The sequence below is a fragment of the Novosphingobium sp. PC22D genome (assembly GCF_002556635.1).
GTDB lineage: Bacteria > Pseudomonadota > Alphaproteobacteria > Sphingomonadales > Sphingomonadaceae > Novosphingobium.
In genome coordinates, this window is record NZ_MWMO01000003.1 from 223,765 (window position 1) to 279,029 (window position 55,265).

56 protein-coding genes (2 of these 56 only partly in view) are annotated in these 55,265 nt (G+C 67.3%); 31 read left to right on the top strand and 25 right to left on the bottom strand.

Translation table 11 applies throughout. From position 1 onward, the window contains the following. Nucleotides 1-1,377, top strand: partial view of an aminomethyl-transferring glycine dehydrogenase subunit GcvPB gene (gene gcvPB / locus B2G71_RS07730; protein ID WP_098105166.1) — the 3' portion only. 204 nt of this gene lie to the left of the window's left edge; the window shows 1,377 of its 1,581 coding nt (coding positions 205-1,581); the start codon falls outside the window, past its left edge; it ends in the stop codon at nt 1,375-1,377. 79 nt (nt 1,378-1,456) lie between these two features. After that, nucleotides 1,457-2,491, top strand: a complete 1,035-nt coding sequence (locus B2G71_RS07735; protein ID WP_098105167.1) for a bile acid:sodium symporter family protein — start codon at nt 1,457-1,459, stop codon at nt 2,489-2,491. A gap of 72 nt (nt 2,492-2,563) precedes the next feature. On the opposite strand, the gene B2G71_RS24750 is transcribed toward B2G71_RS07735, so the two are convergent. Together B2G71_RS24750 and B2G71_RS07740 are read right to left on the bottom strand one after the other, a co-directional pair. After that, on the bottom strand, nt 2,564-2,692 hold the full coding sequence (locus tag B2G71_RS24750; RefSeq protein ID WP_276306912.1) for a hypothetical protein: 129 nt from the start codon (nt 2,690-2,692) through the stop codon (nt 2,564-2,566). A gap of 75 nt (nt 2,693-2,767) precedes the next feature. Beyond that, on the bottom strand, nt 2,768-3,673 hold the full coding sequence (locus tag B2G71_RS07740; protein ID WP_240530046.1) for a DMT family transporter: 906 nt from the start codon (nt 3,671-3,673) through the stop codon (nt 2,768-2,770). Between the two features lie 94 nt (nt 3,674-3,767). On the opposite strand from B2G71_RS07740, the gene B2G71_RS07745 reads away from it, so the two are divergent. Next, a complete protein-coding gene (locus B2G71_RS07745; protein WP_240530047.1) occupies nt 3,768-3,923 on the top strand; it encodes a hypothetical protein in 156 nt (51 codons plus the stop codon). On the opposite strand, the gene B2G71_RS07750 is transcribed toward B2G71_RS07745, so the two are convergent. After that, nucleotides 3,920-5,470, bottom strand: coding sequence for a CpaF family protein (locus B2G71_RS07750; protein WP_098105169.1), 1,551 nt, complete (start codon nt 5,468-5,470; stop codon nt 3,920-3,922). The two genes, B2G71_RS07745 and B2G71_RS07750, sit on opposite strands and share 4 nt — an antisense overlap. A gap of 112 nt (nt 5,471-5,582) precedes the next feature. Here B2G71_RS07750 and B2G71_RS07755 point away from each other — a divergent pair, with 112 nt between their 5' ends. Next, nucleotides 5,583-5,867 carry an HNH endonuclease gene (locus B2G71_RS07755; protein WP_098105292.1) on the top strand — a complete coding sequence of 95 codons (285 nt, stop codon included), beginning with the start codon at nt 5,583-5,585 and terminating at the stop codon, nt 5,865-5,867. On the opposite strand, the gene B2G71_RS07760 is transcribed toward B2G71_RS07755, so the two are convergent. The 7 genes from B2G71_RS07760 to B2G71_RS07790 all read right to left on the bottom strand — a co-directional run bounded on the left by B2G71_RS07760 (nt 5,806) and on the right by B2G71_RS07790 (nt 14,039). Continuing rightward, the gene (locus B2G71_RS07760; protein WP_168176300.1) at nt 5,806-7,323 is read right to left on the bottom strand and encodes a glycosyltransferase family 39 protein; all 1,518 of its coding nucleotides are present in this window, start codon (nt 7,321-7,323) and stop codon (nt 5,806-5,808) included. The two genes, B2G71_RS07755 and B2G71_RS07760, sit on opposite strands and share 62 nt — an antisense overlap. A 122-nt stretch (nt 7,324-7,445) precedes the next feature. Next, on the bottom strand, nt 7,446-7,703 hold the full coding sequence (locus B2G71_RS07765) for an ATP synthase F1 subunit epsilon (protein WP_098105171.1): 258 nt from the start codon (nt 7,701-7,703) through the stop codon (nt 7,446-7,448). Between the two features lie 23 nt (nt 7,704-7,726). After that, nucleotides 7,727-9,184, bottom strand: a complete 1,458-nt coding sequence (gene atpD / locus B2G71_RS07770; RefSeq protein WP_098105172.1) for a F0F1 ATP synthase subunit beta — start codon at nt 9,182-9,184, stop codon at nt 7,727-7,729. Between the two features lie 24 nt (nt 9,185-9,208). Further along, nucleotides 9,209-10,081 (bottom strand): F0F1 ATP synthase subunit gamma, encoded by an 873-nt coding sequence (locus B2G71_RS07775; protein ID WP_098105173.1) that lies wholly within the window; start codon nt 10,079-10,081, stop codon nt 9,209-9,211. Between the two features lie 101 nt (nt 10,082-10,182). Further along, a complete protein-coding gene (gene atpA / locus B2G71_RS07780; RefSeq protein WP_098105174.1) occupies nt 10,183-11,712 on the bottom strand; it encodes a F0F1 ATP synthase subunit alpha in 1,530 nt (509 codons plus the stop codon). Between the two features lie 32 nt (nt 11,713-11,744). Next, a complete protein-coding gene (locus tag B2G71_RS07785; RefSeq protein ID WP_098105175.1) occupies nt 11,745-12,299 on the bottom strand; it encodes a F0F1 ATP synthase subunit delta in 555 nt (184 codons plus the stop codon). A gap of 207 nt (nt 12,300-12,506) precedes the next feature. After that, nucleotides 12,507-14,039: a serine protease gene (locus B2G71_RS07790; RefSeq protein ID WP_141521520.1), complete on the bottom strand. Its 1,533-nt coding sequence runs from the start codon at nt 14,037-14,039 to the stop codon at nt 12,507-12,509. A 193-nt stretch (nt 14,040-14,232) separates the two neighbouring features. Here B2G71_RS07790 and ada point away from each other — a divergent pair, with 193 nt between their 5' ends. Together ada and B2G71_RS07800 are read left to right on the top strand one after the other, a co-directional pair. Next, nucleotides 14,233-15,291 carry a bifunctional DNA-binding transcriptional regulator/O6-methylguanine-DNA methyltransferase Ada gene (gene ada / locus B2G71_RS07795; protein WP_098105177.1) on the top strand — a complete coding sequence of 353 codons (1,059 nt, stop codon included), beginning with the start codon at nt 14,233-14,235 and terminating at the stop codon, nt 15,289-15,291. Continuing rightward, nucleotides 15,288-15,497 carry a hypothetical protein gene (locus B2G71_RS07800; protein WP_141521521.1) on the top strand — a complete coding sequence of 70 codons (210 nt, stop codon included), beginning with the start codon at nt 15,288-15,290 and terminating at the stop codon, nt 15,495-15,497. Before ada ends, B2G71_RS07800 begins: the two co-directional genes overlap by 4 nt. 6 nt (nt 15,498-15,503) lie before the next feature. Here B2G71_RS07800 and B2G71_RS07805 read toward each other — a convergent pair whose 3' ends face one another. Together B2G71_RS07805 and B2G71_RS07810 are read right to left on the bottom strand one after the other, a co-directional pair. Beyond that, nucleotides 15,504-16,964, bottom strand: coding sequence for a hypothetical protein (locus tag B2G71_RS07805; protein ID WP_098105179.1), 1,461 nt, complete (start codon nt 16,962-16,964; stop codon nt 15,504-15,506). Nucleotides 16,965-17,013: 49 nt separating this feature from the next. After that, the gene (locus B2G71_RS07810) at nt 17,014-19,179 is read right to left on the bottom strand and encodes a primosomal protein N' (protein WP_098105180.1); all 2,166 of its coding nucleotides are present in this window, start codon (nt 19,177-19,179) and stop codon (nt 17,014-17,016) included. Nucleotides 19,180-19,229: 50 nt separating this feature from the next. Here B2G71_RS07810 and B2G71_RS07815 point away from each other — a divergent pair, with 50 nt between their 5' ends. The 5 genes from B2G71_RS07815 to B2G71_RS07835 all read left to right on the top strand — a co-directional run bounded on the left by B2G71_RS07815 (nt 19,230) and on the right by B2G71_RS07835 (nt 24,208). Next, nucleotides 19,230-19,940, top strand: a complete 711-nt coding sequence (locus tag B2G71_RS07815) for a DUF4197 domain-containing protein (protein WP_240530048.1) — start codon at nt 19,230-19,232, stop codon at nt 19,938-19,940. Nucleotides 19,941-20,046: 106 nt separating this feature from the next. Continuing rightward, nucleotides 20,047-20,697: a fructose-6-phosphate aldolase gene (fsa, locus tag B2G71_RS07820; RefSeq protein WP_098105182.1), complete on the top strand. Its 651-nt coding sequence runs from the start codon at nt 20,047-20,049 to the stop codon at nt 20,695-20,697. A 124-nt stretch (nt 20,698-20,821) separates the two neighbouring features. Continuing rightward, nucleotides 20,822-22,636: a cobaltochelatase subunit CobT gene (cobT, locus tag B2G71_RS07825; protein ID WP_098105183.1), complete on the top strand. Its 1,815-nt coding sequence runs from the start codon at nt 20,822-20,824 to the stop codon at nt 22,634-22,636. Between the two features lie 2 nt (nt 22,637-22,638). Further along, complete coding sequence (locus tag B2G71_RS07830; RefSeq protein WP_098105184.1) at nt 22,639-23,295, top strand: nitroreductase; 657 nt, start codon at nt 22,639-22,641, stop codon at nt 23,293-23,295. A 4-nt stretch (nt 23,296-23,299) separates the two neighbouring features. Further along, nucleotides 23,300-24,208: an EamA family transporter gene (locus B2G71_RS07835; protein WP_098105185.1), complete on the top strand. Its 909-nt coding sequence runs from the start codon at nt 23,300-23,302 to the stop codon at nt 24,206-24,208. 33 nt (nt 24,209-24,241) lie between these two features. Here the strand turns inward: B2G71_RS07835 and B2G71_RS07840 are convergent, their stop codons facing one another. Next, nucleotides 24,242-25,837, bottom strand: a complete 1,596-nt coding sequence (locus B2G71_RS07840) for a hypothetical protein (protein ID WP_141521522.1) — start codon at nt 25,835-25,837, stop codon at nt 24,242-24,244. 181 nt (nt 25,838-26,018) lie between these two features. On the opposite strand from B2G71_RS07840, the gene cysS reads away from it, so the two are divergent. The 4 genes from cysS to B2G71_RS07860 all read left to right on the top strand — a co-directional run bounded on the left by cysS (nt 26,019) and on the right by B2G71_RS07860 (nt 30,742). Then, entirely contained in the window at nt 26,019-27,503 is a 1,485-nt protein-coding gene (gene cysS, locus B2G71_RS07845) for a cysteine--tRNA ligase (protein ID WP_098105187.1), read from the top strand. A 43-nt stretch (nt 27,504-27,546) separates the two neighbouring features. Continuing rightward, nucleotides 27,547-28,032, top strand: a complete 486-nt coding sequence (locus tag B2G71_RS07850; RefSeq protein WP_168176301.1) for a DUF3828 domain-containing protein — start codon at nt 27,547-27,549, stop codon at nt 28,030-28,032. Next, complete coding sequence (locus tag B2G71_RS07855) at nt 28,029-28,976, top strand: D-2-hydroxyacid dehydrogenase (protein WP_240530049.1); 948 nt, start codon at nt 28,029-28,031, stop codon at nt 28,974-28,976. The genes B2G71_RS07850 and B2G71_RS07855 overlap by 4 nt, the downstream gene beginning before the upstream one ends. A gap of 89 nt (nt 28,977-29,065) precedes the next feature. Continuing rightward, nucleotides 29,066-30,742: an acetolactate synthase large subunit gene (locus B2G71_RS07860; protein ID WP_098105189.1), complete on the top strand. Its 1,677-nt coding sequence runs from the start codon at nt 29,066-29,068 to the stop codon at nt 30,740-30,742. 122 nt (nt 30,743-30,864) lie between these two features. Here the strand turns inward: B2G71_RS07860 and B2G71_RS07865 are convergent, their stop codons facing one another. Next, complete coding sequence (locus B2G71_RS07865) at nt 30,865-31,236, bottom strand: hypothetical protein (RefSeq protein WP_098105190.1); 372 nt, start codon at nt 31,234-31,236, stop codon at nt 30,865-30,867. Continuing rightward, nucleotides 31,226-31,441: a hypothetical protein gene (locus tag B2G71_RS07870; protein ID WP_098105191.1), complete on the bottom strand. Its 216-nt coding sequence runs from the start codon at nt 31,439-31,441 to the stop codon at nt 31,226-31,228. The genes B2G71_RS07865 and B2G71_RS07870 overlap by 11 nt, the downstream gene beginning before the upstream one ends. 96 nt (nt 31,442-31,537) lie before the next feature. Between B2G71_RS07870 and B2G71_RS07875 the strand changes: the two genes are divergently transcribed. Beyond that, a complete protein-coding gene (locus B2G71_RS07875; RefSeq protein ID WP_098105192.1) occupies nt 31,538-32,188 on the top strand; it encodes a LexA family transcriptional regulator in 651 nt (216 codons plus the stop codon). 113 nt (nt 32,189-32,301) lie between these two features. Continuing rightward, complete coding sequence (locus B2G71_RS07880; protein WP_098105294.1) at nt 32,302-32,943, top strand: MBL fold metallo-hydrolase; 642 nt, start codon at nt 32,302-32,304, stop codon at nt 32,941-32,943. Here the strand turns inward: B2G71_RS07880 and B2G71_RS07885 are convergent. Continuing rightward, the gene (locus tag B2G71_RS07885; RefSeq protein ID WP_098105193.1) at nt 32,940-33,332 is read right to left on the bottom strand and encodes an MAPEG family protein; all 393 of its coding nucleotides are present in this window, start codon (nt 33,330-33,332) and stop codon (nt 32,940-32,942) included. The genes B2G71_RS07880 and B2G71_RS07885 overlap by 4 nt on opposite strands. A gap of 161 nt (nt 33,333-33,493) precedes the next feature. Between B2G71_RS07885 and rpmF the strand changes: the two genes are divergently transcribed. The 5 genes from rpmF to B2G71_RS07910 all read left to right on the top strand — a co-directional run bounded on the left by rpmF (nt 33,494) and on the right by B2G71_RS07910 (nt 36,519). Next, nucleotides 33,494-33,673, top strand: coding sequence for a 50S ribosomal protein L32 (rpmF, locus tag B2G71_RS07890; protein WP_098105194.1), 180 nt, complete (start codon nt 33,494-33,496; stop codon nt 33,671-33,673). Nucleotides 33,674-33,697: 24 nt separating this feature from the next. Next, nucleotides 33,698-34,759, top strand: coding sequence for a phosphate acyltransferase PlsX (gene plsX / locus B2G71_RS07895; RefSeq protein WP_098105195.1), 1,062 nt, complete (start codon nt 33,698-33,700; stop codon nt 34,757-34,759). Continuing rightward, entirely contained in the window at nt 34,759-35,727 is a 969-nt protein-coding gene (locus B2G71_RS07900; protein ID WP_206049345.1) for a beta-ketoacyl-ACP synthase III, read from the top strand. Before plsX ends, B2G71_RS07900 begins: the two co-directional genes overlap by 1 nt. A 109-nt stretch (nt 35,728-35,836) precedes the next feature. After that, nucleotides 35,837-36,133, top strand: a complete 297-nt coding sequence (locus B2G71_RS07905; RefSeq protein ID WP_098105197.1) for an integration host factor subunit alpha — start codon at nt 35,837-35,839, stop codon at nt 36,131-36,133. Next, a complete protein-coding gene (locus tag B2G71_RS07910) occupies nt 36,130-36,519 on the top strand; it encodes a MerR family transcriptional regulator (RefSeq protein ID WP_240530050.1) in 390 nt (129 codons plus the stop codon). The genes B2G71_RS07905 and B2G71_RS07910 overlap by 4 nt, the downstream gene beginning before the upstream one ends. 24 nt (nt 36,520-36,543) lie before the next feature. Here B2G71_RS07910 and B2G71_RS07915 read toward each other — a convergent pair whose 3' ends face one another. Continuing rightward, nucleotides 36,544-37,089: a histidine phosphatase family protein gene (locus tag B2G71_RS07915; RefSeq protein WP_098105199.1), complete on the bottom strand. Its 546-nt coding sequence runs from the start codon at nt 37,087-37,089 to the stop codon at nt 36,544-36,546. Then, nucleotides 37,086-39,794, bottom strand: coding sequence for an ATP-dependent DNA helicase (locus B2G71_RS07920; RefSeq protein ID WP_240530051.1), 2,709 nt, complete (start codon nt 39,792-39,794; stop codon nt 37,086-37,088). Before B2G71_RS07920 ends, B2G71_RS07915 begins: the two co-directional genes overlap by 4 nt. Before the next feature lie 197 nt (nt 39,795-39,991). Here B2G71_RS07920 and B2G71_RS07925 point away from each other — a divergent pair, with 197 nt between their 5' ends. Further along, a complete protein-coding gene (locus B2G71_RS07925; protein WP_098105201.1) occupies nt 39,992-40,606 on the top strand; it encodes a PadR family transcriptional regulator in 615 nt (204 codons plus the stop codon). Beyond that, on the top strand, nt 40,603-40,905 hold the full coding sequence (locus tag B2G71_RS07930) for a DUF2218 domain-containing protein (RefSeq protein ID WP_098105202.1): 303 nt from the start codon (nt 40,603-40,605) through the stop codon (nt 40,903-40,905). Before B2G71_RS07925 ends, B2G71_RS07930 begins: the two co-directional genes overlap by 4 nt. Nucleotides 40,906-40,921: 16 nt before the next feature. On the opposite strand, the gene B2G71_RS07935 is transcribed toward B2G71_RS07930, so the two are convergent. After that, nucleotides 40,922-42,355 (bottom strand): amidohydrolase family protein, encoded by a 1,434-nt coding sequence (locus B2G71_RS07935; RefSeq protein ID WP_098105203.1) that lies wholly within the window; start codon nt 42,353-42,355, stop codon nt 40,922-40,924. An 86-nt stretch (nt 42,356-42,441) separates the two neighbouring features. Further along, nucleotides 42,442-43,317: a mechanosensitive ion channel gene (locus tag B2G71_RS07940; protein WP_098105204.1), complete on the bottom strand. Its 876-nt coding sequence runs from the start codon at nt 43,315-43,317 to the stop codon at nt 42,442-42,444. Nucleotides 43,318-43,432: 115 nt separating this feature from the next. On the opposite strand from B2G71_RS07940, the gene B2G71_RS07945 reads away from it, so the two are divergent. Beyond that, nucleotides 43,433-45,061, top strand: a complete 1,629-nt coding sequence (locus B2G71_RS07945; protein ID WP_098105205.1) for a lysine--tRNA ligase — start codon at nt 43,433-43,435, stop codon at nt 45,059-45,061. Continuing rightward, on the top strand, nt 45,036-45,554 hold the full coding sequence (locus B2G71_RS07950; protein ID WP_098105295.1) for a DUF1003 domain-containing protein: 519 nt from the start codon (nt 45,036-45,038) through the stop codon (nt 45,552-45,554). The genes B2G71_RS07945 and B2G71_RS07950 overlap by 26 nt, the downstream gene beginning before the upstream one ends. A gap of 14 nt (nt 45,555-45,568) precedes the next feature. Here the strand turns inward: B2G71_RS07950 and B2G71_RS07955 are convergent, their stop codons facing one another. After that, nucleotides 45,569-46,231 (bottom strand): 2OG-Fe(II) oxygenase, encoded by a 663-nt coding sequence (locus B2G71_RS07955; RefSeq protein ID WP_098105296.1) that lies wholly within the window; start codon nt 46,229-46,231, stop codon nt 45,569-45,571. A gap of 79 nt (nt 46,232-46,310) precedes the next feature. Here B2G71_RS07955 and B2G71_RS07960 point away from each other — a divergent pair, with 79 nt between their 5' ends. Next, nucleotides 46,311-46,895 (top strand): cytochrome b, encoded by a 585-nt coding sequence (locus tag B2G71_RS07960; protein WP_098105206.1) that lies wholly within the window; start codon nt 46,311-46,313, stop codon nt 46,893-46,895. 76 nt (nt 46,896-46,971) lie between these two features. Here the strand turns inward: B2G71_RS07960 and B2G71_RS07965 are convergent, their stop codons facing one another. Beyond that, complete coding sequence (locus tag B2G71_RS07965; protein ID WP_168176302.1) at nt 46,972-47,925, bottom strand: RcnB family protein; 954 nt, start codon at nt 47,923-47,925, stop codon at nt 46,972-46,974. A gap of 154 nt (nt 47,926-48,079) precedes the next feature. After that, nucleotides 48,080-49,753 carry an energy-dependent translational throttle protein EttA gene (ettA, locus tag B2G71_RS07970; RefSeq protein ID WP_098105297.1) on the bottom strand — a complete coding sequence of 558 codons (1,674 nt, stop codon included), beginning with the start codon at nt 49,751-49,753 and terminating at the stop codon, nt 48,080-48,082. Nucleotides 49,754-49,965: 212 nt separating this feature from the next. On the opposite strand from ettA, the gene B2G71_RS07975 reads away from it, so the two are divergent. Continuing rightward, complete coding sequence (locus B2G71_RS07975) at nt 49,966-51,330, top strand: M20/M25/M40 family metallo-hydrolase (RefSeq protein ID WP_098105208.1); 1,365 nt, start codon at nt 49,966-49,968, stop codon at nt 51,328-51,330. 1 nt (nt 51,331) lies between these two features. Here the strand turns inward: B2G71_RS07975 and B2G71_RS07980 are convergent, their stop codons facing one another. Both B2G71_RS07980 and B2G71_RS07985 read right to left on the bottom strand, forming a co-directional pair. After that, nucleotides 51,332-52,198 (bottom strand): CoA ester lyase, encoded by an 867-nt coding sequence (locus tag B2G71_RS07980; RefSeq protein WP_098105209.1) that lies wholly within the window; start codon nt 52,196-52,198, stop codon nt 51,332-51,334. A 10-nt stretch (nt 52,199-52,208) separates the two neighbouring features. Beyond that, complete coding sequence (locus B2G71_RS07985; protein WP_098105210.1) at nt 52,209-53,468, bottom strand: MFS transporter; 1,260 nt, start codon at nt 53,466-53,468, stop codon at nt 52,209-52,211. A gap of 301 nt (nt 53,469-53,769) precedes the next feature. Between B2G71_RS07985 and B2G71_RS07990 the strand changes: the two genes are divergently transcribed. The 3 genes from B2G71_RS07990 to prfB form a co-directional block, all read left to right on the top strand. Continuing rightward, complete coding sequence (locus B2G71_RS07990) at nt 53,770-54,000, top strand: lipoyl domain-containing protein (protein ID WP_098105211.1); 231 nt, start codon at nt 53,770-53,772, stop codon at nt 53,998-54,000. A gap of 55 nt (nt 54,001-54,055) precedes the next feature. After that, the gene (locus tag B2G71_RS07995; RefSeq protein ID WP_098105212.1) at nt 54,056-54,598 is read left to right on the top strand and encodes a peroxiredoxin; all 543 of its coding nucleotides are present in this window, start codon (nt 54,056-54,058) and stop codon (nt 54,596-54,598) included. Between the two features lie 111 nt (nt 54,599-54,709). After that, nucleotides 54,710-55,265, top strand: the 5' end (the start) of a protein-coding gene (prfB, locus tag B2G71_RS08000; protein ID WP_098105213.1) for a peptide chain release factor 2. 572 nt of this gene lie beyond the right edge of the window; 556 of the gene's 1,128 nt are visible here — the first part of the coding sequence; it begins with the start codon at nt 54,710-54,712; the stop codon falls past the right edge of the window.

The window sequence follows — 55,265 nt, forward strand, 5'->3', positions numbered from 1 at the left end:
CGCAAGGAGGCGCCCGCGCTGCCCAGCCTCGCCGAGTCCGAAACGATCCGCCACTACACGCGGCTCTCGCGGCAGAACTACGCCATCGACCTGGGCCCGTTTCCGCTCGGCTCGTGCACGATGAAGCACAACCCGCGGCTCAACGAGAAAGTCGCGCGGATGCCCGGCTTCGCCGATGTCCATCCGCTGCAGCCAGCCGCGAGCGTTCGCGGCGCGCTCGAGGTGATCAACGAACTCGCGGTCTGGCTGATCGAACTCACCGGCATGCACGGCGTGGCGATGAGCCCCAAGGCGGGCGCGCACGGTGAGCTGTGCGGGCTGCTGTGCATCCGCGCCGCGCACGAGGCCAAGGGCGAGGCGCGCGAGGTGATCCTCGTGCCCGAAAGCGCGCATGGCACCAATCCGGCGACCGCCGCTTTCGCCGGCTACAAGGTCGAATCGATCCCGGCGACCGCCGATGGCCGCGTCGATCTCGCCGCGCTCGAAGCCAAGCTCGGGCCGCACGTGGCCGGGGTGATGATCACCAACCCGAACACGTGCGGGCTGTTCGAGCGCGACATGAAGAAGATCGCCGACGCGGTCCACGCCTGCGGCGGCTACGTCTATTGCGACGGCGCCAACTTCAACGCGATCGTCGGCAAGGTTCGCCCCGGCGACCTCGGCGTCGATGCGATGCACATCAACCTGCACAAGACCTTCTCCACCCCGCACGGCGGCGGTGGTCCGGGTTCGGGGCCGGTGGTTCTGTCCGAGGCGCTCGCGCCGTTCGGGCCGCTGCCCTTCACCGCGCGCGACGAGGCTGGTGTCGTCCACCTCGTCGAGGAGAACAACGCCGGCGCGTTCGGGCACACCCAGGCCTTCGGGCGGATGGTCGCGTTCCACGGCCAGATGGGCATGTTCACGCGCGCGCTGGCCTATATCCTCAGCCACGGCGCGGACGGCCTCAAGCAGGTCGCCGAGGACGCGGTGCTCAACGCCAACTACGTGCTGCGCTCGTGCGAGGACGTGCTCAGCGCGCCGTTCGGCTCGGCCGGACCGTGCATGCACGAAGCGCTGTTCAGCGACACGGGTCTGGCCGAGCATTTCTCGACGCTCGACATCGCCAAGGGCCTGATCGACGAGGGCTTCCACCCGATGACGGTCTATTTCCCGCTCGTTGTGCGCGGCGCCATGCTGGTCGAGCCGACCGAGACCGAGAGCAAGGTCGGGCTCGATCGCTTCATCGCCTCGCTGCGCAGCGTCGCCGAACGGGCGCGGGCGGGTGACGAGAGTCTCCACGCCGCGCCGGTCTACGCGCCACGCCGCCGCCTCGACGAGACGATGGCGGCGCGCAAGCCCGTGCTCGTGTGGAAAGGCGAGGCCAATCCCGCCGACTAGCGGGCGCAAGGGCCTGGATGGCGCACATTGCCGCCGCCCGCCGGTGCTGCCATAGGCACTCGCGGGAGAGGGGGCATATATGATCCAGCGCGCAACCGGGCTATTCGCCTTCTGGACCGTTCTCGGCGCGGCCTGGGCCTGGTTCTTGCCCGAGCACTTCGTGTGGGTCGCGGACGGACGGTTCCGGCCCTTCGGTCAGCCCCTGATCAGCGTCCTGCTCGGTGTGGTCATGCTCGGGATGGGGATCACGCTCGACATAGAGGACTTCCGCCGCATCGCGCGCATGCCGCGCGCCGTCGCGGCGGGCGTCGCGCTGCAGTTCACGGTGATGCCGCTGGCGGGGCTCGCCATGGCGCTGGCCTTTGGGCTTGAGACGGGGCTCGCGGTCGGCCTGATCCTCGTCGCCTGCTGTCCGGGCGGAACGGCCTCGAACGTGATCGCCTACCTCGCGCGCGCCAACGTCGCCTTGTCGGTGACGATGACCATGGTCTCGACGCTGGTCGCGATCGCGGTGACGCCGGTGCTGGTGGGCTGGCTCGCCGGGATCTACGTCTCGATCGACCGCGCCAGCCTGTTTCGCGAGATGGTCGCGGTGGTGCTGGTGCCGGTCATCGCGGGCGTTCTGCTGGCACGCTATCTTCCGCGTTTCTCACGCGAGGCGGCGAAAGTCTCGCCGCTCGTCTCGGTCTTTGCGGTTGTGCTGATCATCGCCGGGATCATCGCCCGCTCGAAGCCGCTGATCGAGGCGCACGCGGGCGACCTGCTGGGCGCGGTCGTCGGCCTGCACCTGTTCGGCTTCGGGCTAGGCTGGATCGTCGTGCGGCTGATCGGCTTCGACCAGGCGGCGCAACGGGCGATCGCGATCGAGGTGGGCATGCAGAACAGCGGGCTGGGGGCGAGCCTCGCGTCGTCCAGCGCGTTCCGCTCGCAGTTCGTCAGCCCCGCGCAGGCAGCACTCGCGCCCGTTCCCGCGGCGCTGTCGGCGGTGTGCCATGTCGTGATCGGCAGTGTCCTCGCCTCGATCTGGGCGAGGACAGTCGCGCGGGAGGATTCCGCTGGCGGTGCAGGGAGCTCGGCGGACTCCTCCCGGCGCGAGGCGCAGGCGAACCCGTGACCAGGTTCCGGTGGTGACAGGCCGCGCCTGCGCTTGTTACCGTGGGTCGCGCGCTCGCGCGCGACGCCGGAATCACATTTCCTTGTCGACTTCGTTCGCCGCGGACTGAAGATCCGAACCGGCGCCGCGAACCGTGTTGCAGGCCGAAGCGCTCAGCGCGATGCTGCCGGCGACAAGCGCGAATACCATTTTCTTGATCATGATTTTGTCTCCGTGCGCGCCTGAGGTTAGGCGAGGCGCTGGTCCGGTAAACACGTAAATCCCACGTGTGTTCCCTCAGTCGTCACCCTGCGCGGCGAGCGGCGCGATCGCCTTGGAAAGACGGTGTTCGCGCCAGGTAATGACGAGGCCCGCGGCGATGATCGCCGGCGCGCCGAGCCAGGTCGCCGAGCTGGGAAGGCGGTCCCAGATCAGCCAGCCGTAGAGCGTCGCCCAGACCAGCGAGGTGTAGTCCATCACCACCACGCTGGCGACTTGTCCGAAGCGCAGCGCCGAGGTCAGCAGGAACTGGCCGAGCGTGCCGGTGAGGCCGATGGCGACGAGCAGCATCCAGTCGGTCGAATCGTGCGGCTTGTAGTAGACCGGCATGACCACCGCGCTCATCGCCGCGCCGAACAGGGCGAACCAGAAGACACAGGCGATGGGAGGCTCGGTCCGCGCGAGGTCGCGGATCTGAAAGCTCACCACCGCGACCAGGAGGCCGGCGCCGAGCCCGGCCGCCACGCCGAGCGGCTCGACATATTCGTGCCCGGGATTGGCGATCACCAGCACGCCACCGAAGCCGAGCACCACCGCCGCCCAGCGCCAGGGGCCGACCTTGTCGCGCAGAAGCAGCGGCGTCAGCAGGACCGCGAAGAGGGGGGTGGTGAAGCCGAAGGTCGTCGCCTCGGCCAGCGGCAGGACCATCGCCGCGGTGACGTTGCACAGCAGCGCCGCCATGCCCGTGGCCGCGCGCCGTGCGTGGCTCGCCACGCGCCGGCTGCGCAGCATGTGCAGGTTCCCGCGCGAGACCAGGAATGCGAGGATGATCGGCACGCTCAAAGCCTGCCGCCAGAAGATCACTTCGGGACCGGCGATGCCGCGCTCACCGGCGACCTTCACTAGCATGAACATCGTCGCGATCGCCATCATCGCGGCGACGCGCAGGCCGAGGGCCAGGACGGGACGCTGGTTGTCTTCCACGCGAAGGCTTTAACCGCCGTCCCATGCGGGGCAAGGGCTGGAAATGGACACATCGCTGCGAATCATCGCGACCGCAGGTGCAATTTTTGCAACTATGGCTCTGCTGGCCTGGACCGGCGACCATCGGCGGATGCGCCGCACCGATCTCGACCGCGTCGGCTTCATGCCGTGGACGCCGATCTTCTTCGTCTCGCTGATCGGGGCGCTGATCCTGCTCGGCCTCGCCGCGCGCGAATGGATCGTGTCCTAGAGGCAGGCTTCCAGATAGGCTTGGTCGAAGCCGAACTGGCGCGCCTTCTCGAGCGTGTAGGGGCGCAGGCCCGAAGCGCGGAACTCGCCGAGGATCTTGCCCTCGTCGGTCTCGTCGAGATACTCGAACTTGAACAGCTCCTGGGTGACGATGACGTCCCCTTCCATGCCGATCACCTCGGTGATGTTGGTGGTGCGGCGCGAACCGTCGCGCAGGCGCTTGACCTGGACGATGAGGTCGACGCTTTCCGCGATCTGACGGCTGATCGCCTCCTTCGGGATCTTGATGTCGCCCATCAGGATCATGTTTTCCATACGGCCGAGGCATTCGCGCGGGCTGTTGGCGTGGAGCGTGCACATCGAGCCGTCGTGGCCGGTGTTCATGGCGGCGAGGAGATCGAAGCACTCGGCGCCGCGAATCTCGCCTAGGATGATGCGGTCGGGGCGCATGCGCAGGGCGTTCTTGACGAGGTCGCCGATGGTGATCGCGCCTTGTCCCTCGAGGTTCGGCGGGCGGGTTTCGAGCGGCAGCCAGTGCGGCTGCTGCAAGCGAAGTTCGGCCGCGTCCTCGATCGTCAGCACGCGTTCGCCCGGATCGATCATCTTCGACAGCGCATTGAGCATCGTCGTCTTACCCGAGCCGGTACCGCCAGAGATGACGATGTTCATGCGGCAGGCACCCGCGATCTTGAGCGCGGTGGCCATCTTCTCGCTCATCGAACCGAAGTCCTTGAGCATGTCGATGGTGATCGGTTTCTCGGAGAATTTGCGAATCGAGATCGCGGTGCCGCGCAGCGAGAGCGGGGGCACGATGACGTTGACGCGGCTGCCGTCCTTGAGACGGGCGTCGGCGAGCGGCGTGGTCTGGTCGACGCGGCGGCCGACCTGGTTGACGATGCGCTGCGCGATCTGGAACAGGTGCTGCTCATCGCGGAACTTGGTGCTCGCGAGCAGAAGCCGGCCCTTCTTTTCGATGTAGGTCTGGTTCGGGCCGTTAACCATGATGTCCGAGACGTCGGGATCGTTCAGCAGTTCCTCGAGCGGGCCGAAGCCGAGCAGCTCGTCGATCAGGACCTTTTCGAGCGCGAACTGCTCGCGGCGGTTGAAGGTGATCTTGAGCTCGGCGAGCACCTCGACGATGATCGGCCGGAATTCCTCGGACAACTCGTCCTTGGTCAGCGTCGCCGCCGCTTCGGGATCGACGCGTTCGAGCAGGCGCGGCAGGACCTGCTCCTTGATCTTGTGGATCGAGGCTTCGAAGCCGTCCTGCTCGGCCGCCTCGTGCACCGCGTTGGCGCGGTCGGCGAGGCGCGACATCGCGTCCTCGCGCAAGTTCTGCGGCGCGGGCGGTGGACCGTCGGACGAAGGCAGCGGCGGGAACTGGTCGCCGCCGGGGACGGGCGCATTGCCCGCCGGGGGCGAACCGGGGCCCTTGGAGGTCTGCGGCTTATCGCCCGGGCCGCTCTTGAGCGGCTTCGCCACGCCGAAGGCGGGACGAGCACCCTGACCAATGCCGCCTGCACCGTTGCGCCGCCCGAATGCCGTCATCGTAAGCTCAACCCCTTGCGCGGTAGTGTCGCGCTCTTTCGTCTTGCGGAATTTGGCTGAGCAGTAAGGTTGAAACTTTGATAACTTCCTAATGGTGAGGCAGGTTTCGCGCATGGAAGAGCCCGATCAAGGGACCTGCTGGCTCTGCGAGCGCCCGCTCGGACGCAGGGTCGAGTGGCATCATCCCGTGCCAAAGAGCCGGGGCGGGCGCGTGACCGAGCCGCTCCATCCGATCTGCCACCGCACCTTGCACGTCACTTTCACCAATGCCGAGCTGGCGCGGTTCGGCGCCGACCGCTCGCGGCTTCGCGAACATGCGGCGATCGCGCGGTTCCTCAAGTGGATCGCGAAGAAGCCGCCAGACTTTCACGCGCCGTCAGCGGCGCGGCGGCGCTGAGCCGTGCGGATCGCGGGCGGCGGAGCCAGGCCCGGATCGTGCGCTTGCCGATCTTTCGCGCGGCGAGCGGCGCGTAATGGCGCCTCACAGTGCGCTGGACGAGGCGCTTGGCCTCCTCGTTCTGCACGGTGAAGGGCGTGTCGGCGGTGACGATCACCGCGGGCCGCGTCGCCAGGATGCGGCGCACCTCGCCGGTCTGCGAAATGCCCAGCGCCTCGGTTTCGAGCGCGTTGTTGAGATGATCGGGATAGACGAACCGGCTCGGACGGCAGGCGGGAGTTAACTGGTAGAGCGCTGTCGGCCCGTCGAACACCCAGAGGCATTCGCGTGCGTTCACATGCGGGGCGATCGCCGCGGCGAGCGCCTCGGCACTGGCGCGGCCCTTCTGCGAACCCGCGAAGCGCTCCATGGGATGGAGGATGATGAGAGCGGCGACCACGAACAGAGCCGCCGGAGCGGGGCCGAGCGGGCCACGCCGGTCGAGGAACGGCAGCGCCGCGAGCAGGGTGGGGGCGAGCAGCGCGGCGTAATAATAGCCGTAGACGGTCGAAGGCAGGTAGACGGTCGCGAGGCTGGCGAGAAAATAGAGAAGATAGAGCCCGTAGCTGCGCATGTCGGCGGGCGGCCGGATGCGCAGCGCCGCGTAGACGCCGCCCAGCGCTAGACCGAAGACGGGAACGAGCAACGGCATGAAGCTCTGAGGAAGGCGCGTGCCGGGGAGGCGGTCGAAGAACGAGACGAAATTGGCGAAAACGAATGCGTCCCAGTGTCCCGCCGCCAGGTAGAACAGCCCGACCAGCGCGGTCGGCAGCAGCCCGAGCGCGAGATAGACCGCCGCGTGCATCGCCAGCCACGCGAGCGGAACGCCGCGCCGGTGTTCGCTCCACAGCGCCCACAGGCCGATGAGCACGCACTGCGGCAGGACGGTGTACTTGATCTGCAGGGCCAGTCCGCCCAGCAACATCGCCGCGCAATTCCTGACGACGGCGTTCGGGTGCGCGGGATCGCGCACCAGCGCCAGCGCGCCGAGCATCACGGGCACGAACAGCGCCTCGCTCTGCCCGGAGTGGCTGCCGTAGGCGGGCAGCAGCACGAGATAGATCACCGCCGCGGCGAGCGCGCTCAGCCGATCGACGAGTTCGCGCGCGAGGGCGTAGAGGATCAGCGCGCCACCCAGCGAGAACAGCGCGGTCAGGAGCTGGTAGGCGATCGGCCCCGCGCCGAACACGGCATGCGCGAGCGCGTAGAGCGCGAACAGCCCGAACGGCTTGCGGTCCCAGTTGTCGACGAACGGCAGCTCGCCGTGGAGCAGTCCGTTGCCGATCAGCGAATAGAGCTGCTCGTCGGTATCGGCGACCGGATTGCCCCACCAGAGCGCGCGGGTGGCGATCGTGACGACAAGGAGCACGATCGAGACGGCGGCGAGGCGCGTGATCCCGTCCCGTTTCGCAGCCATGCCGTTCATCCCGCCGCTCCAGCCGTGTCGTCCGGCGATGCCATGCGATCGCACCGGTGACGATCAAAAACGAAAAAGGGCGCCCAAGCGGCGCCCCTTCCCATCGCATCCATGCCTGGCGATCAGCCCTCGACGTGCTCCGCGAGCACCGTCAGGCCCGTCGCGCCGACTTCGGCGAACCCGCCCTGGACCTTGATCTCCTCGGGCGAGCCGTTCGCCGACGTGTAGATCTTGATCGCGCCGTCGCGGATCGTCGACATGAAGGGCGCGTGGCCCTCCAGCACGCCGAACTCGCCTTCCGCGCCCGGGACGACCACCATGTGGACGTCCGCGGAGCGGACGAGCTGCGCCGGCGTGACGAGTTCGAAGTGCAGTGCCATCTTGGTTCCCTTCGTCGCGCCGATCAGGCGTCTTCGGCCAGCTTCTTGGCCTTCTCGACCGCCTCGTCGATGCCGCCGACCATGTAGAAGGCGTTTTCGGGCAGATGGTCGTACTCGCCGTCGACCACCGCCTTGAACGACTTCACCGTGTCCTCGAGCTGGACGAACTTGCCCGGGATGTTGGTGAAGACCTCGGCGACGTGGAACGGCTGCGAGAGGAACTTCTGGATCTTGCGCGCGCGGGCGACGGTGAGCTTATCCTCTTCGGAAAGCTCGTCCATGCCGAGAATGGCGATGATGTCCTGCAGCGACTTGTACTTCTGCAGTGTCTCCTGGACCTTGCGCGCGGTCTCGTAGTGCTCGGCCCCCACGACGCGCGGTTCGAGCACGCGCGAGGTGGAGTCGAGCGGATCGACCGCCGGATAGATGCCCAGCTCCGAAATCGCGCGGTTCAGCGTGGTCGTCGCGTCCAAGTGGGCGAACGAGGTCGCCGGAGCAGGGTCGGTCAAGTCGTCCGCGGGAACGTAGATCGCCTGAACCGAGGTGATCGAGCCCTTCGTGGTCGAGGTGATGCGCTCCTGCAGACGGCCCATGTCGGTCGACAGCGTCGGCTGATAGCCCACCGCCGAAGGAATACGGCCGAGCAGGGCCGACACCTCTGCGCCTGCCTGGGTGAAGCGGAAGATGTTGTCGACGAAGAAGAGCACGTCCTGGCCTTCCTGGTCGCGGAAGTATTCGGCCATGGTCAGGCCCGAGAGCGCGACGCGGGCACGCGCGCCCGGGGGCTCGTTCATCTGGCCGAAGACGAGCGCCACCTTGGACCCTTCGGACGTGGCGTTGCCCTCGGCGTCCTTGGCGATGACGCCGGCGTCGAGGAACTCGTGGTAGAGGTCGTTGCCCTCGCGGGTGCGCTCACCCACGCCCGCGAAGACCGAGACGCCGCCGTGGCCCTTGGCGATGTTGTTGATCAGTTCCTGGATCAGCACGGTCTTGCCGACGCCGGCGCCGCCGAACAGGCCGATCTTGCCGCCCTTGGCGTAGGGCGCGAGCAGGTCGATGACCTTGATGCCGGTGACGAGGATCGCGGCCTCGGTCGACTGGTCGATGAATTCGGGAGCCTCGGCGTGGATCGGCGCGGTCATTTCCGCGCCGACGGGGCCGCGCTCGTCGATCGGCGCGCCGACCACGTTCATGATCCGGCCGAGCGTCTTGGGGCCGACCGGAACCGAGATCTGCGAGCCGGTGCTGGTCACGTTCTGGCCGCGGGTGAGGCCGTCGGTGCCGTCCATGGCGATGCAGCGCACGGTGTTCTCGCCGAGGTGCTGCGCGACTTCGAGAACCAGCGTCTGACCGTTGTTCTCGGTCTCGAGCGCGGTGAGGATCGCGGGCAGCTCGCCTTCGAAGGTCACGTCGACGACGGCGCCGATGACCTGGCTGATGGTGCCTGCGGTGGTCTGGTTAAGCACGGGTGCGGTGGCCATGTTCGTTTCCTTGCCTTCAGTGCCTTAAAGCGCTTCCGCGCCAGCAATAATTTCGACGAGTTCGGTGGTGATCGCCGCCTGGCGGCTGCGGTTGTACTGGATGGTCAGCTTCTGGATCAGTTCGCCGGCGTTGCGCGTGGCGTTGTCCATGGCCGTCATCGACGCGCCCTGTTCGGACGCCTCGCGTTCGAGCAGGGCGCCGAACAGCCGGGTACGCACGTAGCGCGGCAGCAGTTCTGCGAGGATCGCTTCCTCGTCGGGTTCGTATTCGACCACGGCGCCGTTGTCGGCCCCGGCGGTCTCGGGCGTGGGGACCGGGATGAGCTGGACGCTCGTCGGGTCCTGCGCCAGCGCCGACTTGAACACCGGATAGACGAGGTGGGCGACGTCGAACTTGCCGTCCTCGAAAAGCTGGATCAGCTCGGCGGCGATCTGCTCGGCCTCGGCGAAGCCGGGCGTGCGCACGGTCGAGGTATCGAACTGGTGTGCGATGTTCTTCGCGTAGTCGCGCCTGATCGGCGCGCGGCCCTTCTTGCCGACGAGGTAGAACGAGACGTCCTTGCCCTGTCCGAGAAGCTGCGCGGCCTGGGCCTTCGCCGCCTTGACGAGATTGGCGTTGAGACCGCCGCACAGGCCCTTGTCGGTGTTGACGAGCACGAGCAGGTGGCGCTGGTCGGAACCCGTGCCGGCGAGCAGCTTGGGTGCGCCGTCTCCGCTAACCTTGGTGGCGAGCGAGCCCATCACCTTGGCCAGACGCTCGGCATAGGGACGCGCCGCCTCGGCGGCGCTCTGCGCCTTGCGCAGTTTGGCCGCGGCGACCATCTGCTTGGCCTTGGTGATCTTCTGGGTCGACTTGACCGAGTTGATCCGACCTTTGAGTTCCTTGAGCGAAGCCACTCTCGTCTCTCTTCCTCGTCACCCCAGCGAAAACCGGAGTCTGTTTCTGCCAGGTTCGACCTGGCGGGGAGCGATCCCAGCTTTCGCTGGGATGACGCGAATTACGCGAACTGCTTGGCGAAAGCGTCGAGCGCGGCGACCGTCTTGCTCTTCTGCTCGTCCTCGAATTTCTGGGTGTCGCGGATGAGCTTGAGCAGGTCGGCGTGCTCGGAGCGCAGGAAGCTGAGCATCTCGCTCTCGTAGCGGGTCACGTCGCCGACCGGGATCGCGTCGAGGTAGCCGTTGGTGCCGGCGAAGATTGACACGGTCTGCTCCTCGAACGGAAGCGGCGAGAACTGCGGCTGCTTGAGCAGCTCGGTCAGGCGCGCGCCGCGGTTGAGCAGCTTCTGGGTCGAGGCGTCGAGGTCCGAGCCGAACTGCGCGAAGGCGGCCATCTCGCGGTACTGCGCCAGCTCCAGCTTGATCGAACCGGCGACCTTCTTCATCGCCTTGGTCTGGGCCGAACCGCCGACGCGGCTGACCGAGAGGCCGACGTTGATCGCCGGGCGGATGCCCTGGAAGAACAGGCCGGTCTCGAGGAAGATCTGGCCGTCGGTGATCGAGATGACGTTGGTCGGGATGTAGGCCGAAACGTCGCCCGCCTGGGTCTCGATGATCGGAAGCGCGGTCAGCGAGCCGGCGCCGTTCTCGTCATTGAGCTTCGCCGCGCGCTCGAGCAGGCGGCTGTGGAGGTAGAAGACGTCGCCCGGATAGGCTTCGCGGCCCGGCGGGCGGCGCAGCAGCAGCGACATCTGGCGATAGGCGACGGCCTGCTTGGAAAGGTCGTCGTAGACGATCACGGCGTGCATGCCGTTGTCGCGGAAGAATTCTCCCATCGCGGCGCCGGTGTAGGGCGCGAGGTACTGCAGCGGTGCGGGCTCCGAGGCGGTCGCGGCGACGACGATCGAGTATTCCATCGCGCCGTTCTCTTCGAGCTGGCGCACGATCTGGGCGACGGTCGAGCGCTTCTGGCCCACCGCGACGTAGATGCAGTAGAGCTTCTTGCTCTCGTCGTCGCCGGCGTTGGCTTCCTTCTGGTTGATGAAGGTGTCGATCGCGACGGCGGTCTTGCCGGTCTGGCGGTCACCGATGATCAGCTCGCGCTGGCCGCGGCCGACGGGCACGAGCGCGTCGATCGCCTTGAGGCCGGTCTGCACGGGTTCGTGCACCGACTTGCGCGGGATGATGCCGGGCGCCTTGCTTTCGACGCGGGCGCGCTTTTCGGCGACGATCGGGCCCTTGCCGTCGATCGGGTTGCCGAGCGCGTCGACGACGCGGCCGAGCAGGCCCTTGCCGACCGGCACGTCGACGATGGTGCCCGAACGCTTGACGGAGTCGCCTTCCTTGATGTTCTCGTCCGAGCCGAAGATGACGACGCCGACGTTGTCGGCTTCGAGGTTCAGCGCCATGCCCTGGATGCCGCCGTTGAACTCGACCATCTCGCCGGCCTGAACCTTGTCGAGGCCGTGGATGCGGGCGATGCCGTCGCCGACCGAGAGCACGGTGCCGACTTCCGAGACCTGCGCCTCGGTGCCGAAGCTGGCGATCTGGTCCTTGATGACCTTGGAGATTTCTGCGGCGCGAATGTCCATGGGTTTGCCTTTCGTCGAAATCTGTAAGGGCCTTAGCCCTTCATCGCCTGTGCGAGCGAGTTGAGACGGGTGCGGATCGAGCCGTCGATGCGCTTCGATCCGATGGTAACGACAAGTCCGCCGAGAAGGTCGGGATCGACGCTCGGGCGAAGTTTGACGTTGCGGCCCTCGCGGGCCTCGAGCTTCTGCCGCAGCGCTTCGAGCTGGCTGTCGCTCAGCGCGTGGGCGGAGGTCACCTCGGCGGTCGCCTCGCCGCGTTGGGCGGCGGCGATCGCGTGGAAGGCGCGGATGATCTCGGGCAGCGCCGAAAGACGGCGGTTGGCCGCGAGCACGCCGAGGAAATTCTTGGTGAGGTCCGAAAGGCCGAGGACCGGTGCGAGCGCTTCCATTGCCTTGCCGGCGGCGCCGCGGCTGATCTGGGGATTGCGGATCAGCGATGAGAACTCGTCGCTTTCGCGAATGGCCTGCTCGACCGTGTCGAGATCGGCCTCGACAGCGGTGACGACGCCGTCTTCGCTTGCGAGATCGAAGAGCGCCGATGCGTAGCGCCCCTGCAAGCTGGCCTTGATGCCGCTGGAATTCTCCACGCGCGTCCTATCCTTACCTCGGGTGGGCTGGAGCACATGAAAGGACCGCGCAGAAGCGCGGACCGGCCCGCAGACGGGGCGCGCATAGCGACGATCGTGACGGGATGCAAGGCAGGGGCGGGAGGAATCGGACAGCGGCGCAAAGCGGCGTCGCGACCGGGGGCGCCGGATTGCCGCCGCCAGCCCCGTGCCGCCGCGCCCATCGCCTCACTTCGCCTTCGAACAGCTATAGACGAGCCGCTCGTTGGGCTGGCTCGGAAGCATGGCGCGCAAGGCGTCCTGCTCACCGCCCAGCGCACGCGCCTCGGCCTCGCCGCTGCCGCAGGCGGGGGCCTGATAGTCGCCGCGCTTCTCGCGCAGCGCCTCCATCCGGTCGAGATCGAGCAGGAAGCGGTCGGTGCGGTAGGTCGCGCTTTGCGGGTCGTAGGACGCGACGGTCACGGTCTGGTCGACGCTGGGCACGAGCACGCGCGACCATCCGTCCGCGCCCAGCCCGTATTGCGTACGGCCGTTGACGCAGCCCTGTTCGGTCCACGAGAAGGGCACGTCGGTGGCCGGCGACACGGTGATGCGGCTGCGCGCGTCATCGAGCACGCAGACGAGATCGCCGGTGAGCGGCGTGTTCGATCCCGCCTTTTCGGCCGCCTTGTCCTCGCGCGCGGCGACGGCGTCCTTGGCGCGCTCGGTCGCTTCGGAGAGACTGGGGCGCGAGAGCCACAGCACGACCGCGAAGATCGCGATCACGATGCCGAGACCGGCCGCGATCTTCACCTCGCGTCCACGATTCTCCTTCTGCGCGAAGACGAAGGCCGCCGCGCCGCACACGACCGCGAGGATCAGCCCGAGGCCCGAGAGCGCCATCGTGTTCTCGCGCTCGGTGAGGATATCCATCTGCGCCTCGCGCTCGGCGGTGCGCACGGCTTCGTTGTGCTGCTCCTGTGCGATCCGGTCGCGTTCGCGCTGGGCGGCGTCGCGGCTCGCCTGCTCGCGGTCGAGATCGGCGATCGAGCGGCACGCGGCTCCAGTCACCATGGGCTTGACCTCCGCCGTGGTGAGGAAACGCATGACCTCGCGGATCGAGACCGCGAAGTAGAACTCGGAATCGGCCTCGCTGGCGATGGTGCCGAAGCTGTTGACGCCGATCACCCGGCCGCAGCCGTCGAGCAGCGGACCGCCGCTGTTGCCCTGCCCGATCGGCGCGGTGTGGAGCAGCGTCTCGAAAGTCTTGACGCTGCGGCCCGCCGAGACGTTGCCCTGCGTCTTGACCGGGCTCATCGGCGAGATGATTTCCCACGGGTCCAGCCCCTGCGCGAAGTCGACGCTGCCGGGATAGCCCACCGCGAAAACCTGCGCGCCGTCGGCGATCGCGCCGGTGAACAGCGACATTGGCGGCAGCGTGCCTTCCTCGAGTTCGAGCAGCGCCAGGTCGTTGCGCGGCGAGACCGCGAGGACGCGCACGAACATGCCGCGCTGTCCCTGCGGCGGGACCACGCCGATGCGGATGCGCTCGTTGCGGCGGGCGGGCTCGACGACGTGGGCGTTGGTCACCACCAGCTTGGGCGTGACCGCGAAGCCGCTTCCGTAGCCGACGAGATTGGCTTCCTCCTCGCCGTCGTCCTCGATCAGGACCACACGCACCACGCTGCGCGCCGCCGCGTTGATGTCCGACTGGTCGGCATGCGCGATTTGAGGGAGCAAAACGGCGCACAGTGCCGCGAGGAACGCCAGAAATCGCTGCAAGTCGCCAGTCTCCGTCCAAGCATTTCCAAGGCGCTTCCGCTTTGATCGCAAGCCGCGGGAAGCGCGCCGTGCTGCGCTGCGCCTAGGTGGGCTACCTAGCGTGATGGAGTTTGCGATGACATATCGAATCTTGCCTCGGGTGACATGCCGTGCGGACGGTCCGCATGGAGCGCCTGCGAACGGCGGGGACGAGATGGAAATCCGCGACGATGCCGAGCCCGTGCTGCCCGATGCGGACACCGCATGGCGCGCCGTGCTCGCGCGCGACCGCAGCTTCGACGGGCGATTCGTTACCGGCGTGCACTCGACCGGGATCTATTGTCGCCCTTCGTGCGCCGCGCGTCACCCGCGCCGCGAGAATGTGCGATTCTACACCTCCGCCGAGGAGGCGCGCGCAGCCGGGTTGCGGCCCTGCCTGCGCTGCAAGCCCGACGACGTCGCGCGCGACGAGACGGCGATCGCCCGCGCGATCGCGATTCTGCGCAAAGCCGAAGATGCCGTCCCGCTTGCCGAACTGGCCCGCGAAACGGGCTATAGCGCCAGCCACTTCCAGCGTGTGTTCAAGCGCGCGGTCGGGCTGTCGCCGGCCCAATTCGCGCGCGCGATGCGGATCGAGCGCGCGGGCAACGTCTTGAGCGACGGTGCCAGTGTCACCGAGGCGGTCTATGCCGCCGGATACGGGGCCCCCTCACGGTTCTACGAGGCGGGCAGGGAGCGGTTGGGTATGTCGCCGAGTGCATGGCGCAATGGTGGTCTCGGGGTGACGATCCGCTGGGCGGTGGTGCCGACCTCGCTCGGCGCGATGCTCGTCGCCGCGACCGACAGGGGCGTGTGCCGGCTCGCCTTCGACGAGGGCCCCGAGGCGCTTGCGATTCGCTTTCCCCGGGCCTCGCTCGAAGAGGGCGGACCGGACTTCGCCGGCCTGCTCGGCGAGGTCGTCCGCGCGGTCGAGCAGCCGGGCGATTCGCGCGCGATTCCGCTCGACGTGCAGGGCACCGCCTTCCAGGAAGCGGTCTGGCGCGAGCTGCGGCGCATTCCGCCCGGCGAAACGCGCAGCTACGCCGAGATCGCCGCCGCCGTCGGCAAGCCGGGCGCGGTGCGCGCAGCCGGTTCGGCCAACGGCGCCAACAATGTCGCCGTGCTGATTCCATGCCATCGGGTGATTCGCTCGGACGGATCGCTCGGCGGCTATGCCTACGGGCTGGAGATCAAGCAGGAGCTGCTGCGGCGCGAAGCCGGAGACCGGTCATGAAATCGCTCGTGGGTCGCTGGCGGGAACGCCGCTGCGACTGTCTCGGAGCGCTGGCGATCGGCCTGCTGCTCGTCCTCGCGCACGCCATCCCGGGCGGCGCCAACCCGCACAACAGTCTGGATCTGCTCGAGAAGCTGGCGAAGTCGCTCGCGCACATCCCGGCGGAAACGCACGATCGGCCCCATCGCGTTCCGCTGGTCTATTGAACCGTCCTACTCGTTCGCGGCGCCCCGCGTGCGTTCCTTCAGCGCGCGGATCTTGCGGAATCGCGCCAGCGCGGCCTTGGCGCGGCCCCCGCCTTCGGGCTCGGCGGCGAGCCTGACCAGCACCGCCTCTGCCTCGTCGACCCGGCCGATCGTCGCGAGCGCGAGCGCATAGGTCAGGCGCACCTTGGGTATCTCGGTCGCCATGCGATAGATGTGCTCGATGTCGGCGAAGGCTATCCGCGTTTCGGCCTTGCCCGCCTTGGCGCGGGCCTGGAACCAGGCGAGCTGGACCAGCGGATCGTCGGGAGCGAGCCGCGCGGCCTTGCTCAGCCAGGCGTTGACCTCGGCTTCCGGTGCATCGCGGCGCCGGGCGAGCTCGCCCTTCATCACCAGCGCACGCGGCATGTCCGGGGCGAGCGTGAGGACGCGGTCGGCCTGCGGTTCGGCCCGGTCGCTCATCGCCTGGGAGAGCGCGACCGCGAGCTGATAGGCGACCTGCGCGTCGTCCGGGTAGTCGGCGGCGAGCCGGGTGAGATCGGCGAGGACGGAGTCGCGGTCGACTCCGGTCGCCCAGCGAAGCCTGAGCCCGACCAGCCGCGAGGCGGCGGGGCCGAGCGTCTCGACTTCGGCGGGCGCGGGGGCGGGGAGGCGCTCGCTCGAAATCCGGTCGGCGAAGGCGGTGCGGGCATGGTCGCTCATGCGCCGCTGGAGATCGGCGATATTGCCCAGCTCGAGCAGCGCGACCTGCTCGCTCGCGCCTCGCGCCAGCGCATCCAGATAGCCCTCGAGCCTGCGTTCGAGGTACGGGTCGGAGCGGAACAGGTGCACCAGCAGCCAGGCATTGGCGTAGAACCAGCGCTCGCGCCCCTCGGGCAGCGCGTTGTCGTCGTTCTCGAGCAGCCTGAGCAGCGGCACCGGCTCCTTGATCGCGGTGCCGAGGCGATAGAGCGCCGGCCTGCCGACGACCCAGCGGCCGTCGTCGAGGAAGGTGACCGTGCTCAGATAGTCGGCCACGCCCTCGCGGTACCAGCTCGGCCAGGGGGCGGGGACGTGGCGATACATGAAGTGGTGCGCGTATTCGTGGAACAGGGTCTCGCGCCAGCCGAGCGCGCCTTCCTTTTCGGGCGGTTCGCGGTGCGCGACGATGAAGCTGCCTTCGAGCCGGGGCGCGTAGTATCCGGCCACGCCCTTGCGGCCGAGCATCTTCGCCACGTCCCCGGGCCGTTCAAGCAGGTAGATGGTCAGGGGCGCGCCTTGGGGGCCGGGGGGAATCGAGAACTCGCTGTGCAGCACGGCGTCGTAACGCCGCAGGTTGGCGATGTCCTCGCGCAGTTCGGCGGGCTCCCCCTGCGAGTAGACGACGAAGCCCGGCGCCGTCGCGCGCCGCCACGTCTCCGCGTGGGCGGGCAGGGCGACCCCGGCGAGAAACAGGATCGCGGCGAACAGGCGGGCGAGGCGCGCTGGCATGGCGCGCTCGCCTAGACCCGCGCGCGGCCTCGTCGCAAGGGCGTTGCGATCAGACGAAGCTGTAGGGATCGACGTCGAGGTTGATCCGCACGCCGCGCGGAAACTCGAGCGGTTCGAGCCATTCGCGCAGGTATTTCTGCAATTCCGCCGAGCGGCGCGCGTTGATCAGCAGGCGATAGCGGTGCCGGCCGCGCAGCAGCGCCATCGGCGCCGGAGCGGGGCCCAGCACCATGATGTCGGGCGCTTTCGGGCTCGTCGCGCCGATCGCGCGCGCGGCGTCGCGCGCCTCGGCCTGGTCCTCGCTCGAGACGATGATCGCGGCCCAGCGCCCGAAGGGCGGCGCGCCCGCGTCGCGGCGGGCCTCGGTCTCAGCGGCGTAGAACGCGTCGCGGTCTCCGTCGGCGAGCGCGGCGATCACCGCGGCCTCGGGGTGGCGCGTCTGCAGCACGACTTCGCCGGGCTTCTCGCCGCGCCCGGCGCGCCCGGCGACCTGGGCGATCTGCTGGTAGGTCCGTTCGGCGGCGCGCAAGTCTCCGCCTTCGAGGCCGAGATCGGCGTCGACCACGCCGACGAAGGTCAGCTCGGGAAAGTGATAGCCCTTGGTGACGAGCTGCGTGCCCACGATCACGTCGATCGCGCCTTCCTCCGCAGCCGCCACGAAGGCGCCGATCGCGTCGGCCGAATTGAGCGTGTCCGACGTGACCACGGCCACCCGCGCCTCGGGCAGGATTTCGGCGACCTCGTCGGCGATGCGCTCGACACCGGGCCCGCAGGCAACGAGGCAGTCGGCGGTGCCGCACTCGGGGCAGGTCTCGGGCGCGGGCACTTCGTGGCCGCAGTGATGGCAGGCGAGCCGCCGGCTGAAGCGGTGTTCGACCAGCCAGGCGGTGCAGTTGGGGCACTGGAAGCGATAGCCGCAGTTGCGGCACAGCGTCAGCGGCGCATAGCCGCGCCTGTTGAGGAACAGCAGCGATTGCTCGCCGCGTTCCAGCCGCTCGCGCATCGCCTCGACCAGCGGCGGCGCGAGCCACCTGCCGCGCTCGGGCGGGTCCTTGCGCAAGTCGAGCACCGTGATCTCGGGCAGCGTGGCGCCGCCGAAGCGGTCGGGCAGCTCGACGCGCTCGTAGATCCCCGCTTCGGCGAGCTGCATCGATTCGAGCGCGGGCGTCGCGCTGGCGAGGATCACCGGCGCGCTTTCGAAGCGGGCGCGGATCACCGCGACGTCGCGCGCGTTGTAGCGCACGCCGTCGTCCTGCTTGAACGAGACCTCGTGCGCCTCGTCGACCACGATCAGCCCGAGGTTCGCATAAGGCAGGAACAGCGCCGAGCGCGCGCCGACCACGACTTGCGCCTCGCCATGGACGATCGCGCGCCAGGCGCGGCGGCGCTCGCTCGACTTGACCGAGGAGTGCCACAGGATCGGCGGCACGCCGAAGCGCTGCTCGAAGCGGCGCAGGAAGTTCTCGGTCAGCGCGATCTCGGGCAGGAGCACGAGCACCTGGCGGCCCCGGCGGAGCGCCTCGGCGACCGCCTCGAAGTAGCTCTCGGTCTTGCCCGAGCCGGTCACCCCGTCGAGCAGGAACGGCGTGAAGCGGTGCTCGGCGACGGCGGCGACGAAGCGGTCGGCGGCGGCGCGCTGGTCGGCGCTCAGATCGGGCACGGCGAAATCGGGCCGGGCGGGCGGATAGGGGCGGTCGAGATCGACCGTCACGCCTTCAAGCAGACCCGCTCCAACCATGCCCCGCAGCACGCCTTCGGACACGCCGGCCAGGTCGGCCAGTTCGCGGATCGATCCCTGTTCGCCCTGCAGCGCGTCCATCGCCGCCGCGCGCTGGGGCGTGAGCCGCGCGGGCTCGGCGCCGGTAAGGCGGTATTCGGTGGTGGTGCCGCCGCCGCGCAGCGCCGCCGTGCTGCCCAGCGCCATGCGCGCGACGGCGGCGAGCGGGGCGCAGTAATAGTCGGCGGTCCACTCTATCAGCCGGCGCAGCGTGGCGGGCAGCGGCGGTACCGGCATGACGTCGAGCAGCGGACGCAATTTCGATTCGGGCACTTCCTTGGCGCCGAGGCGTTCGCTCTCCCAGACGATACCGAGAATCTGGCGCGGACCGAGCGGAGCGACTACCACCGAGCCGTATTCCACCGTCATGCCGTCGGGCACGCGGTAGTCGAGCGCGCCGAGCGCGGCATTGAAGACGAGAAGACGGACGCGTCGCATGGATGCGTGCGATATAGGCAGCCGGAACGCATTCCGGAAAGGAGCAGGCGATGTTGAACCGGGGATGCATGTCACGAAATGGTCTGCCGATGCGCCGCAGGGCGCTGCTGGGCGGCGCCGCGCTCGTCGCGGGAATCGCGCTCCTGCCGGGCTGCGCGACCCCGTCGAGCGGGTCGCGAGTCGATTTCGCGGCGGCGGTGCAGCGCCTGCTCGAACGATCCACGCGCAACGCCTTCGACAGTCTCACCGCGCCGGACGGCTTCTGGACCAGCGCGGTCGCGCGGGTCGACATGCCGACGCTGTTCGGCAAGAGCGACAGCCTGTTCAAGGGCATCCTCGCCGCGCCGGCCTTCCGCGAGAAGTTGCAGCGCCGGCTCAATCGCTTCGCCGAGGATGCCGCGCGCAAGGCCGCGCCGGTGGTCGCCGAGGCGGTGCGGTCGCTCTCGGTCCCCGATGCCTACGGCGTACTGCGCAGCGGCGAGCCGACCGCGGCCACGACCGTGCTGCGCGCGGCGATGGGGCCGAGCCTCGTCAACGCGATGATCCCCGAACTCGACCGGGTGATGCGCGCGGCGAACGATCCGGTGCTGACCCAGGCGCTGTCGGTGCTGGCGGGTGTCAACATCGGCGATGCCGCCCAGGCGCTCGCGCTCGAGACGGACAATGCGATCTGGTACGAAGTGGGAGCACAAGAGGCCCGCATCCGCGAAAACCCGGCGGCGACGGGTGATGCGCTGCTGATCGCGGCGCTTTCGGCGTAAGCGAAGCGAGCCAGCGGCGTGCTGCGCGATTTTCGCCGCACCGCCTAGCCCCTCGGGCATGGCTTGCCTATAGGGGCCCGCGAGAATCGAACACCGAGGGCATGCCATGAAGTTCTTCGTCGACACCGCCGACACCCACGAAATCGCCGAACTCGCCGAGACCGGCCTGCTCGACGGCGTCACCACCAATCCCTCGCTGATCCACAAGTCGGGCCGCGACTTCATGGAAGTGACCAAGGAGATCTGCGGGCTCGTCGAAGGTCCGGTCAGCGCCGAAGTGGTCGCGCTCGATCATGCCGGGATGATGCGCGAGGCCGAAGTGCTGCGCAAGATCGCCGACAACGTGTGCATCAAGGTGCCGCTGACGATCGACGGGCTCAAGACCTGCAAGAAGCTCACCGGCGATGGCACCATGGTCAACGTCACGCTGTGCTTCTCGGCCAACCAGGCGCTGCTCGCGGCCAAGGCGGGCGCGACCTTCGTTTCGCCCTTCGTCGGCCGCCACGACGATAACGGCTTCGACGGGATGGAACTGATCCGCGACATCCGCCTGATCTACGACAACTACGCTTTCGAGACCGAGATCCTCGTCGCCTCGGTTCGCCACGGCATGCACGTGCTTGAAAGCGCGCGCATCGGCGCCGACGTGATGACCGCGCCGCCCGCGGTCATCAAGGGCCTGTTCAAGCACGTTCTCACCGACAAGGGCATCGAGGGATTCCTCGCCGACTGGGCCAAGACCGGACAGTCGATCTGATCGCGACCCGCCTGTTGTTGCCCGCGCGACGCCGCGAGGCGAGCGGCGCGCGGCGCGGGCGACCTGCCATGTTGCGGCGCGGCGGGCTTGGACCGGCCGCCGTGGTGCGCTAGCGGGGAGGGCGATGTCTGACGAATCCCCTTCCGACCGTTTTAAGTCCGTCCTCACCGGCGCCAGCCGCGCGCTCGCGCATGAACCCGAGGTCGAGGTGAACTGGACCGCCGAGGCGCCCAGCGCCTCGGGCAAGCAGTTCCGCGTGCCGATGCCGGGGCGCAGCCTGCCGCGCGGCGCGGCGATGGAGGCGCGCGGCTTCGCAGACAGCTTCGCGCTCAAGATGCGCCACCACAACGAGGCGGTCCACGCGCGTTCGGCGCCGAGCGACCCGATCGCGCGGGCCTGCTACGACGCGGTCGAGCGTGTGCGGTACGAGGCGTTGGGCGCCAACGCCTACTCGGGCATCCGCGCCAATCTCGATGCTTCGACCGACGCGCGGATGAACTCGGACCCGATCGCGCGGGCCGGCTCGGCCGATGAGGTGCCCATTCCGACCGCGCTCTCGCTGCTCCTGCGCGAGCGGCTGACGGGTCAGCCGGTGCCCGCCGCCGCCGAAAAGGGCGTCGCCATGCTGCGCGACTGGATCGAAGGCTCGGCGGGCGGCGACTTCGATGCGCTCGCCGACAAGATCGAGGACCAGAGCGCGTTCCAGTCGCTCTCGCTCGACATGCTCCAGCACCTCGAACTCACGCGGGTCGAGGACCTGCCGCAGCAGCCCGACGACGCCGACGACATGGACGGCGACGAGGAAACGGAGGAAGACGAGGCCGGCGACGAGGAAGGGCAGGACCAGCAGCCCAGCGAAGTCGCCGCCGAGCCGACCGAGGGCGAAGACCAGGGCGAAAGCGAGAGCGAGAGCGATTCGTCGGACGAAATGGACGACGGCGAGGCGGGGGAAGACGGCGAGGAAGGCATGATGCCGGTCCGCCCGAACCGGCCCTGGACCGACTTGCCCGACAGCTTCGACTACAAGGTCTATACCGAGAAGTTCGATGAGGTCGTCGCCGCGCAGGACTTGTGCGACGACGAGGAACTGACCCGCCTGCGCGCCTATCTCGATGCCCAGCTCAAGGGCCTGCAAGGCGTCGTCACCCGCCTCGCCAACCGGCTCCAGCGGCGGCTCATGGCGCAGCAGAACCGCTCGTGGGACTTCGATCAGGAAGAAGGGCTGCTCGATGCCGCGCGGCTTGCCCGCGTCGTCGTCTCGCCGGGGCAATCCCTGTCGTACAAGGTGGAGCGCGACGTCCAGTTCAAGGACACCGTGGTCACGCTGCTGATCGACAACTCGGGCTCGATGCGCGGGCGGCCGATATCGATCGCCGCGATCAGCGCCGACGTGCTCGCGCGCACGCTCGAGCGGTGCGGCGTCAAGGTCGAGATCCTGGGGTTCACCACGCGCGCCTGGAAGGGCGGGCAGAGCCGCGAGGCCTGGCTGGCGGGCGGCAAGCCGCAGCATCCCGGCCGCCTCAACGACTTGCGCCACATCCTCTACAAGAAGGCCGACGAGCCCTGGCGCCGCGCGCGCAAGAACCTCGGGCTGATGATGCGCGAGGGGCTGCTCAAGGAGAACATCGACGGCGAGGCGCTGCTCTGGGCGCACACCCGCCTGCTCGCGCGGCCCGAGGATCGGCGGATCATGATGGTGATCTCCGACGGCGCTCCCGTGGACGATTCGACGCTGAGCGTGAACAGCGCCGGCTATCTCGAGGCGCACTTGCGCCGCGTGATCGACTGGATCGAGCGCCAGTCGCCGGTCCAGCTCGTCGCGATCGGCATCGGTCACGACGTCACCCGCTACTATCGCCGCGCGGTCACGATCATGGATGCCGAGCAGCTCGGCGGGACGATGATCGAGCAGCTCGCCGGACTGTTCGAGGAGGAGTGAGCTTGAACGTCTACGAAGCCGTCGCGACCCGCCGTTCGGTGCGCGCGTTCCTGGACAAGCCCGTCGACATGGCAGTGGTGCGCCGCGTGCTCGAGGCGGCGCGCATGGCGCCTTCGGGCTGCAACTACCAACCCTGGGAAGCGACCGTCCTGACCGGCGCCCCGCTCAAGGCGTTGCAGGACACGCTGCTGGCGAGCGAGCAGGACGATCCGCCGGAATACGATTTCACCGCGCCGGGCAAGGTCGAGAAGTACAAGCAGCGGCTGAGCACACTCGGCGCGCAGATGTACGGCACGATGTCGATCGGGCGCGAGGATACGGAGATGCGCGAGCTGTTCTCGCAGCAGAACCTTACCTCGTTCGGGGCGCCGGTGCTGCTGCTCTCGCACTTTCCCAAGCTCATGAAGGCGCCGCAATGGTCCGATGTCGGCATGTGGCTGCAGACGGTCATGCTGCTGCTGCGCGACGAGGGCCTCGATAGCTGCCCGCAGGAGTGGATGGGGCTCTATGGCCGCACCATCAAGGCGCATCTCGGCATGTCGGAGGATACCATGCTGTTCTGCGGTATCGCGATCGGCTGGCGCGATGCCGATCACCCGGTCAACAGCTTCGAGCGCGAGCGCGTGCCGCTCGATGAACAGGTGACGTTCCTGGGATAGTGCGATGGGCGGCAGCTATCTCTGGGTCGCCTTCACGCTCGTCGCGGCGACGGCGCAGGTCGTGCGCAATGGCGCGCAGGCCGGGCTGACCCGGCGGATCGGCACGCTCGGCGCCACCCAGGTCCGCTTCGTCTACGGCTTTCCCTTCGCGATCCTCTTTCTCGGCACGACGCGCTGGTGGACAGGCGAGGCCCTGCCGCTTCCGGGGCGCGAGGCGCTGGGCTGGGTGGCGCTCGGCGCGATCTCGCAGATCGCTGGGACGGCGCTGATGCTGGTGTCGATGAACGCGCGCGGCTTCGGCGTCGCCTACGCTTATATCAAGACCGAGCCGGTGATCGTCGCCCTGCTGGGCGCGCTGCTGCTAGCCGAGATGCCGACCCCGCTCGCCTGGGCCGCGATCGCGGTGGTGACGGCCGGCGTGATCCTCGCCTCGACGCCACCACGCGAGCTTGGCCGGCTGGTCGGCGATCTGCGACCGGCGGCGACGGGCGTCGCCTCGGGCGCATGCTTCGGCTTGTCGGCGATCGCATTTCGCGGCTCGATCGAGGATCTTTCGCAAGGCGGCTTTCTGATCCGCAGCATGACGATGCTGGCGATCTCGCTGGGATTGCAGACGCTTATCCTCGGCGCGTGGCTCGCGATGCGCGACCGGCCCGCCTTCGCTGCATCGCTGCGCGAATGGCGCGCGAGCATCGGCGCGGGATTTCTCGGTGCGCTGGCGTCGGCGGGCTGGTTCGTTTCGTTCTCGCTGACCAGCGCGGCCAACGTGCGCACGCTCGGCCTCGTCGAGATGCCACTGGCCGCGCTGCTGTCGCGCCGCCTTTCGGGCAAGTCGCTCGCGGGCCACGAATGGGCCGGTTTCGCGCTGGTGACGGGCGGCGTCGCACTGCTCCTCACCGCGCACGCGGACTGACCGCGCGCGGCAGGCCAGACGGGCGCCGGGCGGCTAATCCTTCCGCTCTTCGTCCACGCCGTCCTCGCCATTGTCGTCACCCTCCTCGGTGTCGCTGGTCGAGGCAAATTGCGCCATATTGAAGCTGCCGCCCTTGAGCCGCCCGTCCTCGATCGCCGCGAGCATCGCGCGCGCGGTGCGGCTCAGGCGACCGCCATGCGGCGCGAAGGCGACCGGCCTCAGTTGATACGACGCCAGCTTGAGCTCGCCGTCGCGCAAGTAGAGCTGGGCAAGCTCGAAATGCAGCCCCCTGTCGAAGGGGGCGAGTTGCGAGGCCCGGGCCAGGCCGTCCTTGGCGACCTGCGGCGGCGCCTTGCCCGCGCCCAGAAAGCTGCGGTAATAGTAGATCAGCGGCAGCGGATGATCGTTCTCGATCCGGTTGAGATCGAGAAAGGGCTGGCGCGCCGCCCTGTAGGCGGCGTCCCGATCGTCGGCCTCGGCTGCCTGGCGGAACAGCGCATAACCCTTCTGCACATAGGCGTTCACGCGCGAGGGATCGAGCGCGATGGCCTTGTCGGCGGCGGTGATCGCGGCGGCATCGTAGCCCGCGTCGTATTCGGCCTCGGCCAGAGCCGCGAGGACGGCGGGATCGTCGGGATAGCTCTGCGCGACGGATCGGGCGTCGGCGAGCACTTCGAGCGCGGTCTTCTCGTCGACGCCGGCCTCGGACCGGATCTGGACCGGCATCATTGCCGCCTCGCCGGGACGGAGTTCGCGCACGGCGATCGGCCCCGGGCTGAGCCTCTCGGGCGCAAGATAGGCGGCCCGCATCTTCAGGCGCTTCTTGTACGAGGAAAGGTCACGATTGAGCTCGTCGAGATCGCCGAACGCCTCCCTGGCGGCCTCGAGAGCGGGCTTCCCCGCCGCGATGCGCGAGGTGTAGGTCGAAAGCTGCCCGCTCCTCGCTTCGCCGAACATCAGGTAGTGATAGAGCAGCCACGACTTGCCGTAGAATTCGTCGTAGGCCCGGTTCTTGCCGCGTCCCTGGTCGTAGAGACTGGAATCGAGCAGTTCCTCGATCGGCACGCTTTCGGCGAAGAACAGCTCGTTCTTGCGGCGCCCCGAGGGACGGCCGACCCATACCCCGCCGTCGCGCTCGAACAGCGCCGCCGAAAAGAACTCGGCCGCGCCTTCGCTCATCCATCGCGGCCAGGGAAAGGCGGTGGTCGAAAGCGTGAAGTGGTGCGCGTATTCGTGCAGCAGGTACCACAGGGAGGGGGATATGTCGCCGCCGCGGCGAAGGTTCTCGTTGTCCGCCGCGACCGCGATCGAGCCACCCGCCCGGGGCCGGTAGAAACCTCGCACGATGGACGACTTCGTTCCGTAGATGGCCTGGACCTCGCGCTCGTCCGACAGGACGTAGACCGTGACGCGGTTCGACGGGCTGGGCTTGGGCAGAGGCGTGGTGGTGAAGAATTCCAGCGCCGAATGGTATCGCTCAAGCCGGTCGGCGAAGCGGGTTATCGCCGCCTCGGACTGATCAGCGTAGATGACGAAATGGTCGCTCGAGGCCTCGCGCCATGCGGCCTGCGCGGAACCGGCGGAAAATGCCATAATCGCGATGGCGATGCCGCCGACCAATCTCTTCAAGGCGAACACGTTCGCGACACCCCCGCTAGCCGTTCGATTCTCCTTTAGTTAGCGTGGGGGACTTCGCGATGGCAAAGCTTTACTTGGATATGGGGGTCTCGCCCATGTCCGGCTGGTCGTGTGTCGCATCCGGTGGCGGGTGCGGCTTGACCTGAGAGGCGGGCATCCTAAGGCAAGCGCCATGACCACCGAAGCCTCCAAGCTCACGCTGTTCAACTCGCTGACGCGCGCGGCCGAGCCCTTCGAGCCGATCCATCCGGGCGAGGCGCGCGTCTATACGTGCGGGCCGACGGTCTACAACTATCCGCACATCGGCAACATGCGCGCCTACGTCTTCGCCGACGTGCTCGGCCGGGTGCTGAGCTTCAAGGGCTACACACTCACCCACGTCATCAACATCACCGACGTCGGCCATCTCACCGACGACGCCGACGCGGGCGAGGACAAGATGGAGAAGATGGCCGCCGAAAAGGCGCAGTCGATCTGGGATATCGCCCGCCACTATACCGAGGCCTACTGGGCCGATATCGCCGCGCTCAACATTCGCCAGCCGGCCAAGTGGTCGATCGCGACCGATTATGTGCCGCAGATGATCGCATTCGCCGAAAAGATCGCGCCGGCGCACTGCTACGAACTGGAGTCCGGCCTCTATTTCGACGTCGCCAGCGTCGCCGACTACGGCAGGCTGGCGCGCGCGGTGACCGAGGAGGGCGAAGGGCGCATCGAGGCGGTCGAGGGCAAGCGCAATGCCGCCGACTTCGCGATCTGGCGCAAGACACCGCCCGGCGAGAAGCGCCAGATGGAGTGGGATTCGCCCTGGGGCCGCGGCGCGCCGGGCTGGCACCTCGAATGCTCGGTGATGTCGGGCGACCTGCTCGGCTTTCCGTTCGACATCCACACCGGCGGCATCGACCACCGCGAAATCCATCACCCCAACGAGATCGCGCAGAACCAGGCCTTCTGCTGCACCAATGGTTTGGACCAGCCCGCCAATTCGGGCGCGCGGGTGTGGATGCACAACAACTTCCTCGTCCTGCGTCCGAAGGCCGGCGAGAATGCCAAGATGAGCAAGTCCTCGGGCGAGTTCCTGCGGGTCCAGCTCCTGATCGACAAGGGCTACCACCCGCTCGCCTACCGGCTGATGTGCCTTCAGGCGCATTACCGCAGCGAGCTGGAGTTCTCGTGGGAAGGGCTCGGCGCGGCGCTGACGCGGCTGAAGCGGATGCTCATGGCGGCCGAGCGGCTTGCCGATGTCAAGGCGGATTTGGCAGCAGACCTCGCCGCGCATCCCAAGCTCGGCCCGCTGCTCGCGAAGTTCGACGCGGCGGTGTGCGACGATCTCAACACGCCGGTCGCCCTGACCGCGCTTGAAGAGGCGCTGGCGGTCAAGAAAGTGGACCAGGGCGCCAAGCGCGCGCTCGTCGCGGCGATGGACGCGGTGCTGGGGTTAGACCTGCTGGAAAAACGCCGTCCCGATCTGAGGCTCCGGCCGAAGTCTGCCTCGATCAGCGAAAGCGAGATCGAGGAGGCACTCGAACGGCGCAGGCAGGCCCGCGCCGCGAAGGACTTCGCCGCCTCCGACGCCTTGCGCGACGAGCTTGTCGCGCGCGGGGTCGAAGTGATGGACGGCGATCCGCTGGGTTGGGAGTGGAAACCCGGTGAGTGATCGCGCATTGTGTCGATCGATCCCGGCGATGAGGTTGACACGCATGAAAGGTCTCTTGCCCCTAGGCCTGCTCCTGGCGACCACGCCCGCGTTCGCGGCGGACCGCGAAATCGAACAGGCCGTCGATGCCGTTTACGCGCCGTACTTCGCCGATATCGACGATCTCGAAGCGACGCCGCCGGCCTGGGAGCAGCCCGTCTATTCGCGGGGCCTCACCGACCTGATCGCGCGGTGGCGCGAGACCGTGCCGGTCGACGAAGTCGATGCCTTGAGCGACAGCGACTGGCTGTGCCAGTGCCAGGACTGGGACGCGAGCACCTTCAGCACCGAAGTCGTCGATTCGCGGATCAAGGCGGACACTGCGACCGCCAGGGTGCTGATCACAATATTCCCCGGCGCGCAGCGCACGGCGAGGTTCGCCTTCGTACGAGAGGACGGGGTCTGGAAGGTCGATGACCTGGTCACGCCCGAGATGCCCGAGGGCCTGCGCCGCGCGGTCACGGCGGCCATTGACGGAGATGCGAATTGACCGATCGCGTGCGTGTTGCCTTGAACGAAATGGTCCGCCCGGTGCTGGCGGAGCGTCTGCCCGACTGGGTCGAACCCTGCTGGTTCGGTACGCGCGAGGATCTGATGGCGGTCGCTCCCGAAGTCGAAATCGGCTGGTTCGACACTTTCGATTTCTCGCATTCGCTCGACGCCTATCGGGCCGCGGAACGGGCAAGGTGGCTGAATACGATGGCCGCCGGGGTCGACCAGTTTCCGCTCGATCTCCTGCGCGAGCGCGGTGTGGTGCTGACCAACGGCGCCGGGCTCCACGCGATAACCGTCGCCGAATACACGCTCATGGGCATGCTCTCGATCGCCAAGGGCTACCGCGAGGTGGTCCGCGCGCAGGACCGGCACGAATGGCTGACGCAGCCGCCGGGAAGGATGGAGCTTTGCGGCTCGACCGCGCTGATCGTCGGCGCGGGAAACATCGGTGGCCGGATCGCCGACCTGCTTCGCGCTTTCGGGAGCGAGGTGGTGGAAGTGCGCCGCAAGCCCTGTGCCGATGCGATCGGGATGGACGCCTGGCGCTCGCGGCTCGGCGAATTCGACTGGGTCGTGATCGCGGTTCCCTCGACGGGTGAGACCGAGCGGCTGATGGGCGCGGAAGAGTTCGCGGCGATGAAGCCGGGCTCGGTGGTCGTCAACGTCGCGCGCGGCGCGGTGCTCGATCAGGACGCGTTGCTCGAGGCGCTCGACAACGGTCCCGTGGCCGGGGCCTTCCTCGACGTGACCGATCCCGAGCCGTTGCCCGCCGACCACCCCTTGTGGTCGCATCCCGGGGTGCACATCACGATGCACTTGTCGGGCCGCGCACAGCAATCGCTCTTCCAGCGCGGCGCGCAGCGCTTTCTCGCCAATCTCGAGCGCTGGCGCCTGGGTCAGCCGCTGATGTCGCAAGTCGATCTCGAGGCGGGGTACTGATCGTAGTATCAGGCGCCGCCGATTTGCGGTGACTTGCCCAAACCCATTTGTTAACCCGGCGCACTGGGGAAAGTGGGAGCAAGAATACTATGTCGGGAAGCGGTAAGACCAAGGCTTCGGATCTGTTCATCCAATGCCTGGAAGAAGAAGGCGTCGAATACATCTTCGGCGTGCCCGGCGAGGAAAATCTCGACTTCCTCGATTCGCTGTCCCGCTCCGAAAAGATCAAGCTGATCCTCACCCGTCACGAACAGGGCGCGGGGTTCATGGCCGCGACCTACGGACGGCACACCGGCAAGACCGGCGTGTGCCTCGCGACGCTGGGGCCGGGCGCGACCAACTTCGTCACCGCCGCCGCCTATGCGACGCTGGGCGGCATGCCGATGCTGATGATCACCGGCCAGAAGCCGATCAAGAAGTCCAAGCAGGGACGCTTCCAGATCCTCGACGTCGTCTCGATGATGGGGCCGATCACCAAGTACGCGCACCAGATGGCCTCGTCCGACAACATTCCGAGCCGCGTGCGCGAGGCGTTCCGCATCGCCGAGGAGGAAAAGCCCGGCGCGACCCACATCGAGCTGCCCGAGGACATCGCCGACGAGCATACCGATTCGCTGCCGGTGAAGCGCAGCTCGGTCCGCCGCCCGACGGCGGACGTCAAGTCGATCCGCCAGGCCGTGGTCGCGCTCGAGAAGGCGAAGAATCCGGTGCTGGTGATCGGCGCGGGCGCGAACCGCACGATGACGAGCCGCATGCTCGCCCAGTTCGTCGAGAAAACCGGCATTCCGTTCCTCACCACGCAGCTCGGCAAGGGCGTGCTCGACGAGCGGCATCCCAAGTTTCTCGGCTGCGCGGCGCTTTCGGCCGGAGACTTCGTGCACGGCGCGATCGAAACGTCGGACTGCATCGTCAACATCGGCCACGACGTGATCGAGAAGCCGCCGTTCTTCATGCACAACGACGGCCACACGCATGACAAGCGCTGCGTCATCCACGTTTCGACCAACACCGCCGAAGTCGATCCGGTCTACTTCCCGCAGATCGAGGTGATCGGCGACATCGCCAACGCCATATGGCAGATCAAGGAAGACATCGTCCCCTCGGGCGCGTGGAATTTCGACCGCATGCTCGCGTTCCGCAAGGCGGAAGTGGCGCACACCGACAAGCTTGCGAGCGACGCGCGCTTCCCGATCTTCCCGCCGCATCTCGTCAAGCAGGTGCGCGACTGCCTGCCCGACGATGCGATCATCTGCCTCGACAACGGCGTCTACAAGATCTGGTTCGCGCGCGGCTTTACCGCCTATCGTCCCAATACCGTGCTGCTCGACAACGCGCTCGCGACGATGGGGGCGGGGCTGCCCTCGGCGATGATGAGCGCGATGGTCTACCCCGAACGCAAGGTTATGGCGATCTGCGGCGACGGCGGCTTCATGATGAACAGTCAGGAGATGGAAACCGCGGTTCGGCTCGGCCTCAATCTCACGGTGATCATCCTCAACGACAGCTCGTACGGCATGATCCGCTGGAAGCAGGCGAACATGGGCTTCGAGGACTGGGGCTTGACCTACGGCAACCCGGACTTCGTGAAGTATGCCGAGAGCTATGGCGCGAGCGGCTACCGGATCGAGAGCGCGGCGCACCTTGCCGAAACCCTCGCGCACTGTCGCGACACGCCCGGTGTGCACCTGATCGACTGCCCGGTCGACTATTCCGAGAACGACCGGATCCTCAACAGCGACATCAAGAAGCTTTCGAAGGAAGTCTGACGCCCCGGCCCGGTGGGCGCCTCGTTCGACTCCGGCGCCCGCTCGTCCCGAGCCTGGCACGAGGCGCCAGGCACCGGGCGGTCGCTTCGGGACGAGCGGGCGCCTCACGGTCCCAGCGCGCCTCAGTCATCGAGCAGCAGCAGGACTTCGGCCTCGACGGCGAGCCTGGGCCCGGGCGTCATTGCATGTTCCACCTTGGCGATGCGCGCGTCGGCGACGAGTTGGCCGGGTATCGTGAATTCGTGCTCGGGAAGGGCCTCCAGCCAGTGTTCGCCTTTCGCGATCGCATCCTCGCCGACGAATTCAAAGGCGAAGCGATGCCGCGATCCCGAGAAGGTCGCGCTGGACCAGGGTCGTTCCTCATGGTGCAGGAGCCTGGCGCCGCCGTGGGCGAGAGCGAGCAATTCGCTCAGAACGGCGAGCCAGGGGCCGCGGCCGCCGGTCGCCCTGAGCTTCGTGATGAGCGAGCGGGTTGCGGCGGGATCAACGTGCATTGACGCGGCCCTCCGTGCCCAGGCGCTCGCAAGCGGCGCGGTAGCCGGCCATGAAGCACTCGATGCGCGCTTCGGTGCCCGCCCGCGGCGTCCTGCCATTGCGAAGATCGGCCACGAACCGCGGATCATGCGCGGCGAGCCGACCGAACTTGGTCCAGGGCATTTCGGTCTCGTTGAGGAAGCGTTCGATCTGTCGCAGCAACATGCATGGTTCTCCCTTGGCGAATCGACTCGATGTACCCTTTATGTTCCTGTCGAAATCCTACTTGTCTAGGAATTTTCCTTCATATACGATCGCGCCATGGAATCCGATGATCCGCGCGCTCGCCTGCTCGAACTTGCCGATACGAAAGGCGTCAGTCTCGCGCAGCTTTCGCGTCTTATAGGTAAAAACCCTAGTTATCTTCAGCAATTCGTCCGTAAGCGGAGCCCACGCAAGCTCGAGGAAACCGATCGCGCGACGCTGGCGCGCTACTTCGGTGTTGCCGAGACCGAACTCGGTGCTCCTAAGGAAAATTCCTATGACCAGCCGTCATCCGCGCCCGATGACGAATGGATAGAAGTGCCGCGTCTCGATCTCGGCGCTTCGGCGGGGCCGGGCGCGCTGTCTTCGGCCGAAGCGCGCTTCGATGGCTTTCGCTTTTCGCGGCGTTGGCTGCGGGGGCAGGGGCTCGAGGCGGCACGGCTTTCCGCCATCGCGGTGACCGGCGATTCGATGGAGCCGACCTTGCGCGATGGTGACGAGATTCTCGTCGACACGCGCCCGCGCCCGCTGCGCGACGGCATCCACGTCGTCCGGCTCGACGACATGCTGCTCGTCAAGCGGGTCGAGGTGGGGCGGCCGGGCCGTATCGCCCTGCTGAGCGACAACGCGGCCTACCGCCCGATCGATTGCGACGCGGCGGAGCTGGCGGTGATCGGGCGCGTCGTCTGGAAGAGCGGACGAATCTAGCGGCGCGGGCCATGGCGCCGGGCAGCGCGGGGATTGCATTCGCGCGGCGTGGCAGCCATCTCCACGCCATGACCGAGACCGCTTCGTCCGATACCGACCGCCCCGAACCGCCGATGCGCGTGGCCATCGTTCCGGTGACGCCGCTCGAGCAGAACTGCTCGCTGATCTGGTGCACCAAGACCGGGAAAGCCGCGCTGGTCGATCCGGGGGGCGACCTCGACCAGCTCAAGCTCGCGCTCCACAAGGCGGGCGTCACGCTCGAGAAGGTGCTCGTCACGCACGGCCATCTCGACCACTGCGGCCTCGCGGGCGAACTCGCGAAGGAAATGGGCGTGCCGCTCGAGGGGCCGCACGAGGAAGACCGCTTCTGGATCGCCCAGCTCGACGACGACAGCCAGCGCTGGGGCATCGAAGCCCATTGCTTCGAGCCCGACCGCTGGCTGCATAACGGCGACAAGGTGACCGTGGGCGAGCTGGAACTCGACGTCTATCACTGCCCCGGCCACACGCCCGGTCACGTCGTCTTCCACCACGCGCCTTCCAAGTTCGCGATCGTGGGCGATGTGCTCTTCCGCGGCTCGGTCGGCCGCACGGATTTTCCGCGCGGCGACTTCCAGACGCTCGTCGATTCGATTACCCGACGTCTCTGGCCGCTCGGCGAGGATACCACGTTCGTGCCCGGTCACGGCCCTATCAGCACCTTCGGTGACGAGCGGCGCAGCAATCCCTTCGTCGGCGACGCCGCGCTCGCCTAGAGCACGCCCAGCGCGACCAGGATAGCCACCACGGCAAGGCCGAGGCTCAGCAGCAGGGTCGTCAGCATTCCGCCCGCGCGCAGCGGATTGGGCTTCGAACTATCCATGCCGAGCGCGTGGATCACGCGGGCGAGCAGGAACGCGGCGCCGACGAAGGCGATCCAGCGTCCGCCCCTGCCGGTCATCTCGATCGCGCCGATCAGGATCAGGATGAGCGGCGTGTTCTCGATGAAGTTCGCGTGCGCGCGCATGCGCTGCATGAGCAGCGGGTTGCCCTCGTCGCCGTGGAGCACCTTCAGGGAAACGCGCAGGCGAAGCACGCGATAGATAAGCCATAAGTTGATGATCACTGCGGCTGCAGTCAGCGAAAGTGTGGTTTGCAAAATCAAGGATGGCTCCCCAAATCAGTAGCGGTGACGGATCGTAGTGGGCCGGAAGCGGGTTGCAACGCGCGAAAAATCGGCTATAGGCCCGCCTTCGCGCGCCGCCGGACCTGACGGTTACCGGCGGCCTTTTTGACAATGCTGTATTTTCAGGAACAGGTGCCGACATGGCTGTCCCTAAAAGAAAAACGACTCCCTCGCGCAGGGGTATGCGCCGCAGCCATGACGCGCTCAAGGCCGAGGCGTTCCACGAATGCCCTAACTGCGGCGAGCTCAAGCGGCCGCACAACCTTTGTACGGCTTGCGGTCACTACAACGGCCGTGAGATCATCGCGGTCGAGATCTAACGACCCGAGCTTCGGAGAATTACAATGAGCCTGCCGCGTATCGCAGTTGACGCGATGGGCGGCGACGAAGGCGTGCGCGTCATGGTTGAGGGCGCGGCGATCGCGCGCCGTCGCCACGAACAGTTCAAGTTCCTCCTCGTGGGGGACGAAACGCGCATCAAGTCCGCGCTGGAGGCTCATCCGAACCTTCGTGCCTCCTCGGAGATCCTTCACGCCGATGACGTCATCAGCGGCGAGGACAGGCCGAGCCAGGCGCTGCGCCGCGCCAAGACCACCTCGATGGGGCGCGCGATCGCCGCGGTGAAGTCGGGCGATGCCGGCGCCGCGGTGAGCGCGGGTAACACCGGCGCGCTCATGGCCATCTCCAAGCTGACGCTGCGCACCATGCCGGGCATCGACCGCCCCGCGCTTGCCGCTCTGCTACCCACGCTCGGCGACAACGACGTCGTGATGCTCGATCTTGGCGCGAATACCGAGTGCGACACGCGCAACCTCGTCCAGTTCGCTGTGATGGGCGCGGCCTATGCGCGCGTCGTGACCGGGCGCGAGGAGCCGCGACTGCGGCTGCTCAACATCGGCACCGAGGAAATCAAGGGCACCGACCTGCTGCGCGACGCCGCGCAGATCCTCAAGGACGCGGCCGAAGAGCTCTCGTTCAGCTTCGACGGCTTCACCGAGGCCGACAAGCTGTGCCTCGGCGATGTCGATGTCGTGGTTACCGACGGGTTTTCGGGTAACATCGCGCTCAAGGCGGTGGAAGGAACCGCGCGCTTCGTGGCCGACCTGCTGCGCCGCGGCTTTTCCAGCTCGCTGCGCTCGAAGTTCGGGTTCCTCATCTCGAAACCCGCGACCGAGCTGCTCAAGCATCATCTCGATCCCAACAATCACAACGGCGCCGTCTTTCTCGGCCTCAACGGCATCGTCGTCAAAAGTCACGGCGGCGCGAGCGCGGCCGGGGTCGCCAATGCCGTGGCGGTCGCGGCGCGGCTTCTCGAGGAGAACGTCACCGTGCGGATTACCGCCGACCTCGCCCGCGTCGGTGAGGACAGCCTGCTGATGCGTCGCCCGCAGGAGGCTCAGGCCTGATGCGGCGATCGGTACTGACGGGAACCGGCTCCGCGCTTCCGGACCGGTCGATCAGCAATGCGGAACTGGCGGAGCGGATCGACACGAGCGACGATTGGATCGTCGAGCGAACCGGGATTTCGAACCGTCACATTGCCGCCGAGGGCGAGACGACCTCCAGCCTGGCGACGCTGGCCGCGCGGCGCGCGCTCGAGGCGGCGGGGCTCGCCCCGAAGGACATCGACCTGATCGTCCTGGCGACGGCGACGCCCGACCAGACCTTTCCCGCGACCGCGACCCAGGTCCAGAACAACCTGGGCTGCAACGGCGGTATCGCCTTCGACGTCGCGGCGGTGTGCTCGGGCTTTCTCTACGCGCTCGGCGTCGCCGATTCGATGCTGCGCACCGGCATGGCGAATCGGGCGCTGGTGATTGGTTCGGAGACCTTCAGCCGTATCCTCGATTGGGAAGACCGGACCACGTGTGTCCTATTTGGGGACGGTGCGGGGGCGGTCGTGCTCGAGGCCCGCGACGAAACCGGCGATGCGCCGCGCGGCATTCTTGCGACCAGGCTGCACGCGGACGGCGCGCATAATCAGCTCCTCTTCGTCGACGGCGGTCCCTCGACGACCGGCACGGTCGGCAAGCTGAGAATGAAGGGACGGGAAGTCTTTCGCCACGCCGTCGTCAATCTGGCGCAAGTTCTTCAGGAAGTGCTTGAAGATGCTGGGTTAACGATTGGTGATATCGATTGGTTGGTGCCACACCAGGCAAACGCCCGGATATTGGACGCCACCGCGAAGAAGCTGAATTTACCTTCAGAAAAGGTCGTGATGACCGTGGCGCAGCATGCCAATACTTCGGCTGCTTCAGTGCCGCTTGCGCTTGATGTTGCCGTGCGCGACGGACGAATTCGCGAAGGTGACCTCGTCATGCTCGAAGCCATGGGCGGGGGTTTTACTTGGGGGGCAAGCCTGTTGCGCGTCTGATCGCGCCATTTTGCCCGCGCGGCGTAAATCTTCTGTTTGACGGCATTGCTTTTACGGTCTTTTTCCATATGATCCGTCGCGGGGCCGCGCAGACAGGATTGGGGACCAGATGCGCTCCACGGAGACGCTTACACGTGCCGCTATTGCCGAAGCGATTCACCGCAAGCTCGGGCTCTCCCGGGCCGAATCGCTCGCGATGGTCGAGTCCATCCTGATGCACATGTGTCAGTCGCTTGCCGAAGGGGAGAACGTGAAGATCTCGGGTTTCGGCACCTTCCTGCTTCGCGACAAGGGTGAGCGGGTCGGGCGCAATCCGAAGACCGGGGTCGAAGTTCCCATCACGCCGCGCCGCGTCCTGACCTTTCGGGCAAGCCAGATGCTCAAGGATCGCATCGCGGAATCGTGAGCAGGGCGGTGTTCACCGGATTCGACGACGGGAAAGACCCCGAGGCGCTGCGCACCATCGGTGAAGTGACGCGCGCGCTCGGCATTCGCCAGCATGTCCTGCGCTATTGGGAAGAGCAGTTTCCGATGCTCAAGCCGATCAAGCGCAGCGGCGGTCGGCGCTATTACCGGCCCGAGGACGTGGCGCTGGTGGCCGAAATCGATCGCCTCGTACACCACGAAGGCTACACCCTGCGGGGTGCGCGCCTCGCGCTGGAAACAAAGGCCTCCGGTAACGGGAGCGGGGCCGAGACGGCGGCCGCTCCGGCTGTCCAGCCCGCGGCATCGGTGGTCGAGCGGCTGCGCGCCGTGCGGGACGACCTCGCCGCCGCGCTCGATCGCGCCTGAAGCATACGTCAGACCGGCTTCGGCCTAATCGCGCAGTTGCGGGCCCAGTTGCGGATCGAGATCGCGCGGTCGCACGAGATGCACCAGCCGCGCGCACTCGTCCGCCAGATCGCTCCAGGAATCTATGTCGAGTTCGAGCACGGCAAAGGCCGCCGTCGGAAACTTTTCCTCCACGACGTCGCGCAACGGGCTGCTGCCGTCGTCGGGCACGAGATCGAGAATGAGATCTTCCAGGCCCGGGTTGTGGCCGACCATGATGATCGTGCCGGGATCGCCCTCGATCTCGCGCAGCACATCCTGCAGCGTGGCCGAGTTGGCGAGATAGAGCCGCCGGTCCCAGGTGACAGGGGGCGTCCCGCCCGCCGCCTGCGCGGAAATCTCGATCGTTTGGGTCACCCGCACCGCCGGCGAGGCGAGCACGCGATCGAAGCGCACCCCGTACGCGCGGATATGTTCGCCCATCTTCTCCGCGCCCTTGCGGCCGCGCGCGTTCAGCGGCCGGTCGAAATCGCGTAGCCGCGCGTCGTTCCAGTCCGACTTGGCATGGCGGAAAATGGCAAGGGTCTTCATGCGGAGGACTGGGCTCGGTCGGGGGAAACGATGCCGTCTCCTGAACCATGCCGGGCGACCCGTTGCAAGGCCTCGTCCAGCGTCACCCGCTGAACCGGCGTGCCGGGGGGAAAGGCGGTGAGCAGGCGCGAAGGGAAGGCGGGCGAGAGCACGACGAAGTGGCCGCTGTCGTCGCGGCCGCGGATCAGGCGTCCGAAGGCTTGCGCGAGCCGCGCGCGGATGATCGCGTCGTCATAGGCCGAGCCGCCGCCGGTCAGCCGCCGCGCGCGGTGGAGGATCGAGGGGCGCGGCCAGGGGACTTGTTCCATCACCACCAGCCGCAACGAATGGCCGGGAACGTCGACTCCATCGCGCAGGGCATCGGTGCCGAGCAGCGAGGCGGCCGGATCGTCGCGGAAGATGTCGACCAGGGTGCCGGTGTCGATGGGATCGACGTGCTGCGCATAGAGCGGCAGCCCGCCGCGCGCGAGCCGGTCGGCGATCCGGCCATGGACCGCGCGCAGCCTCCGGATCGCGGTGAACAGGCCGAGCGCGCCGCCGCCCGACGCCTCGATCAGCCGGCCGTAGGCGGCAGCGAGCGCGGCTATGTCGCCGCGCGGCACGTCGGTGACGATCAGCACCGCGGCCTGCGCGGCGTAGTCGAACGGGCTCTGCTGCGCGGACAGGCGCGGCTCGACGCCGATATGGCGCGCGCCGCTGCGGGCGATCGCGGATTCCCAGTCCTCGCCGTCACGCAGCGTCGCCGAGGTCATGACGACACCGTGCGCGGGTTCGAGCACGACCTTGGCGAACGGCTTCATCGGATCGAGCCAGCGCCGGTGGATGCCGACGTCGAACTCGCGGGCGTCCGAACGCTCGACCGCGAGCCAGTCGACGAATTCGGGATCGGCGGGGCCACCGAGCCGTTCTAGCAGCGCTTCCCAGGCGGCGACGAGTTCGATCCGCCAGGCGAGCGAGTGCCGCGCGCCTTCGATGCGGGCGCGGCCAGGGCCATCGAGCCAGTCGGGCGGCTCTTCGAGAATCGCCTCGAGGCGCACGCCGAGCCGGATCAGCGGCTGCCGCAAGTCGGCCAGCGCGGCGCGGGCGGCCTGGGCCTGTTCGACGAAGGCGCCCTCCAATTCGGCCGCCTCGGTCTCGAGCCCGTATCCCGCCTCCGCGCCGCCGCTTTCGTCGCGCGCGTAGACCAGCGCGCGGACGGCGGCGAGCAGTTCTTCGATCGGGCCCGAGGGCGTGTTCTCGACGAGCCGTTGCAGCCAGCCGTCGCCGGGAAGCGCTTCGGCCGCCTCGCGCGCGGCCGAGATCGCGCGGCCGCCCGCCTCGTCATAGCTGGCGATGTCGGCGAGACGGGCCGCAAGGCCGCGCCGCCGCCCGCGCGAGGCTTTCTCCGGACCGATGATCCAGCGCCGCAGTTCGATCGCCTCGGCGCCGCTCAGCGCCACCGCGAAGGTCGAATCGGCGGCATCGAAGATATGATGTCCCTCGTCGAAGACGATCCGGGTCGGGCGCGCCGCGTGGTCGCGTCCGCGCGCCGCGTTGACCATGACCAGCGCATGGTTGCCGATCACGAGGTCGGCCTTGGCCGAGGCGCGCGCAGCGCGCTCGATGAAGCATTTGCGGTAGTGCGGGCAGCCCGCGTAGACACATTCGCCGCGCCGGTCGGTGAGCGCGGTGATGCCGCGCTGGCGAAACAGCGTGCCGAGCCAGCCGGGCAGATCGCCGCCGATCACGTCGCCGTCGCGGGTATAGGCGGCCCAGCGCGCGACGAGCTGGGCGAGGATCGCCGCCCGCCCGGCGAAGCCGCCTTGCAGCGCGTCCTCGAGATTGAGCAGGCACAGGTAGTTCTCGCGGCCCTTGCGCACGACCACGGGGCGGCTGCCGTCGGGGCGCCGTTCGGGCCAGGCGCGGCGGCTTTCCTGGCGCAACTGGCGCTGCAGGGCCTTGGTGAAGGTCGAGACCCAGACCGTGCCGCCCGATCGCTCACTCCACCGCGAGGCCGGGGCGAGGTAGCCCAGCGTCTTGCCGATCCCGGTGCCGGCCTGCGCGAGCAGAACGTGCGGCTGCCCCTGACGCGGGCGTGGCGCGAAGACCTCGCTGGTCTCGATCGCATAGGCGCGCTGCCCGGGGCGGGTTTCGGCCTGCGAACCGGTCAGCGCCGCGAGGCGATCGAGCACCTCGTCCTGTTCGAGACGGACTTGCGCCGGCTGGGGCAGGTCGGCGGCCTCTTCCCACTCCGGCAGCCGGGAAAAGAGCCAGCGTTCGGCGCGCTCGGGCCGCGCGATGCGGCCGTTGAGCAGCACCGCCCAGGGCCAGCGCATGCGGGTGAGCGATTGCAGTGCGCTCCAGGCGCCCTCGCGTTCGGCCCAGGCATCGCTCTCGCAGGTCGCGAGCAGTGCGTCCGCGGCCGTCTGGAGCAGCGCGGGTATGTCGCTCTCGCTCGCGGGCTCGGCGAGACCGAGCGCTTTCGCGAGTCCCTTGGGCGTCGGCACAACGAACCGCGCGGGGTGGATGAAGGCGTAGAGTTCGAGCAAGTCGAGGCCCGACAGATCGGGATAGCCGAGACGAGTTGCGACGAGCGGCGCGTTGAGCAGGAGCAGCGGCGTATCGGCCGCGGCCATGACCGCCTCGCCCTTGGACACCGCGCGCGTTCCCGAGGCATCGCGCAACCAGGCGCCGCCGTGACTGCAATGGATGGCGGGAAGCGTCATCATCGGACCATGGGGAGGGCGGAACGAAAAGTAAACGGTCCGATCCCGCGACCTGTGGGGGGGCGGTAAGGGGGCCGGGCCGCGCGATCTCGAGCCGGCGACAAATTCGTGCATCGGCCCTCTTGCAAGATCTATATCAAGATATATCTTAGTCGCATCATGACACATCAAGGGTCCTGATAGATCAAGGAAAGACCATGAGACATCTCTTCTCCCATTCCCGCTGCGGTGCGAGCCGCGAGGACTTCGCGCGCGGCCCGTTCGGCAGGGGCGCCGGCTTCGGCGACTTTCTCGGGCAGGGCTTCGGTCCGCGCGGCCATGGCGGCCCCGGGCGCGGCGGCCGCAGGCGCCGCCTGTTCGACCAGGCCGAATTGCAGACCCTGCTGCTCTCGCTCATCGCCGAGCAACCCCGCCATGGCTATGATCTGATCCGCGAGATCGACGCGCTTTCGGGCGGCGAATATGCGCCGAGCCCGGGCGTGGTCTATCCCGCGCTCACCTACATGGAAGAGCAGGGGGTGATCGCGGTCGCCTCGACCGACGCCGCGCGCAAGTCCTACGAAATCACCGAGGAAGGCCGCAGCCAGCTCGCCGAGCACGAAGGCGAGGTCGCGCATCTGCGCCAGCGCCTCTCCAAGCTCGCAGAGACGCGCGAGAAGTTCGATCCCGCGCCGCTGCGCCGGGCGATGCACTCGCTCAAGTCGGCCGTGTTCGACCGGCTCTCGTCGGACGTGACGAATCGCGAAACGATCCTCGGTCTGGCCGAGATCATCGACGAAGCGACGCGCAAGGTGGAAAGGTACGAGCCATGAGCGAGGTTGAGGCCATTGTCGCCGCCAAGGACGGCGGCAAATACGTCCGACAGCTCTGCAAGCATTGGGCGCACAAGCTGCCGGTCGAGATCGAAGGCGAGGGCGCCAGTCCGCGCGGTGTCGTCACCTTCGTCGGCGCGGTCGCGACGCTCGATGCGGACGATGCCGGTATCCGCGTCCACCTATCCGGCAACGATCGCGAGAACCTCGATCGGTTGAAGGACGTGGTTGCGCAGCACATCGACCGCTTCGCCTTCCGCGAAGCGCCGCTTGCCTACGACTGGACCTGGGCGGACTGAGCGCGGGGGCGCCGGGCTAGTTGCCCAGCACGGCGGGATCGAGCGGCGTCCCTTGCGCCGCCATCCCCTCGACGAGGTTCGCTATCGTGCGCTCGACGTCGGGCCGCGCCGCCTTCGCCAGCATCGCGTCGAGCGCGGCGCGGTCGTGCCAGGTGCCGTCGGCCACGACCGCGAAGGGCTGGTGCGTGCAGGCGATGTCCTGTGTCGGATCGCAGGCGTAGAGCACGACGTCGGCGCGGCACTGCGCCGCGAGGCATCCGCTCTCGCCCGCGAGGCCGAGCACCCCGGCCACCGAGTTGGTGGAGGCGGCGAGGGCCTGCGTGGGCGAGAACCCGGCTGCGACCAGCAGTTCGAGCTCGTCCACCAGCGAGACGCCTGGGGCATTGGTGAAGATCCCGGCATCGCTGCCGGTGACGATCGTCACGCCTTCTTCGTCCATGATCCGCGTGAACGTACCGATGAAGCGGTCCTTTTCCAGGTGCCTGGCGGCATCCTGCTTGGCCCAGAAGGCGATATACTCGGTCTCGGTCTGCTGCGTGACCGGATTCAGCGTCGCGGCATCGGGCTGCTTCGCGAAGGCTCCGTCGCTTTCGGCGACGCGCACGAGGTTGTGGTGCGCAAGCAGCGTTGCCGTCACCGGCGTGCCCGATGCGGCGATCTTGCGGGCAAGGACGCGCGCGGCGTCTTCGTCGAGCCGGTCGCTCAGACCGTGCCAGAGGATCGATTCGGTGTGCTCGATCGTCTCGAAGCCGTCGTCGAGGATTTCCTCGAAGCCGATCGCGAAAGGCTTGTCGAACGGAACGCCCTCGGCGCGGAAGCCTTCGGGGGTGTGCCCCGTGATCTTGAGGTCATGCGCGCGGGCCTCGTCGAGCAGGGCTTCGTACGCCGGACGGCGCAAGTTCGAGTAGGTCTTGAGCCGGGTGAACCCGGCTGCCGCCTGTGCCGCGACGGCCTTGCGCGCCTCTTCGGCCGTCTCGACGACCTGGTGATTGATCTGGGCGTTGGGGCCCTTGCTGTTGAGAATCGGACCCGATGTCAGCAGGCGCGGCCCGGCGAGCTCTCCGTTTGCGATCCGTTCCGCAAGCGCGAGGTGGAAGGGCATGCCCGACATGTTGCGCACCGTGGTCACGCCGTAGGCGAGATAGGCGCCGAGGCCCGCTTCGTCCCAGACATGGACATGCATGTCGGTGAGGCCGGGTATGGCGGTTTTGCCGCTCGCATCGATCCGCTTCGCGCCGGCGGGGGAGGGGGCAGCCGCGGCGGGCCCCGCATAGACGATGCGGCCATCCGCGATGACGAGGCTGGCATCGTCGAACCGGTGCGCCTCGCCGTCGGGAAAATCGATCAGATCGATGTGCTCGACCACGATCGGCGGCGCTGCGCGCGCAGGTGATGCCAGCGCGCCGCTCGCGAAGACGAGCGCCCCCATTGCCAGAACTCGTGAAAACATGACTGGTCCCCCTTTCGGGAGCCAGTCTGCCCGGGCGCCGGCGTAATTCAAGCCCTTGCGCTCCGGGCATCGGACCGATGCGCGTGTCAGGCAGCGTCGTTGCTCGCCGCCATTTCCTTGATCGGCACGTCTTCCTTGAAGGTGTGGGTGACATAGGGGAACGGGATCTCGATGCCCGCCGCGTCGAGCTCGCGCTTGATCGCGTAGACGACGTCGCGCTGCACGAGGAACAGGTTCTGTTCCTTGGTGTTGACCCACCAGCGGACCCAGAAGTCGATCGAACTGGCGCCGAACTCGCGTGCGAAGGCATCGACCGGACGATTGTGGGCGATCGTGTCGACCGACTTGAGCGCCCGCATGATCGCCGCCTCGGCTTCGGGCAGGTCGGTATCGTAGGCCACGCCGACCATGATGTCGAAGCGCCGCTCGACCTGATCGGTGTGGATCTTGACCGGGTTCTTGAAGATCATCGAGTTCGGCATGATCGTCAGCTCGCCCGAGAACTGGCGGATGTGCGTTTCGCGCAGCGTGATCTTCTCGACGGTGCCGCTGATGCCCTCGGTATCGACCCAGTCGCCGAGTTGCATCTTGTCGCGCAGCATGATCAGCACGCCGGCGAGGAAGTTCTCGAAGATGTCCTGAAAGGCAAAGCCGATGGCGACCGCGCCGATGCCGAGCCCGGCGAAGGCGCCCGCCGGGGTGAAGCTCGGGATCGCGACCGTCAGCGCGATCAACAGGCCGACAATCCAGACGGCGAGCTTGATCAGTGTCTCGACCAACGCCTTGAGATCGTTGCGGATATGCGCCTTGCCAGTGATGCGGTCGGCGAGGCGGACTGCGCCCTTGGCGACGAGCCAGGTGAGAATGAGAATGACGAGCGCGATCGCCAGCGACGGCAGGGCTTGCACGAATCCCTTGAGCATCGCGTCGACCTGATCGCGCAGGGTATTGATGTAATTCACGTTCAGAGTTGTCCTCTTGCGTTACCTTGTGAACCAAACCGTCGCTTGCGCGGCTGGTTCCCTCTCGCGTCAGCCCCCTTGCGAAGTGCCGTGATTCCGGCGAAAGGCGCTCGCCATGACCGATGAAGCCCTGATCAGCGCCGCGCGCGTCTCCAAGGCCTGGCCGTTCCAGGAAGCGCAAAAGCTCTTGAAGCGGTTCCCCGAGGGGAAGCCGGACGGCGCGCCGGTGATTTTCGAGACGGGCTACGGCCCTTCGGGGCTGCCGCATATCGGCACGTTCCAGGAAGTGCTGCGCACGACGCTGGTCCGCCGCGCCTACGAGGTGCTGACGGATGGCGCGCCGACGCGGCTTATCGCCTTCTCGGACGACATGGACGGGCTGCGCAAGGTTCCCGACAACATTCCCAACGCCGAACTGCTCGCGGCGAACCTGGGCAAGCCACTTACGCGCATTGCCGATCCCTTCGGCCGCTACGAGAGCTTCGCGCACCACAACAACGCGATGCTGCGCGAATTCCTCGACCGCTTCGGCTTCGAGTACGAATTCGTCTCGGCGAGCGAGCGCTATAACGCGGGCGCGTTCGACGCGGCGCTGGCGAACGTGCTGCGGCGCTATGACGCGATCATGGAGATCATGCTGCCGACGCTGCGCGAGGAACGGCGGCAGACCTATTCGCCGGTCCTGCCGGTCTCGCCCAAGAGCGGCGTCGTGCTCCAGGTGCCGGTCGAGGTGGTCGACGCGGAAAGCGGCATGATCCGCTTCACCGATGAGGGCGGCAGCGTGATCGAGCAGTCGATCTTCGGCGGGCAGGCCAAGCTGCAGTGGAAGGTCGACTGGGCGATGCGCTGGGTCGCGCTCGGCATCGACTACGAGATGTGCGGCAAGGACCTTACCGACAGCGTCACCCAGTCGGGCAAGATCGCCAAGGTGCTGGGCGGGCGCAAGCCCGAAGGCATGATCTACGAGCTTTTCCTCGACGATAAGGGCGAGAAGATCTCGAAGTCGAAGGGCAATGGCCTCACCATCGAGGAATGGCTGACTTACGGCACCGAGGAGAGCCTGGGCTTCTACCTCTTCCGCGAGCCCAAGAGCGCCAAGCAGCTTCACATCGGCGTGATCCCCAAGGCGGTCGACGAATACTGGCAGTTCCGCGGCAATCTCGCGAGCCAGCCGATCGACAAGCAGCTCGGCAATCCGGTGTGGCACCTGTTGCGCGCGAACGGCGACGGCAAGGGGGCGGGCGACACGCTGCCGGTGACCTTCGGGCTGCTGCTCAATCTTGTCGGCGTGCTCGGCGCGGAGGCGACGGCGGACCAGGTCTGGTCCTATCTTGGCAACTATGTGTCAGACGCGTCGCCCGAGGCCAATCCCGAAGTGGCGCGGCTGGTCGAGGCGGCGCTCGCCTACAACCGCGACTTCATCGCGCCGACGCTCGTCAAGCGCGCGCCCGCGCCGAACGAGGCGGCCGCGCTCGCCGCGCTCGATGCGGAGCTAGCGCAAGCCGGGCCGGCGACCTCGGCCGAGGATCTGCAGACCGCGGTCTACGAGATCGGCAAGCGCGAGGAATTCGGCTTCGAATCGCTGCGCGACTGGTTCAAGGCGCTCTACGAAACCCTGCTCGGATCGAGCCAGGGGCCGCGCATGGGCAGCTTCATCGCGCTCTACGGCATCCCGGAGACGCGCAAGCTGATCGCCGAGGCGCTTGCCGCCAATGATCATGCACAAGACGCCCAAGACGCCTGACGAACTCGCGCAAGAGCTGCTCGGGCGGCTCTTCGAAGAGCTGGACGGCGAGGAACAGCGCGTCCTCCAGCGCATCGCATCGGGCACGCTGCTCGGGCGCGACGCGCATGAGGAAGCCGCCGCCCATGCCACCTTCGGTCAGCGCCTTGCGGACAGGGTGGCCGCGATCGGGGGCTCGTGGGGCTTCATCGGTGGCTTCGTCGTCGTGCTGCTGGGCTGGATGCTCGTCAACAGCCGGGTCCTCGAAAGCCTGGGGATCGGTCCCTTCGATGCCTATCCCTACATCTTCCTCAACCTGATCCTGTCGATGCTCGCCGCGATCCAGGCGCCGGTGATCATGATGAGCCAGAACCGGCAGTCGGAGAAAGACCGCATCGCCGCGCGGCACGACTACGAAGTGAATCTGCGCACGCAATTGGAGATCATCCGGCTGCACCGCCGTTTCGACCTGCTGCTCGAGCGGCTCCAGATCGTGATCGAGGGCGACGACTAGGCCACGGTCGTGGATCACGCCCAGGGGCGCGTGCGGAACCACTTGGTGATGACGTACTTGGTGCCCTGCACGACGGGAGTCGCGGCGTGCATCGTTGCCATGTTTGGCGTGCCGTCCGCGCTGGCGTTGTTCCACACAAGCAACGAGCCTTTCTGCGGCGACACGCTGATGCCGAGAGAGGGAAACGCGGTCTCGCCGCCTTCCTCGACGTCGCTCAGGTAGATCATCGCGGTCCAGCTCCGCTGCCCGCCGCGCGCCTTTTCGTCTTTCCAATAGGCCGCGTTGACGTCGAAGAAGTCGCAGTGCTCGCGATATTGCTGGCCGGGCGCGTAGCGCTGGCCCTGGACGCGCTCACCCCACGAGATGTCGATGCCGAGCAAGTCGGACAGCCGCCGCTCGATCATCCTGACTTCGCTGTCGTCTTGCGGGATGTCGCCCGAGTAGCTCGTGCGATAAGCCTCGATGTAGGTCTCGTCGTAGAGCTGCGAGGGCTCCGCGACGCAATCGATCAGCTCGATCATCGCGCGGCATTCGCGGTCGTCAAGGAAATCGCCGACCGCGAAGAGCTCCGCCTCCTCGACGGGGATGCGATAGACCGAAGGATCGCGCGCGAGCCGTTCGCGTACTCGCGCGCCGAGTTTCTCGAGCGCCTTTCGATCGGGAACCGTGTCTGTCATCGCGATATTCGGAGCCGTGTTCGAGATTTCCGCAGTGCCTTGGCACAATGGCGATTGTCCGGCTGCATAGGCGCTTGCCATGCATGCCGCGAAGTTCCATCACTTGCGCATGCTCGGAAATCAAGGCCTGACCTACAGCCGCGTCGCCATTGCGCTGCACTGGCTGATCGCGCTGCTCATCATCTTGAACTTCATCGCCGTGTGGGTCGCTGAAGACCTGCCCCGGCCGGAGCGGATCGAACTGATGGCCAATCACAAGGCGATCGGCATCACCGTCCTGATCCTGTCGATCTTGCGGATTCTCTGGCGGGTCACGCATCGCGCCCCGCCGTTCGATCGTTCGCTTGCGATCTGGGAAGTCGCGCTGGCGCGGATCGTCCATGCCCTGTTCTATTTCCTGATTATCGCGATCCCGCTCACCGGCTGGGGCATGGTCTCGACCGGCGGCGATGCCGTTAGCGTGTTCGGCCTGTTCTCGGTCCCGGCCTTGCCGGTGGGATCGGACAAGGCGACGGGCGGGATTTTTCACGAAATCCACGAGGTGTTCGGCACGATCATGCTGGTGCTGATCGGCCTGCACCTGCTCGGTGCGCTAAAGCACCAGTTCGTCGATCACGACGCCACGATGGCCCGGATGGTCCCCTTCCTGCGCGCGCGGCGCTAGGCCTGAAAAGGCAAGGAGCCTTCCGCGAAGGGGAAGCGGAAGGCTCCTGTCCGGCCGCGACCGGGCCGGAAACGGTTCACCAGAAGAAATCGTAGATCACGTCCACCACTTCGCCGGTGTAGGTGTCCACAAGCAGGACATCGTCGTAATAGCGCACCCAGCGGTACGGACCGTAAACCTCGGGTAGGCGATAATACCAAGGATCGTTGATCCAGTAGCGGTTGCCGTAGAACAGCGAGCCGAGCGTGAAGCCGATGCTGACACGGCGATAGGAGTAGTTGCGGTACGGCGAGTAATACCGGCCGATATGATAGATCGTGCGGTTGCGCGCGCGATGGCGCGACCAGTCGTAGCGGTCGTTGCGACGCCAGTTTCGGTCCCACCTGCGATGATCATCGCGCCGATTGTCGGACCAGCGGCGATCGTTGTCGCGCCAGGAGTTGCCGCGCCGGTCGTAAGTGCGGTTGCGGTCGCGATCGCTGTAGGTGCGGTTGCGCTGCCAGTCGCGCGCGCGGTCGCCGCGATTGTAGGTGTGGTCGCGGTCATTATCGCGGCGGCTGTCTGTTCGGCGATCGTCGTTGCGCTGGCCCGTCCAGCGATTGTTGACGGGATTGGTGCGCGTACGGGTGTCGCTGCGGTCGCGATTGCCGTAGTCGCGGCGCGTCTGCGTCTGCGTCTGCGTCGGAGTGGGCCGCTCCGCCTGACGCGGCGCGCCGATCCTGGCATGCGTATCGCTCCGGCTCTCCGATACGATCAGGCCACCGGTGCTGCGCGAGCTGCTGCGCTGTTCCGTGCGCTGGACCCGCTCGGGCCGCTGCGCCCGGTCCGAGCGTTGCGCACGCTGCTGCGCGCGTTGCTCGCCGCCGCCGCGTCCGCGGTTGTTGTATTGCGGCTGCGAGCGTTCCTGACCGCGTCCCCAGCCACGCTGGGCCTCGGCCGCCTGCGCCGGAATCGCCATCATCGCGATCGCGGCGGCGACGGCGGTCCATCCGCCGGTGCGCAGCAGGGCCGTCCTCTTGTTCCTGTTCATTTTCGTGACACCTGTCCTAGCTCTCAAACCCATGTCGACCGGCGAAATCGACGTATGGGTTCATTAGCTGAAACGCGCTGTCACAAACGTGAACCGGTTCGCCGCCAACCGTTAATGTTGGTGCCAGATATTCTGAACAACGAATCCCGTGATATCAGCGAGTCAGCTTCTTGTAGGCCAGACGAGTCGGGCGGTCGGCGGCGTCGCCCAGGCGGCGGCGCTTGTCTTCCTCATAGGCTTCGAAGTTGCCTTCGAACCATTCGACGTGGCTGTTGCCCTCGAAGGCGAGGATGTGCGTGGCGAGACGGTCGAGGAAGAAGCGGTCGTGGCTGATGACCACGGCGCAGCCCGCGAAGTTCTCGATCGCTTCCTCGAGCGCGCCCAGCGTCTCGACGTCGAGATCGTTGGTCGGCTCGTCGAGCAGGAGGACGTTGCCGCCTTCCTTCAGCATCTTGGCCATGTGCACGCGGTTGCGCTCACCACCCGAAAGTTTGCCGACGTTCTTCTGCTGGTCCGCGCCCTTGAAGTTGAACGCGCCGACATAGGCGCGCGTCGACATGTCGTGGCCGTTGACCTTCATGTAGTCGAGCCCGTCGGAGATCTCTTCCCAGACGTTCTTGGTGGGATCGAGGTGATCGCGGCTCTGGTCGACGAAACCCAGATGCACGGTCGAGCCGATGTCGATCTCGCCGCTGTCGGGCGTCTCCTTGCCGGTGATGATCTTGAACAGCGTCGACTTGCCCGCGCCGTTGGGGCCGATCACGCCGACGATGCCGCCCGGCGGCAGGATGAACGAAAGGTCCTCGAACAGCAGCTTGTCGCCATAGGCCTTCGAGATGTTCTTGGCCTCGATGACCTTGCCGCCGAGGCGCTCGGGCACCTGGATGACGATCTGCGCCTTGCCGGGCTTGCGGCCGGCCTGGGCTTCCTGAAGCTGCTCGAACTTGCGGATACGCGCCTTCGACTTGGTCTGGCGCGCGGACGGGGTCTGCCGAATCCACTCCAGCTCTTCCTTGAGCGCCTTCTGCCGACCCGATTCCTCGCGCTCTTCCTGCTCCATGCGCTTGGCTTTTTTCTCGAGGTAGGTCGAGTAGTTGCCTTCGTAGGGGAAGTACTTGCCGCGATCGAGTTCGAGGATCCAGTCGACCACATGATCGAGGAAGTAGCGGTCGTGGGTGATCATCAGCACCGCGCCAGCGTATTCCTTGAGGTGGTTTTCGAGCCACTCGACGCTTTCGGCGTCAAGGTGGTTGGTCGGCTCGTCGAGCAGCAGGATCGAAGGCTTCTGGATCAGCAGGCGGGTGAGCGCGACGCGGCGCTTCTCGCCGCCGGAGAGGCTTTCCACGCCCCAGTCGCCCGGCGGGCAGCGCAGCGCTTCCATCGCGATCTCGAGCTGGTTGTCGAGCGTCCAGCCATCGACCGCGTCGATCTTGTCCTGAAGGTCGGCCATCTCGGCGCCCAGCGCATCGAAGTCGGCATCTTCCTCGGCCATCTCCATGCCGATCTGGTTGAACCGCTCGACCATGTCCGCCGTGCCGCGCGCGCCGTCCTTGACGTTTTCGAGCACGGTCTTGGTCGGATCGAGTTCGGGTTCCTGCTCGAGATAGCCGACGGTGATGTTCTCGCCCGGCCAGGCCTCGCCGGTGAAGTCCTTGTCGATGCCGGCCATGATCTTGATCAGGGTCGACTTGCCGGCGCCGTTGGGGCCGACGATGCCGATCTTCGCGCCTTGGTAGAACTGCAGCGAGATGTTCGAGAGCACCGGCTTCTGCGCGCCGGGGAAGGTCTTGGTCATGTCCTTCATGACGAAGGCGTACTGGGCGGCCATCGGAATCCTCTGGGAATGGTCGGTGACGGGATTTTGGCGGGTCTCTACAGGCGGGGGGCAATGCGCGCAAGCGCCGCGCCGTTCGCCGTCGATGGTCTCGGAATTGGGGATTCCGGCGGGGCCTTGCAAGGCCGCGCGCGAGCCGCAGGCGGATTGCGAAAAAGCGGGCGGCCGCATTGGCAAGGTTTGCCGGCTGCGATAGGCAAAGCGGCATGAACCACAAGATCCTTGCCGCCGCGCTCGGCGCGGCCGTCTTCGCCTCCCCGGTTTGCGCCACGCCGCAGCAAGGCTCGGGCGTCGCCTGGGACATCGTCGAGGGCCTGACCACCGAGATCGGACCGCGACCCGCCGGCTCCCCCGCCGAGGCGAGGGCGCGGGAATGGAGCAAGGCCAAGCTCGAGGAACTCGGCTTCCGCAACGTCGCCATCGAGACGTTTCGCACCGACGCCTGGACGCGCGGCGAAGAGACCGCGCGGCTCACCTCGCCTTACGTACAACCGCTCGCGATCACCGCGCTGGGCAACAGCGTGCCCACGCCCGAGGGCGGATTGAAGGCCGAACTCGTCTACTTCCCGACGCTCGACGCGCTCAAGGCCGCGCCCGAGGGCTCGCTCGAGGGCAAGGTCGCTTTCGTCGATCACGCCATGCGTCCCACGCAGGACGGTAGCGGCTACGGCCCCTACGGCGACGTGCGCCGCTCGGGCCCCTCGATTGCCTCGAAAAAGGGCGCCGCCGCCATCATCATTCGCTCGGCGGGCACCGATAGCCACCGCAACCCGCACACCGGCGTGACCAAGTTCGCCGAGGGCGTCAGCGCGATTCCCTCGGGCGCGGTGTCCAATCCGGATGCCGACTTGATCGCGCGCGTCGCCGCGCGCGGCAAGCCGATCGCGATCGAGCTCACGCTTACCGGCAAGCCCTTTCCCGACGCGCCCTCGGGCAACGTGATCGGCGAGTTGCCGGGCCGAGACCCGTCGCTGCCGATGATCCTGCTCGGCTGCCACCTCGATTCCTGGGATCTGGGCACGGGCGCGATCGACGATGCCTCGGGCTGCGCGATCATCACCGCCGCCGCGCTCCAGGCCCAGCGCGACGGCAAGCTGCTGCGCACGGTGCGGGTTCTGTGGGCGGGCAACGAGGAAATGGGCCCGCCCATTGGCGGAGCCCAGGATTACGCCAGGCGGCATGCCGCAGAAGCGCATGCCCTGGCGATGGAGAGCGACTTCGGCGCCGACCGGATCTGGGCGCTGCGCCTGAGCCTCGACGAGGCGAACGCGGCGCTGGGCGACAAGATCAAGGCGGCGCTGTGGCCGTTGGGCGTCGTCTACCACCCCGGCCCGGCGCACGGCGGCGCGGACATCTCCGCGATCATCAGGGACCAGAAGCTCGCGGTGATCGATCTCGGGCAGGACGGCACGCACTATTTCGACCTGCACCACACGCCCGACGACACGCTCGACAAGGTCGATCCGGATGCCTTGCAGCAGAACGTCGACGTCTGGGCCGCGACGCTCAAGGTCATCGCCAACGCGCCGGGCGAGATCGCCAGGGTCGAAGGCGAGGGCGGCGGGGAGTAGCCTAGCCCGCCGCGATCCGCTCGGCGACGGCGACGAGCCTCCGGGCCTGTTCGAGATGGAGCAGTTCGGTCATCTTGCCTTCGACCCGGATCGCGCCCTTGCCCTGGTTCTCGGGCTGGTCGAAGGCCTCGATCACCGCGCGCGCCCAGGCGAGATCCGCTTCTGTGGGCGAGAACACCGCGTTGCAAGGATCGATCTGAGCGGGATGGATCAGGCTCTTGCCGTCGAAGCCGAACATCAGCCCTTGCTCGGCCTCGGCGCGGAACACCTCGAGATCGCGGAACTCGTTGCACACGCCGTCGAGAATGGCGATGCCGTGCGCGCGCGCCGCGGCGACCGCCATCGAGAGGAACGGCAGGAAGGGCGTGCGGCAGGGCGTGAGCTGCGCGCGCATCTCCTTGGCCAGATCGTTGGTGCCCATGATCCATAGCGACAGGCGGCCACCCTGTGCGCAGGTGGCGATCTCGTCGAGATGGAACACCGCCGCGCAGGTCTCGATCATGGCCCATAGCTGCATCGCGCGCGGCGCGGCCTGGAGCGCGACTTCGTAGCGGGCGATGTCCGTCGCCGAATTGACCTTGGGGACGAGCACCGCGTCGGCCTTCGATCGCGCGATCGCGGCAAGGTCGGCCGCGCCCCACTCGGTATCGAGGCCGTTCGCGCGGATCGCGACTTCGCGCGCGCCGAATCCCTCGGCAACCGCGGCGACCGCGGCACCGCGCGCCTCGGCCTTCATTTCGGGGGCGACTGCGTCCTCGAGGTCGAGGACGACGACGTCGCAGGGCAGGGTGCGTGCCTTGGCGATGGCCTTGGCGTTCGAGGCGGGCAGGTAAAGCGCGCTGCGGCGGGGGCGTTCGGCGATATCCATGCCGCGCGTGCTAACCGCTCTTGGCCCGCGAGCCTAGTGCCTGCGTGGCGGGGCGGGGTCTTCGCTCGCGATCGGTCATATAGAAGCATGCGGCGCCCACGATCGTGAGCGCGGCCGCGAGCAGCAGGAACGGCGTGAAGCGATCGGTCATGCCGAGCGTGAGGCTCAGCACGATCGAACCGGCAGCCATCGCCAGTCCCATCGACGCGATGAGAAAGCTGTAGATGAAGCTGAATTGACCCACGTCGAACAGGCGCGAGGTAAGGAAGGCGCCGATGTCGCCCTCAGCGCCTTGCGCTAGGCCGACCAGAAGCACCGCGCCCGCGAGCAGCCAGCCGGTCTCGATCGGCGAGGCGAGCAAGACGAACCCGATCGCGGGCAAGCCAAGCGCCACCGCCGCCACCTTTTGCGGCGCGATCTTGTCGAGCGCGACGCCGCTGATGAATCGCCCGATGATGACGCCGACGGCGTAGAGCGAGACGATCCAGGTCGCGAGGCGGCCCGGCGCGCCGCTTTCGAGCAGGACGAGCTTGAGCTGCGAGGAGACGATCACTTGCGGGAAGTTGCAGAAGAACATGCCCGCGATCATCAGAACGAACGCGGGGTGGCGCAGCAGTCCCGCAAACTCGCTGCGGGTGATCCGCGCACCGCCCGGGCGATCCGTCGCGGCGGCTGCTTCCACCCGCCCGCCTATGAGCGAGACGGCGGCGATACCGCCCGCCGCCGATATCGCCGCGAGCACACGGTAGCCTGTCCGCCATCCCTCCTCGTCGATCACCTCGCCGATCAGCGGCACGACCACCGCGCCTGCCAGCGGCGCGCCGCTCATGACCATCGAGAGCGCAAGCCCGCGCGCGAGATTGAAGCGCTCGACGATCACGCGGGTGAAGACCAGCGTCGTCGTCAGCACACCGAAGACGTGCTGAAACATCGTGATCGCGAAGAACTCGCCAATGCGTCCGTCCATCATCGAGAACAGGAGGAACGAGATCGGTACGGCCGTAAAGCCGACGCAGGCGGCGACGCGCGCCCCGAACCGGTCGGTGAAGCGACCGGCGACGGGAATGAACAGCATCGTCGCCAGGCCCAGCGTGCCGATCAGCGCGAAGCGCGACTTATCCCACCCGAACTCGGCGATGAGCGGCGGGGCGAAGAGGTTGGTCATGTAGTGGTTGAGCGCGGAGCCGAGGGCCAGCCCCAGCGTCGCGCCCAGCAGATTGGGCCAGTGCGCGGTGAACTCCCTGAAATAGCCGAGGTTCCTCGACGCCATGGCACTCTGTCTCCCCGGTTCGGCGCCGCCGCTCCCGCGGTGATTTTTCGGCCCGGACCGGGCATCACCGTTTCTTCTTGCCGATTGCTGCCGTCCGGCGCGGATGGTCGCAAGATTTCGCGCGTCCGCATGGCCATGCAGGGGCTCCGCGCATTCATCGCCACGGTGAATTGCGCGCATCGCGCTTCCCGCCGGCGCACCTCGTCCCTTGCAAGTCGGAATTGTTGCGCTAGGCGTAGTTCTGAGAGGACCGGGCGCGCGTGCCCGCATCGGTCCGCGCATCACAAGGACGAGAGAAACAATGGCTGTTGAAATCCTGCTCCCCAAGATCGGCTTCTCGATGCAGGAGGGGCAGATCGCCGAGTGGCTCGCTAAGGACGGTGATCAGGTGAGCGAAGGCCAGCCGCTGTTCTCGCTCGAGGCCGACAAGTCGACCAACGAGGTCGAGGCGCCCGCGTCCGGCACGCTGAAGATCACCGCCAAGACCGGCGAGACCTACGAAGTCGGCACCGTCCTGGGCTATATCGAATAGACGCAAGGCGCCGATCGGCTGGACATTGCGCCGGGACCGGGCCACAACACGGGCCATGTCCAAACTCGCACGTCTTGCCGCCGTTCTCGCCGCGATCGCCTTGCCGGTCGCCGCGCACGCCAGTCTGCCGGTGGGCGCCACGGCTCCCGGCATCGTCGCCAAGGGCGCGAAGGGCGGCAAGGACATCGACTTCGACTTGCGCTCGGCGCTGCGGCGCGGACCGGTGGTGCTCTATTTCTACCCCAAGGCGTTCACCCAGGGCTGCACGCTGGAGGCGCACGCCTTCGCCGAGGCAACGGACGAGTTCGCCAGGTATGGCGCCACCGTGGTCGGCCTTTCGGCGGACGATCTGCCGACGCTGCGCAAGTTCTCGACCGAGGAATGCCGCGACAAGTTCGCGGTGGCCGTCGCCAGTCCGGCAACGATCAAGGCCTACGACGTCGCGCTCGAGCGCAAGGGCGTTCCGGCGGGCATGACCGACCGCACCAGCTACGTCATCGCGCCCGACGGCAAGATCGCCTTCGTGCATTCCGAGCTTGATTACCGCGATCACGTCAAGCTCACGCTCGAGGCGGTGAAGAAACTCGCCGCCAAGTAGGCGCGCGCGTTCGCGCCGGATCGGTTTCCGGCCCGGCGCATTGCCGGGGGCTTTCCCTGACCCCACATTGCCGCTAATCCCGCCCGTCTTTGCGACAGGAGTACATCAGTCATGCGTGCCGAAGGGCAGGCTCATATCGAGCGCATCGAAGCCGCGCTGGCGCTGGTGCGCAAGTTCCTCGACTGGGAGCGTGCGCTGCGCCGTCTCGACGAGCTGAACGCGCGCGTCGAGGACCCCACGCTCTGGGACAATCCCAAGGAAGCCGAGGCGGTGATGAAGGAGCGCCGCCGGCTCGAGACGTCGATCGGCACGGTGAACGAGATCTCGCAGGAAATGGCCGACGCGGTCGAATTCGTCGAGCTTGGCGAGGCCGAAGGCGACGACGACACCGTCAACGAGGGGCTGGCGACGCTGGCCGCGCTGGCCGAGCGGGCCGACAACGACAAGGTCCAGGCGCTGCTCGCGGGCGAGGCCGACGGCAACGACACCTACCTTGAAATCCATGCGGGCGCGGGCGGTACCGAAAGCCAGGACTGGGCCGAGATGCTCCAGCGGATGTACACCCGCTGGGCCGAGCGCAAGGGCTACAAGGTCGAACTGGTCGACTATCACGCGGGCGAGGCGGCCGGGATCAAGAGCGCGACGCTGCTGATCAAGGGCGAAAACG

Bases quoted from the DNA above. Each gene is read 5' to 3' on its own strand.
- B2G71_RS07735 (WP_098105167.1), top strand. From the start codon at position 1,457: ATGATCCAGCGCGCAACCGGGCTATTCGCCTTCTGGACCGTTCTCGGC.
- B2G71_RS24750 (WP_276306912.1), bottom strand. From the start codon at position 2,692: ATGATCAAGAAAATGGTATTCGCGCTTGTCGCCGGCAGCATCGCGCTG.
- B2G71_RS07745 (WP_240530047.1), top strand. From the start codon at position 3,768: ATGGCTCTGCTGGCCTGGACCGGCGACCATCGGCGGATGCGCCGCACC.
- B2G71_RS07750 (WP_098105169.1), bottom strand. From the start codon at position 5,470: ATGACGGCATTCGGGCGGCGCAACGGTGCAGGCGGCATTGGTCAGGGT.
- B2G71_RS07755 (WP_098105292.1), top strand. From the start codon at position 5,583: ATGGAAGAGCCCGATCAAGGGACCTGCTGGCTCTGCGAGCGCCCGCTC.
- B2G71_RS07760 (WP_168176300.1), bottom strand. From the start codon at position 7,323: ATGGCTGCGAAACGGGACGGGATCACGCGCCTCGCCGCCGTCTCGATC.
- B2G71_RS07765 (WP_098105171.1), bottom strand. From the start codon at position 7,703: ATGGCACTGCACTTCGAACTCGTCACGCCGGCGCAGCTCGTCCGCTCC.
- atpD (WP_098105172.1), bottom strand. From the start codon at position 9,184: ATGGCCACCGCACCCGTGCTTAACCAGACCACCGCAGGCACCATCAGC.
- atpA (WP_098105174.1), bottom strand. From the start codon at position 11,712: ATGGACATTCGCGCCGCAGAAATCTCCAAGGTCATCAAGGACCAGATC.
- ada (WP_098105177.1), top strand. From the start codon at position 14,233: ATGGAAATCCGCGACGATGCCGAGCCCGTGCTGCCCGATGCGGACACC.
- B2G71_RS07800 (WP_141521521.1), top strand. From the start codon at position 15,288: ATGAAATCGCTCGTGGGTCGCTGGCGGGAACGCCGCTGCGACTGTCTC.
- B2G71_RS07805 (WP_098105179.1), bottom strand. From the start codon at position 16,964: ATGCCAGCGCGCCTCGCCCGCCTGTTCGCCGCGATCCTGTTTCTCGCC.
- B2G71_RS07810 (WP_098105180.1), bottom strand. From the start codon at position 19,179: ATGCGACGCGTCCGTCTTCTCGTCTTCAATGCCGCGCTCGGCGCGCTC.
- B2G71_RS07815 (WP_240530048.1), top strand. From the start codon at position 19,230: ATGTTGAACCGGGGATGCATGTCACGAAATGGTCTGCCGATGCGCCGC.
- fsa (WP_098105182.1), top strand. From the start codon at position 20,047: ATGAAGTTCTTCGTCGACACCGCCGACACCCACGAAATCGCCGAACTC.
- cobT (WP_098105183.1), top strand. From the start codon at position 20,822: ATGTCTGACGAATCCCCTTCCGACCGTTTTAAGTCCGTCCTCACCGGC.
- B2G71_RS07835 (WP_098105185.1), top strand. From the start codon at position 23,300: ATGGGCGGCAGCTATCTCTGGGTCGCCTTCACGCTCGTCGCGGCGACG.
- cysS (WP_098105187.1), top strand. From the start codon at position 26,019: ATGACCACCGAAGCCTCCAAGCTCACGCTGTTCAACTCGCTGACGCGC.
- B2G71_RS07850 (WP_168176301.1), top strand. From the start codon at position 27,547: ATGAAAGGTCTCTTGCCCCTAGGCCTGCTCCTGGCGACCACGCCCGCG.
- B2G71_RS07860 (WP_098105189.1), top strand. From the start codon at position 29,066: ATGTCGGGAAGCGGTAAGACCAAGGCTTCGGATCTGTTCATCCAATGC.
- B2G71_RS07865 (WP_098105190.1), bottom strand. From the start codon at position 31,236: ATGCACGTTGATCCCGCCGCAACCCGCTCGCTCATCACGAAGCTCAGG.
- B2G71_RS07870 (WP_098105191.1), bottom strand. From the start codon at position 31,441: ATGTTGCTGCGACAGATCGAACGCTTCCTCAACGAGACCGAAATGCCC.
- B2G71_RS07875 (WP_098105192.1), top strand. From the start codon at position 31,538: ATGGAATCCGATGATCCGCGCGCTCGCCTGCTCGAACTTGCCGATACG.
- B2G71_RS07880 (WP_098105294.1), top strand. From the start codon at position 32,302: ATGCGCGTGGCCATCGTTCCGGTGACGCCGCTCGAGCAGAACTGCTCG.
- rpmF (WP_098105194.1), top strand. From the start codon at position 33,494: ATGGCTGTCCCTAAAAGAAAAACGACTCCCTCGCGCAGGGGTATGCGC.
- plsX (WP_098105195.1), top strand. From the start codon at position 33,698: ATGAGCCTGCCGCGTATCGCAGTTGACGCGATGGGCGGCGACGAAGGC.
- B2G71_RS07900 (WP_206049345.1), top strand. From the start codon at position 34,759: ATGCGGCGATCGGTACTGACGGGAACCGGCTCCGCGCTTCCGGACCGG.
- B2G71_RS07905 (WP_098105197.1), top strand. From the start codon at position 35,837: ATGCGCTCCACGGAGACGCTTACACGTGCCGCTATTGCCGAAGCGATT.
- B2G71_RS07915 (WP_098105199.1), bottom strand. From the start codon at position 37,089: ATGAAGACCCTTGCCATTTTCCGCCATGCCAAGTCGGACTGGAACGAC.
- B2G71_RS07920 (WP_240530051.1), bottom strand. From the start codon at position 39,794: ATGACGCTTCCCGCCATCCATTGCAGTCACGGCGGCGCCTGGTTGCGC.
- B2G71_RS07925 (WP_098105201.1), top strand. From the start codon at position 39,992: ATGAGACATCTCTTCTCCCATTCCCGCTGCGGTGCGAGCCGCGAGGAC.
- B2G71_RS07930 (WP_098105202.1), top strand. From the start codon at position 40,603: ATGAGCGAGGTTGAGGCCATTGTCGCCGCCAAGGACGGCGGCAAATAC.
- B2G71_RS07935 (WP_098105203.1), bottom strand. From the start codon at position 42,355: ATGTTTTCACGAGTTCTGGCAATGGGGGCGCTCGTCTTCGCGAGCGGC.
- B2G71_RS07945 (WP_098105205.1), top strand. From the start codon at position 43,433: ATGACCGATGAAGCCCTGATCAGCGCCGCGCGCGTCTCCAAGGCCTGG.
- B2G71_RS07950 (WP_098105295.1), top strand. From the start codon at position 45,036: ATGCACAAGACGCCCAAGACGCCTGACGAACTCGCGCAAGAGCTGCTC.
- B2G71_RS07955 (WP_098105296.1), bottom strand. From the start codon at position 46,231: ATGACAGACACGGTTCCCGATCGAAAGGCGCTCGAGAAACTCGGCGCG.
- B2G71_RS07960 (WP_098105206.1), top strand. From the start codon at position 46,311: ATGCATGCCGCGAAGTTCCATCACTTGCGCATGCTCGGAAATCAAGGC.
- B2G71_RS07965 (WP_168176302.1), bottom strand. From the start codon at position 47,925: ATGAACAGGAACAAGAGGACGGCCCTGCTGCGCACCGGCGGATGGACC.
- ettA (WP_098105297.1), bottom strand. From the start codon at position 49,753: ATGGCCGCCCAGTACGCCTTCGTCATGAAGGACATGACCAAGACCTTC.
- B2G71_RS07975 (WP_098105208.1), top strand. From the start codon at position 49,966: ATGAACCACAAGATCCTTGCCGCCGCGCTCGGCGCGGCCGTCTTCGCC.
- B2G71_RS07980 (WP_098105209.1), bottom strand. From the start codon at position 52,198: ATGGATATCGCCGAACGCCCCCGCCGCAGCGCGCTTTACCTGCCCGCC.
- B2G71_RS07985 (WP_098105210.1), bottom strand. From the start codon at position 53,468: ATGGCGTCGAGGAACCTCGGCTATTTCAGGGAGTTCACCGCGCACTGG.
- B2G71_RS07990 (WP_098105211.1), top strand. From the start codon at position 53,770: ATGGCTGTTGAAATCCTGCTCCCCAAGATCGGCTTCTCGATGCAGGAG.
- B2G71_RS07995 (WP_098105212.1), top strand. From the start codon at position 54,056: ATGTCCAAACTCGCACGTCTTGCCGCCGTTCTCGCCGCGATCGCCTTG.